Here is a 56,555-nt window from a genome sequence, read left to right as displayed (position 1 = left end):
GGCGGGCGTACGTCGCCGCCAACTGCGACTTGCCGGCACCCCGCTCACCAGGCAGCGCGACTAACGCCGCTTTGCCCTTGCTTCCTAGCGTCTCACGCAGCACAGCCGCTTCATCCGTCCGCTCCTGCCAATGCCACGCCTGCTGTGGAATCGCCCCGAACACCCGGACCTCCGACCCGGAGGTGCCCATCCTGACCGGATCCGCGCCGGACCTGTGCCGCACCCACTCGAGGATTGCCGAGGCCGCCAGAAGCGCCCCGGTTGCAGTCCACGCCACAGTCGGCCACCACCGCCACGACAGCTCCACGGTGTTGGTGGCAAGGTTGCCCACGAGGCCGACGGCGGCCGCCACCAGGACACCCGTCACAGCGGACGGCAGCCGCCCACCCCTACCACGACTCATAAGTGATCTCCAGCCACGCTGTGAAGCACCCTGGCAGCCCGCCACCCTACGCCCAGTCCCCACCGAACCGGGACGGTTCACCACGGCGTCGGTCTGGCCGAGGGCGGCGAGTATCTCGCGCAAGGCATCCGGGCTGGAGGGCGCGGCCCGGATCTTGGCGGGGGTCAGATTTTCACGGCAGCCGGACAGTATCTTGTGGGCGCCCTCGGTCTCGGGGTCCGCTCTGTGCGCAGGGCGAACCCCAGGCTGCGTCGCGAGACCGGAGCCGTCGGGCGGATGCCGGTTCACCTCGTCGACCAGACGTAGTCGGCGTGACTCGACCGACATCGGACGTTGCGAGGTCACTTCGGCGACCACTCTCGTGAAGGCTGACGGATGCTCAAAGGCTTCTGGCGTACCGTACCGTCAACCATTCAAGATCATTTTGTACGGGCCTTGCATGAGGTGCTGAAAAACAACAGTGACCAGTGGAGGGGGAGGGAGATATTCGCAGGTCAGCTCGGCTATTGAGATGTCGTGCCCCGTGCCCCCAAGGGGCACGACACCCCGCCGGTCAGATGTCGCGGAACTCCTCTACAGCCTCTCTGACCTGCTTAAACGAACCTTCTGAAGATCATCTTGCACAAACGCTGCACACGCCGACCAGTGCGGGTGTCAGGCGGCCCTCGTGTAGGCGCTCCGGACCGCGATGCGGATCTTGGAACCGGCTCCCGCGACCCGGTGTACGTACTTACGGAGGGTGAACGCAGGATCGGTGTGTCCGAGCCGGTCGGCGAGCGTGTACACGTCCACCCCGCCGTTGATCATCATCGACGCGTACAGGTGTCGCAGGGCGTGCATCATCATGTCGCGGGACTTCTCCCAGCGCCGTCCCTTCGCGTCCGGGTCAAGGGGCTTGATGAGGCCGGCTGCTGCCAGGGCTGGTTTCCAGCGGTAGGAGTTGAACCAGTTCGACTGAATAGCGGTCTTCTCCCGTGTATAGAAGATCAGCTGCACTGTGACCGGTGCGCCGCCCCTGTGGCTCCACGGTCGGGTCACCTCGACGGGTGGGTATTTCTCCATGTGTTCGCGCAGGGGGACGGCCACGTCATTCGTGAGCTCGATCCAGCGGTCCTTCGGGTCATCGTCGTCTCCCCCCTTGGGGAGGGCGTACGTCAGGAACGAGCCATCGTGAACTACTTGCCGTTGTACATGCACCATCGGGCCGTCCGGATGCGTCCAGTCGACAGGGCTCCGTCGTTCTCGCGATCGATCCGGAATGATCACGTGAGTCCGAGGGTTGCCAGCGGCCGGGTCATGTCCCGCCCGTGGTGGCGCAGGCCCTCGGCGATGTTGCCCCGCCCGGCCAGGCGGAGTGCGCCGATGGCCAGGTTCCGCAGGGAGGCCATGGCCCGCGGCGCGCCGCCGGTCCGCACCCGCGAGGCGTCCTCGCCGAACGTCACGTCCCTGACGTGATGCTCGCGGTTCTCGATAGCCCAGTGCCCGCGAACGCGTTCCGCCAGGTCGGCCGTGTTCATCTGGTGCGTCCTCAGGCTTGTGATCGCGTAGACCCGTTCGATCGACACCTTCCCGGTGCGCAGGGTGCGCCGTCGGCGGACGATCTGCAGTGCCTGGTCGGCGTGCGGGAACGGCAGATGCGGCACGGTGGCGGCCTTGAGCCGGCGGATCTCGTCACGGCCGTGTGCGGTGGCCCGGGTGCGGTCCAGCAGCGGAACCTCCTTCCACGGCAGGTTCTTCACCAGCGCGTGCAGGCTTGGATGGTTGCCCTTGAGCACGGCGATATAGTGCGCTTCTTTCTGCTCGACCAAGTATTTCGCGTGGTCGGTCTGGGTCAGCAGCGCGTCGAAGGTCACCACCGCGCCGGTCAGGTCCAGCGGGTCCAGCAGCGGCCGAAACGCGGTGATCTCGTTGCTCTTGGTGTCGACCTCGCGCTGGGCCAGCACGATGCCGTCGTCGCGCAGAGCGGAGATCAGGTGGACGCAATCGGCCGTCGGCGCGTACCGCTCCGCGCAGGGACTTGCCGTCCACCGCGACCGCTGCCCGCGCCGGGCGGGCAGGCGGGTGTCTGTCCTGGTCGGCGGCGCGGGAGGCGGCGGCACGAGCGGTGAGCCAGCCTCCGATCGCCGCATCGAACGCGTCGCCGTCGATGCGCTGCAGTACCCGGCGCACGGTCGCCTCGCTGGGCGCCCGGCAGGGCCGATCCGGATCACGCAGCGCGGCCCCGCAGCAGAACAGCAGCCGGTCAGAGGCATCGGCAGCCCACTCGGCGATCGCGGTGAGGGACTTCGCTCCGGCAAGGACCGCGCAGGCGGCGACTGCCAGGACGTACGGCAGCGGGTGACGGCGGCCCCGGTGGCGGCGCGGGTCGGGCACGCGGGCCAGCCAGGTCAGCAGGCCGGGCAGTTCGTCAGGACAGGCGGGATCACGGCCCGCGAGTTGGCCCAACCCGACGGGGATGGGTGATGATGGCGCAGCAGGCACGGTCTTCCGTTGTGGTGATCAGCGAACTCGACACTCCATGATCACCGGAAGCCGTGCCTGCAGGCGTATCCCCGCCCCTCGCGAACCGCCCACCACCGCCGACTTGGGGTATTGGGCCCATACCCGGTGCTCCGGACCAACCGCGAGAACGACGGAGCCCTGGCCTTCTGGCCCGGTGTGGATTGCGACATCTACGACCAGCAACAGAAAGGCCCTCGTGCCCCACCGTAATGCACCTCTGACCGAGACCGGCCGCTTGCGTCTGGCCCGCTGCGTGGTCGAGGACGGCTGGCCGCTGCGCCGGGCAGCCGAGCGTTTCCAGGTCTCGCCGACCACAGCCCAGCGGTGGGCCGGCCGCTACCGGGCCCTGGGCGAGGCCGGGATGACCAACCGCTCCTGCCGCCCGCACACCAGCCCGCGCCGCACTATGTTGCCGAGCTTCTTGATGTCCACGTGCACCAGTTCGCCCGCTGCTCTGAGCGGTAGGGGCGGGCGTAGGCCCATTCGTCGAGCAGGGTGCGGTTGAGGCGTTCGACCTTGGCGTTCGTCTCCCCCACCCGCGCAGAGCGGCGGATCATCAAGGTCAGGCTCACGCGCCGGTGGGGCCCGGCCCGCATCGCGCATCTGCTCCAGCTGGTGCCCTCGACCGTCCACCGGGTACTGACCCGCTTCGGTCTGACCCGCCTCACGCACCTGGACCGCGCGACCGGCCGGCCCATACGCCGCTATGAACGCGACCAGCCACAGGGCGATACACCTAGAGCGACTCTACGGCCGTTCAGGATCGAACCGAATCTCGCCGGCCAAGGCGAGCTACCTCACCCGTCGGGCCATGGACCGGGATCGCTGGCCGCCGCCCAAACGCGCGCTGAGCGGACTGACTGCCCGCTCATCCACACCTCTTCACAGCCGGTCGGCGCAGTGCTGGTATGTCGTCTCTCGAACACCACCGACGTCCTCAGACCTGGTCCGCGTCTGGTCCGGAAACTCTGATCGGCCCCGGGATCCGGGCGCGACGACGTGAGACAAGTCACCCTGTTTCGATTACAGTCGAAAGGCCGCCCGAGGTACGAAGAAACCCCCTCCGAACTGCTCGATCGCAGTTCGGAGGGGGTCTCCCCAGCGTGGCGGCGCCAGGATTCGAACCTGGGAAGGCTGAGCCGGCAGATTTACAGTCTGCTCCCTTTGGCCGCTCGGGCACACCGCCGGGGTTGCTGCCTTGAGACCCACTTTTTGGTGGTGCTCGTTGGCAACGACGTAAACGATACCTGATGCCCGGGGGTGCTTCGCCACCCCATTGATCGGCGCCTGGAGGGGAGGGGGTGGCTAGGCTTATGCGGATGCGGCCCGGGACCGATGGCGGGCTCGACGGCTGCCCCCATGCATCTCCATGCACCCCGATCCCCACCCCGATACAAGGAGCCACAGGACATGGCCGACTCCAGTTTCGACATCGTCTCGAAGGTCGAGCGGCAGGAGGTCGACAACGCCCTCAACCAGGCCGCCAAGGAGATCTCGCAGCGCTACGACTTCAAGAACGTCGGCGCCTCCATCTCCTGGTCCGGCGAGAAGATCCTGATGGAAGCGAACTCCGAGGAGCGGGTGAAGGCCATCCTCGATGTGTTCGAGACCAAGCTGATCAAGCGCGGCATCTCGCTGAAGTCGCTGGACGCCGGTGAGCCCCAGCTCTCCGGCAAGGAGTACAAGATCTTCGCGTCGATCGAAGAGGGCATCTCCCAGGAGAACGCGAAGAAGGTGGCGAAGATCATTCGCGACGAGGGCCCGAAGGGCGTGAAGGCGCAGGTTCAGGGCGACGAGCTGCGCGTCAGCTCGAAGAGCCGCGACGACCTGCAGGCCGTGCAGGCCCTGCTCAAGGGCAAGGACTTCGACTTCGCGCTGCAGTTCGTGAACTACCGGTAGCCGTCGGTTCGTTGCACGTACGAGAAAGGGTGGGCGCCCGGGGGTGCCCACCCTTCTCGCCTGCTGGCTGCGGCCTCGGGGTGCGCGCTCAGCGGCGCGAGTCGCCGAACAGAATGCGGTAGAGGACGAGCAGGACGAGTGAGCCGCCGATCGCGGCGGCCCACGTGGCACCGTCGTAGAACTGCTTGGTGATCGGGTGGTCCAGCCAGCGCGCGGATATCCAGCCGCCGATGAAGGCCCCCGTGATGCCGATGAGGGTCGTGCCGATGAAGCCGCCCGGGTCACGGCCCGGCAGCAGGAACTTGGCGATGGCTCCGGCCAGCAGCCCCAGAATGATCCAGCTGATGATGCTCATGCCGTGAACCTGCCTCTCCGTGCTGTGCGTGTGCTGTGCACCTGCTCCGGCCGGGCTGTGTCCATGCCTTCAAGTTCGAGCAGCCCGTTGGCCGTGCTGGTGTTCGTGTCGCGTTGCCGGGGAGGACGCCTGGTCGGCGCCGGTCGGTTGCAGCGATCAGTAGGGTGCCGCACATGACACAGTCCGGTTCCGAGTTGCAGCGCACCCTGGGAGTCGGGGACGCCGTGGTCATCGGGCTCGGCTCGATGGTCGGTGCGGGGATCTTCGCGGCGCTCGGCCCCGCGGCGCGGGCGGCCGGGTCCGGGCTGCTGCTCGGGCTCGCGGTCGCCGCCGTGGTTGCCTACTGCAACGCGATGTCCTCGGCCCGGCTGGCGGCCCTGTATCCCGCTTCTGGCGGCACATACGTCTATGGGCGCGAGCGGCTCGGCGCCTTCTGGGGGTACCTGGCGGGCTGGTCCTTCGTCGTCGGCAAGACGGCCTCCTGTGCGGCGATGGCGCTCACCGTGGGCGCGTACGTCTGGCCGGGGCAGGCGCACGCGGTGGCGGTCACGGCCGTGGTGGCCCTGACCGCGGTGAACTACGGCGGCGTACAGAAGTCGGCCTGGCTGACGCGGGCGATCGTGGCGGTGGTCCTGGCGGTCCTCGCTTCCGTGGTCGTCGTGTGCCTCGGCTCGGACGCCTCCGACGCCGGGCGGCTGGACATCGGCGTCTCCGCCGGTGCGGGCGGGGTGCTTCAGGCGGCCGGGCTGCTGTTCTTCGCGTTCGCCGGGTACGCGCGGATCGCGACGCTCGGTGAGGAGGTACGGGATCCGGCGCGCACCATCCCACGCGCAATCCCGCTGGCTCTGGGCGTCGCGCTCGTGGTGTACGCGGCGGTGTCGGTGGCTGTCCTTTCCGTGCTCGGGTCGGGTGGGCTCGGGCATGCCGCGGCGCCGCTGGCCGACGCGGTGCGGGCGGCCGGTGTGCCGGGGCTCGTGCCGGTGGTACGGGTGGGTGCCGCCGTGGCCGCGCTCGGCTCACTCCTTGCCCTGATCCTGGGCGTCTCGCGGACGACGCTGGCCATGGCCCGTGACGGTCATCTGCCGGGCGGCCTGGCCGCCGTACATCCGCGCTTCCATGTGCCGCACCGGGCGGAGCTGGCCGTGGGCGTGGTGGTCGCGGCACTGGCCGCGACGGTGGATGTGCGGGGTGCTATCGGGTTCTCCTCCTTCGGTGTGCTGGCGTACTACGCGGTGGCCAACGCATCCGCCTGGACACTGAGTTCGGCTCCGGCAGCGCGGGTTGGGCCGGTGGTGGGGCTCGTCGGGTGCGTGACGCTGGCGTTCGCGCTGCCCGGGGCTTCCGTGGTGGTGGGCACGGCTGTGCTCGCGGTGGGGGCTGCGGCGTACGGCGTACGGCGGTGGGTGGCTGCGCGGTAGCCACCCACCGCGGTTGGGGCGCGCCGCTGTTGCGCCGCCGACGGAGACGCGGCGTGCCACTGCTTGCGCCGCCGACGCGGACGGGGGGTGCCACCGCTTGCGCCGCCGACGGAGACGCGGCGTGCCGCCGCCTGGGCCTGCCACGAGGTCGGGGCCGACCACGGCGGCGCCCGACACTGTCGCCTCCCTGCGCCCTCGCACCGCCCTCGCGGCGGGACGGTGGGCTAGGAGGCCTGTGCCGCCGCTGTGCGTATGCGGAAGTCGGGCCAAGGCGCCATGTCCGTACTGTCATTGGACTCCTCGTACCAACCCGTGCCGTCTAGCCAGGCGGTCATCCAGGTCGTGAGGTCGGGTGCGTCCACGTACCAGGCGTGGTCGGCCTCGTCGGCATTCGGCTCGAACAGCAGGACAGGGCCCTCGGGGCTGTGGCAGTCCACGCACGCGTACATTCCGCAGCCCCAGTGGGATATCGGCAAGATGCCCTCGGGCCAGGGCCAGTCGGGGTCCTTGCGGCCGCTTTCACGGTTGGCGAGGTACTGCGGAACGACCGCAGGTTCACCGGACGGGGGGCCGTCGAGCAGGGGCAACAGGCCGTATTCCGGACCGAATCCGCCGTCCCCTATACGCAGGTAGAGCGCGGCGAGCAGGGGCGGCAGAGCGAAGCCCAGAGCGGCCTCCGCGCGGGAGAGTGCGGCAGCGTCCACAGGTTCGGGGAGCGAAGGCCAACCCCACGGCCGGGTGTTGCGGGCCTCTGAGGCGACCCGTGCCAGCAACTGCTCGATTTCGGTCATGGGTTCATGATGCAGCGCGTCACTGACAATCGGGCGGGCTGTGGACAACCCTCAGGCGAGACGGACGTCGACACGCTTTTCGACGAAGAAGGCGAGCAGTTCTTCAAAGGTCAGCGGGCGACAGCCGGTGTGCGGAGTGACGCCGAGGCAGGTGCGGGCGACGTGCGCGTCGTGCCAGACGAGCGTGAACGGCGGCTCGGCGCCCCAGCGGCCGCGCAGGCAGTCGTTGAGGGCGTCGAGGCCCCAGCCGAAGTACCCGCCGGGACCGTTCACCGCCTCGCCGAGCGCGCAGAAGAAGCCGCGCTCGTCGAGGATGTGGCGGCCGTCGAGGTGGTACGTCACGCCCAGGGGCCTGTCCGGCTCACCGTGCATACGGTTTTCCAGGGCTGTGCCGAGCCAGAAGTCACGGCCCTTGGGGCCGCACCGCGCCCAGAGATTACGCGTGGAGGGGCGTCCCTTCCACCACAGGTCCCAGACCTCCGAGGCCGCGGTCGGCGGGCGCTCCGACCAGGGTTCGAGGGTCAGGTCGATCAGGCCGCGGCCACGCGCGGACGGGATCCACGCGGTGAGTTCGCCCTCCACGGCCGACTGGACGGTGCAGCCGTGCGTGTCAAGGCGCAGCACCTTCGCGTGCCCCAGGTCCTCTTCGCCCGCGTTCAGAGCCCTCTGGAGGGCTCCGCGGGGTAGGCAGCCGAGCAGACGCAGCGGGGGCTCCGTGGGTTCGGGTCGCTGTTCGTACCGGACGTGCGCCAAGTCCTTGCAGGTGCCCCACGGGGCCTCCTCGGCGCTGAGTAACCGATAGCCCGGTGAGAGCGGCGGGCACTGTGGATAGTCGGACCCGTTGTCCTGCGACTCGGACGCCTCGATGGTGAGGTCGCGGAGCGACAGGTCACGCGCGCACGGGCGGTCGCCGAGGACGCGTACGTCCTCCAAGTGCCACAGCCAGACACCGACGCGCTCGCCCTTCTTGTCGAGGGTCTCCAGGGCGAGAGAGCCGAGCGGCGCCGAACCCTCGGCACGCGCACGTGCGAGGGCGGTACTCAACTCGCCGTCGGGCACGCAGCCGAGCAGTTCGTACGTCCCGCGCGCGGGAGGGGGCGGGTCCCCGAAGAGACCCTCGGTCTCCGCGCACGTGGCCCATGTCTCCTCGTACCCGTCCTCGCCGTTGAACTCGGCCTCGGAGTCGTACGAAAGCAGCACGTACCTCGGCGGCTCCACCCCCGCGCCCACCTCCTAGCGCGACGCGAACGGCTGGTCCGTACGCACGATTTCGCGCCCCAGGGGGAGCAGCGAGACCGGGATGAGCTTGAAGTTGGCTATGCCGAACGGGATGCCGATGATCGTGATGCACAGGGCGATACCGGTGACGATGTGGGCGAGAGCGAGCCACCAGCCCGCGAGGACCAGCCACAGGACATTGCCGATGCAGGACGGCGCGCCCGCGTCGTGGCGCTCCACCGTCGTGTAGCCGAAGGGCCACAGGGCATAGATGCCGATGCGGAAGGCGGCTATGCCGAAGGGGATGCCGATGATGGTGATGCACAGCAGCACACCCGCGGCCAGATACCCGAGGAACAGCCAGAAGCCGCTCAGGACGAGCCAAATGACGTTCAGAATTGTCTTCACTGGTTGCGACCTGCCATCTGCTCGAGCCGGGCGATCCGCTCCGCCATCGGCGGATGCGTAGAGAACATCTTCGACATTCCCTGTCCCGGGCGGAAGGGGTTCGCGATCATCATGTGGCTGGCGGTCTCGATGCGTGGCTCCGGGGGCAGCGGCAGCTGCTTGGTGCCCGCGTCGAGCTTGCGCAGCGCGCTGGCGAGCGCGAGCGGGTCGCCGGTGAGCTGGGCGCCGGACGCGTCCGCCTCGTACTCCCTGGAGCGGCTGATGGCGAGCTGGATGAGGGAAGCGGCGATCGGTCCCAGGATCATGATCAGCAGAAAGCCGAGGATGCCCGGGCCCTCGTCGTCGCTCGAGCGGCCGACCGGGATCAGCCAGGCGAAGTTGACCAGGAACATGATCACTGAGGCGAGGGCGCCGGCGACCGACGAGATCAGGATGTCGCGGTTGTAGACATGGCTCAACTCGTGGCCGATGACGCCGCGCAGCTCTCGCTCGTCCAGGATGCGCAGGATGCCTTCGGTGCAGCAGACGGCTGCGTTGCGCGGGTTGCGGCCCGTCGCGAACGCGTTCGGCGCCTCCGTCGGCGAGATGTACAGGCGTGGCATGGGCTGGCGAGCCTGGGTGGAGAGCTCGCGGATCATGCGGTACAGGGCCGGGGCCTCGAATTCGCTCACCGGGCGCGCGCGCATCGCGCGTAGAGCCAGCTTGTCGCTGTTCCAGTACGCGTAAGCGTTCGTCCCGATCGCGATGAAGAGTGCGACGACGAGGCCGGTACGCCCGAAGAAGCTGCCGATGACGATGATGAGTGCGGACAGTCCCCCGAGGAGTACGGCGGTCCTGAGCCCGTTGTGCCGGCGGTGCACGGTACGCCCTCCAAGTGGTACGGCAGGGGAACCCTTTGCTTACTGATGCTCTGCTTCCACTCTTCAGTGGACCCTCCCGTACTGGTCAACGCCAGACGGGGAGCACTAGTTCCCTTGTGCGCGCGGCGGTGCGCGTGGGCCGTCCGGGTGGTGGCGGACGCCACTTCACGCGCGCGTGGGCCACGAACTCACGCGCGCGTGCCCTGTGAATGTCAGAACAGCCCGGTGGCCGAGAAGCGCAGGACCAGCTGGGGTGCCCCGGAGAGGGCGATTCCCAGGACGGCCGTCAGGGCGATCGCCGCCGTGAGCGGAGCCGGGACGCGGTGCTTCCCGGGCTCGCCCTCGGGAGCACGGAAGAGCAGGGTCGTCCACTGGAGGTAGTAGAAGAGCGCGATCACGACGTTGACGGCCATGACCACGGCCAGCCAGCCGAGCCCCGCGTCGACGGCCGCCGAGAACACGGTGACCTTGGCGAAGAGACCGATGATGCCTGGGGGCAGGCCCGCGAGGCAGAGCAGGAAGAAGCCGAGGAGCAGCGCCGACAGGGGGCTTGCGGCATACAGGCCCCGGTAGTCGCTGATGCGGTTCAGGGGGCTCCTGCGGGCGACCAGGGCAGCCACGGCGAAGGCTCCCAGGTTCACCGCGGCGTACATCAGGGCGTACGCCACGGTGGAGCCGATGGCCTTCTCGGCGTCCTTGGAGTAGGCGGCGGCCGCGATCGGCACCAGGAGGTAGCCCGCCTGCCCGACGGAGGACCAGGCGAGAAGTCGTACCGCGCTGTACGCGCGCGTGGCCTGCTGCCGCAGGGCGCCGACGTTGCCGACCGTCATGGTGAGGGCGGCCAGGGCTGCCAGCGCCGGGCCCCAGACGTCCGCGTACGACGGGAAGGCGACGACGGTGACGAGGATCAGCCCGGAGAAGCCGACCGCCTTGCCGACGACCGACAAGTAGGCGGCGATCGGCAAAGGCGCCCCTACATAGGTGTCGGGCACCCAGAAGTGGAAGGGCACGGCGGCCGTCTTGAAGGCGAAGCCGACGAGGGTGAGGACGACGCCCGTCTGGGCAAGCGCGTGGAACTGTCCGTCGACGTGCTGGATCTTGTCCGCGACCCGGGTGAGGTAGAGGGTGCCGGTCGTGGCGTAGACGAAGCTGACGCCCATGAGGCTCACGGCGGTCGCGGTGACGGAGGACAGGAAGAACTTCAGGGCCGCTTCGGAGGACTTCTTGTCACCGCGCTTGATGCCGACGAGCGCGAAGGCGGGCAGGGAGGCGACTTCCAGGGCGACGATGAGGGTCGCGAGGTCTCGGGAGGCGGGCAGCAGGGCGGCGCCCGCGGCCGAGGAGAGCAACAGGAACCAGAACTCCCCTTCGGGGAGTTCCTTGTTGGCGTCCTTCAGCGCCGTGACCGACAGCAAGGCCGTGAGAAGCGCACCGCCGAGAACCAGGAACTGGATGACGAGGGTGAACCGGTCCGCCGTATAGCTGCAGACGTTCGCGTTGCCCGTCAGACAGAAGGTGGCGCGATCGCCGTCCAGGATGGGCAGCAGCAGCAGCGCGGACGCGGCGAGGCCGGCCACGGACACCCAGCCGAGCACCGCCTTCTTCGCCTCGCCGATGAAGAGGTCGGCGACGAGCACGACGAGTCCGACGACCGCGGCAAGGGTGGGCGGCGCGATCGCGAGCCAGTCGACGGACTGGACCAGGGAGCTCATCGGGTGCCTCCTGCGAGGAGCTGCTGTACGGCCGGATCGGTCAGACCGAGGAGAGCCCTGGGCCACAGGCCGGCGACGACGGTGAGGGCGACGAGCGGCGTCCAGGCCGCGAACTCGTAGCTCTGGACATCGGCGAGCTTCGGGCTCCCCGGCTGCGGGGTCGCGCCCATGCAGACGCGGCGTACGACGACGAGCATGTACGCGGCGGTGAGGAGCGTGCCGAAGGCGGCGATCGACATGAACGTCAAAAACGCGGGGCGGCTGAGGTCTTCGGCGGGCTTGAACGCGCCGAACAGCGCCAGCATTTCACCCCAGAACCCGGCGAGGCCCGGCAGCCCGAGTGAGGCGACGGCGCCGAAGGCGAGCAGGCCGCCGAGGCGCGGGGCCTTTCCGTACAACGCGGCGCCGCTCCCCTCGGCGAGCGTGTCGAGGTCGGTCGTGCCCGTGCGGTCCTTCAACGCCCCGACGAGGAAGAAGAGGAGGCCGGTGATGAGGCCGTGGGCGATGTTGGCGAACAGCGCGCCGTTCACGCCGGTCGGGGTCATCGTCGCGATGCCGAGGAGTACGAAGCCCATGTGGCCGACGGACGAGTAGGCGATGAGCCGCTTGAGATCGCCCTTCGCGCCCTGTTTGGCGAGGGCCAGGCAGGCCAGTGATCCGTAGATGATCCCGACCACGGCGAAGGCGGCGAGGTAGGGGGCGAAGGTGCGCATGCCGTCCGGCGCGATGGGCAGCAGAATGCGGACGAACCCGTACGTACCCATCTTCAGCAGCACACCGGCCAGCAGGACCGAGCCGACGGTGGGCGCCGCCGTGTGGGCGTCGGGCAACCAGCTGTGCAGCGGCCACATCGGCGTTTTGACCGCGAGTCCGATTCCGATCGCCAAAACGGCGATGACCTGCACGGATGTGGTCAGCCCGCGGCCGTTGTCAGTGGCGAGTGCCACCATGTCGAATGTGCCGGACTTGATTCCGATCAGGAGCAGGCCCAGCAGCATGACGACCGAACCGAGCAGGGTGTAGAGGATGAACTTCCAGGCGGCGGCCTGGCGCTGTGCACCGCCCCACCGGGCGATGAGGAAGTACATCGGGATGAGCACCATCTCGAACGCGAGGAAGAACAGCAGCAGATCGAGAACGGCGAAGGTCGCGAGCGTGCCGGACTCGAGGACGAGCAGCAGTGCGACGAAGGCCTTCGGGGTCGGGCCCGCGGGCATCTTGAAGTAGCTGTACAGCGCGCAGAGGAAGGTCAGCAGCGCGGTCAGGACCAGAAGGGGGAGGGAAATGCCGTCGATGCCGAGGTGGATCCGCACGTCGAGTGCGGGGATCCAGCTGATGTCCGTCGTGGCCTGCATCTTCGACGGGTGGTCGTGGTCGAAGCCGAGCGTGAGGACGATCGCGGCGATGAGCACCGCGCCGGTGACCGTCACGCCGTGCCGCAGCACGGCCTGCTCGGGCGACTTCCCCTTCAGCCCGGGCGGGGCCGGAAGAAGAGCCGCGGCGGCCCCGATGAGCGGGCCGACGACGATGAATGCCAGAAGGATCTGCATCACGGATTCACTGATATCGATCACGCCTGCTCACGCTCCCGTGGCGACGAGGAGGGCGGCGACCACCAGGACGACGGTGCCGGCGAGCAGCGCGCTCACATAGGTCTGCACATTGCCGGTCTGGGCACGCCGTACGGCCGCGCCGAGCCAGCGGGGTAGGGCGCCCGCACCCCGTACGTAGGTGTCGACGACCTCGCGGTCGAGGAACCGGACGAGTGAGGCTCCGGCCTGGACCGGGCGGACGAAGAGCACCGAGTACACGGCGTCGAGGTGGAAGCCGACGGCCGCATGGCGGTGCAGCGGGCCGAGCAGCAGTCGGCCCGGGTCCGCCGGGTCGGACGCGGAAGCCACATCTCCGAACGTCGGCGCGTGCATCGCGATCGCCTCGGCCTCGACGGTTCCGGCGTCGGCATCGGGGTGGGCAACGACCGCACCGTGGGGGTACCCCCGCTCGAGCGGAGCCGAGAGTGGGGGAGGTACGCACGCAGCCATCGCGCTGGTGTGCCGCCAGGCGCCGTAGGTGACCAGTCCGCCGACCAGAGCGAGCCCCGTGCCCAGGACGGAGGTGGTGAGGACCGGCGTCAGATCACGGCCGTCGAACCAGTCGGGCAGCGGGCCGTACGCCAGACCGAAGGCGAGCGACGGGACGGCGAGCACCCACAGCACGACCGTCATGGTGAGCGGCTGTCTGCCGTGGTCGGGGGCCTCGGCGCCCTGGCCGCGGAAGGCCAGCAGCCACAGGCGGGTGGCGTACGCGGCGGTGAGTACGGCGGTGATCAGGCCCGCGACGAGGACGATCCAGCCCGAGGCACCGGGGGCGTGCTCGGTGTGGCCGGTGGCGACGTGCTCGGCGGCGCCGAGGACGGCCTCCTTGGAGAAGAAGCCGCTGAACGGCGGGATCGCGGCGAGAGCGAGCAGCGCCACGGTCATCGTCCAGTAGGCGTCGGGGACTCGGGCCCGCAGATCCTTCATACGGGACATCACGGCCAGCGAGTTGGTGCCGGAGGCGTGAATGATCACGCCCGCGGCGAGGAACAGCAGCGCCTTGAAGGCGCCGTGGGCCAGGAGGTGGAAGACGGCGGCACCGCGGTCGCCGACGGCCAGGGCGCCGGTCATGTAGCCGAGCTGGCCGATCGTCGAGTACGCGAGGACGCGCTTGATGTCGTCCTGGGCGAGCGCGGCGAGCGCCGAGCCGGCCATCGTGATCGCGGCCATGGCGGCGAGGACGATCATCGCGGCCGAGGAGGCCTGGAAGACGGGGAGGAGCCGGGCGACGAAGTAGACACCGGCGGCGACCATCGTCGCGGCGTGGATCAGCGCGGAGACGGGCGTGGGGCCCGCCATCGCGTCGGGCAGCCAGGTGTGCAGGGGGAACTGCGCCGACTTGCCCGCCACACCGGCGAGGAGCAGCAGCGCGACCAGCGTCGGATGGTGCAGTCCGCCGCTCGCGACGGTGCCGAGGACCGTGGTGATGCGGAAGGACCCGGCGTCGGTGGCAAGAGCGAACAGACCGATGAGGAAGGGGACATCGCCGAGCTTGGTGACGAGGAAGGCCTTGATCGAGGCGGCGCGGGCCTCGGGGGTCTCCCAGTAGTGGCCGACCAGGAAGTACGAGCAGATGCCCATGATCTCCCAGCCGACCAGGAGCACCATCAGGTCGCCGGAATAGACGACGCCCAGCATCGCGGAGGTGAAGAGGGAGACGAGAGCGGCGTATGAGGGGTAGCGCGGGTCGTCGCGGAGGTAGCCCGTCGAGTAGATCTGCACGCAGGAGGCGACGAAGGCGACCAGTACGGCGACGAGGGCGGCGAAGCCGTCGATGTACAGGGCGAGCTCGATGGGGACCGAGCCGGTCGGGGTGAACTCGGTGTGGGTATCGATGGCCTGGCCGCCGCCCTGGCGCACGGCGACCAGCACGGCGAGGACGAGCGAGACGAGCGGAGGCAGAACGGCGAGGGGTCGTACGAAGCCGGGGGCCGTGCGCCCGAGGAGGAGTCCGGCCACGGCGCCGAGGAACGGGAGGAGGGGGACGAGGACGGCGAGGGTGGTCGTGGTCACGCGGTGGCCTCAGCCTTCTCGTCTGCCGTGACGGTGGCCTCGTCGGGGCCGTGCGGCTCGGCGCTGTCGCGGAGCTTGTCGATGTCGGCGGTGCCGCGGCCCCGGTACACGGCGAGCACGATCGCCAGGCCGATGCCGATCTCGGCTGCGGCGATCGTGATGGTGAACAGGGTCAGCGCCTGGCCGGAGTGCAGCGTGTCGCGGGCGGCCCTGGAGAGCCAGACGTCGAAGGCGACGAGGTTCAGGTTGACGGCGTTGAGCATCAGCTCGACGGACATCAGGACCAGGATCGCGTTGCGTCGCGCGAGGACTCCGTACAGGCCCGTGCAGAACAGGAGGGCGGAGAGCACGGCGGGATAGGCGAGGTGCATCAGCGGGTCCCTTCCTCGGCCGGGGTCTGCTCGCCGGAGGCCGTCGTGTCGGCGGCGGTGCGGCTCGGGGGCAGGGTGCCCGACGGCGTGCCCGGTGTCGGGAGGGCCGGTGCGGCCTTGTCCGCGGCGGCCTTGCGGGAGAGGACGATCGCGCCGACCAGGGCGGCGAGGAGGAGGACGGAGAGCGCTTCGAAGGGGAGGACCCAGTTCTGGAAGAGGCTCGCTCCGGTCACCTCGGTGGAGCCGGCGGCGGCTCCGTCCAGGTCGACCCAGGTCGTGCGGAAGGCGTCGACGACGACCCAGACCAGGGCCGCGGCCGCGGCGACGGCCACGGTCAGGGCGGCCCAGCGATTGCCGGAGTCGGCGTCCGGGGAACGGCCGATGGGCGCCTTGGTGAGCATCAGACCGAACAGGAGGAGGACAACGACGGAACCGACATAGATGAGGACCTGCACCCAGGCGATGAACTCGGCCGTGAGCAAGAGGTATTCGACAGCGAGGCCGCCGAGCGTGGCCACCAGCCACAGGGCGGCGTGCACCAGCTGCTTGGTGGTGACGGTGACGATCGCGGCGCCGAAGGTGACCAGGCCGACGAGGAGGAAGGCGATCTCGACGCCGGTCGGGGAGAGGAAGGCGTGGCTTTCGGCGGCGGTGGTCGTGGCCCGCGCCGCGGCGGCCGTGGCTGCTGCTGCGAGGCTCACGACTCGCCCTCCCGCGGCTCGGAGGACTCGGAGCCGCCCGTGGCCGGGGACTCGCCCGGCTCGGAGGCCTGGGTGGGAGCCTGGGGCTCGGTCCCGGCCGGAGCCGGGGGCGCGGCCTGCGCCGCTTGTTCGGCACGCTCGGCCTGCGCTGCTTGCTCGGCCTGCCCGGCGGCGAGTTGCTCGGCAGCCAGCTTGTCGGCGGTCTTGCGGGCGGCGGCGATCTCCTTCGGTTCCTCGGCGCCGGGGTCGAGGGCGGGCGGGGCCGGGACGGTCCACATCCACTCACGGAGCTTGTCGCGCTCGTGGGTGAGTTCGTGGATGTCGGTCTCCGCGTACTCGAACTCCGGGGACCAGAACAACGCGTCGAAAGGACAGACCTCGATGCAGATACCGCAGTACATGCACAGGGCGAAGTCGATGGCGAAGCGGTCGAGGACGTTGCGGCTGCGCTCGCGGCCGCCGGGGGCCGCGGGCGGGACCGTCTCCTTGTGGGAGTCGATGTAGATGCACCAGTCCGGGCACTCGCGGGCGCACAGCATGCAGACCGTGCAGTTCTCCTCGAAGAGGCCGATGACGCCGCGGGTGCGGGGCGGGAGTTCGGGCTGGGCGTCCGGGTACTGCGCGGTGACGGTCTTCTTCGTCATCGTGCGGAGGGTGACGGCCAGGCCCTTGGCGAGACCGGAGCCGGGAATGGGGGCCACTAGGAGATCACCACCTTGACGATGCCGGTGAGGGCGATCTGGGCGAGGGAGAGGGGGACGAGGAGGGTCCAGGAGAGTTTCTGGAGCTGGTCCTCGCGCAGGCGGGGATAGGTGACGCGCAGCCAGATCACGACGAAGGCGAGGATCGCGGCCTTCAGGAGGGTCCAGACCCAGCCGAGGCCGTCCGCGCCCCACGGGCCGTGCCAGCCGCCCAGGAAGAGGACAGTGGTCAGGCCGCACAGGACGACGATTCCGGCGTACTCGGCGAGGAGGAAGAGTGCGAAGCGCAGGCCCGTGTACTCGGTGTACGCGCCGAAGATGATCTCCGAGTCGGCGACGGGCATGTCGAAGGGCGGGCGCTGGAGTTCGGCGAGGCCGGCCACGAAGAAGACGATCGCGCCGACGATCTGCCAGGGCAGCCACCACCACTCGAAGGCGTCGACGATGCCGGGGAGCGAGACCGTCCCGGCTGCCATGGCCACCGAGGCGGCGGTCAGCAGCATCGGGAGTTCGTAGGCGAGGAGCTGGGCGGCGGTACGGAGGCCGCCGAGGAGGGAGAACTTGTTGGCCGATGCCCAGCCCGCCATGAGCGAGCCGAGGACGCCTACGCCCATCACGGCGAGCACGAAGAAGATGCCCGCGTCGACGACCTCGCCGACGGCGCCCTCACCCGGGCCGATGGGGATGGCGAGCAGGACGAGGAGGTACGGGAGGAGGGCTACGGCGGGGGCGAGTTGGAAGATACGGCGGTCCGCGCCCGTGGGGACGACGTCTTCCTTCTGCGCGAACTTCACGCCGTCCGCGACGAGCTGGGCCCAGCCGTGGAAGCCGCCCGCGTACATCGGGCCGAGGCGGCCCTGCATGTGAGCCATGACCTTGTGCTCGGTCTGACCGACGATCAGGGGGAACGTCAGGAACACGACGAAGACGACGAGGAGTCGCAAGGCGACGTCGAGAGCGTCGTTCACTGCGGGCCTCCGGAGGGATCTTCGGGCTCGGGTTCGGGGTCGGGGTCGGGTTGGGGCTTGGCGGTGGGGCCAGGAACAGGGGCAGCGTCCGGCTCGGCCGACGGTTCCGGGGCGGCCTCGGGTTTCGGAGCTGTGCCAGGTTCCGCTTTCGGAGCTGTGCCAGGTTCCGCGACACGGTCCGGTTCCGGGACAGCGCCGGGTTCCGCGACAGCATCCGGCTCTTGCGCGATCTCGGGTTCCGGGACAACGTCCGACTCCGGACCGGCTGCGGGTCCCGACGTGTCCTCAGGACGTCGCTCCGACTTCGGCTCCGGCTCCGGCTCCGGCTCCGGCTCCGGCTCCGGAGAACGTCGCTCCGGCTTCGGCTCCGGTTCGGCGAAAGCGGGGCGGGCGTGGTGCCACGGAGCATCCGCGCTGTGCGGCGCGGCGGGGGGCCTCGCCGGAGTGGCGGGAGCCGTCGGCTCGGCGGCAGCCGCCCGTTGTGTCGCCGAGCCCTGGCTCGCGCTGCGCGTGCGGCGCGGTCCGGCCGGGGTCGTCGGTTCCGGGGTTGCGGGGGTGGACTTCGTCGCCTGCTGGTCAGGGGCGGGAGCCGTCGGCTCGGTGGAAGCCGGTGCCGAAGCGGTGGCCTGCTGCTCCGGCGGCGGAGCCGCCCCCTGCTGGCTGGCCGAACCCTGGCTCGCACTGCGCGCGCGGCGCGGTGGAACCGAGGCCTCCGCGGCGGCACCAGCCCCCGCGGCAGCAGCGCCACCGGCGGCAGCGGCCTGGCTCGCCGAGCCCTCCCCCGCGGTGCGGGCCCTGCGCACGGGACGGTCTCCGGCCGCGCGGGCGGCGCCGCGGGCCGGGCGGGCCGGGGCCGGCGGGAGCTGGCCCTTGAGGGGGCCCCATTCGTTCGGGTCGGGGACGCCGGGCGGGAGCATCTGGCGGCGCTTCGGGCCGCCGTGCTCGGACTCGCCGGGTTCCTTGGCTCCCGGCCAGGCCTTGACGACGCGGGCGGCCAGGACGAAGTCCTTGCGGAGGGGGTGGCCTTCGAAGCCCTCCGGCAACAGCAAGGGGTCGAGGCCCGGGTGGCCCTCGAAGTGCACGCCGAACATCTCGTGGGTCTCGCGTTCGTGCCAGCCGGCGCCCGCGTACACGGAGACCGCCGACGCGAGGACGGGCGTCGCGTGCGGAACGGTTGTACGGACGAGAAGGCGGCGTACCGCGGCCGGGGGCAGCGCCACGACGTGGGCCGCGACGCGGAAACCGGTGCCGGGTTCGTCGACGGCGCTCAGCCAGTCGAAGTAGGTGCAGCCCAGGGCGTCACGCGCGGTCTCCAGGGCGGTGATCCAGGACGTCGGCGGTACGTCGACCGTCAGGACCTCGTACGACTCCTCGGCCGTGGCTTCGGGGCCGAAGAGTTCCTCGACGGGTGCGGGGAGCCAGCCGACGGTCATCGGTCCTCCCCCGGGACGGGCGGCTTCACCAGGCCGCTCTGGAGCGCGGCAGCGGACGGACGTGCCGCCCCGGACCCGTACCGCTCGCCGAGCGACTCGCGGGCGATCTTCTCCTGCAGCTTGAGGATGCCCTGGAGCAGCGCTTCCGGGCGGGGCGGGCAGCCGGGGACGTACACGTCGACGGGGATGATCTGGTCGACGCCCTTCGTCACGGAGTACGAGTCCCAGTACGGGCCGCCGCAGTTGGAGCAGGCGCCGAAGGAGATGACGTACTTCGGCTCGGGCATCTGCTCGTAGAGGCGCTTGACGGCCGGGGCCATCTTGTCCGTGACCGTGCCCGACACCACCATCAGGTCGGCCTGACGGGGGCCCGGTGCGAACGGGATCACGCCGAGGCGGATGAAGTCGTGGCGGGCCATGGACGCGGCGATGAACTCGATGGCGCAACAGGCGAGGCCGAAGTTGAAGACCCAGAGCGAGTAGCGACGTCCCCAGTTCAGGACCACCTTCATGGGCTCGGGGGCCAGGCGGGCGAGCGCGCCCAGCCGCTTCGGCTCGGGAAGCAGCACCGGCTCGGGGGGCGAGGGGTTCACGTCCATGTCAGGACGCCCTTCTTGTATGCGTACAGCAGGCCGACGGCGAGGAAGCCGAGGAAGATGAACATCTCCACGAGCGTCGTGGCGCCGTAGCCGGGCGCGGCGAAGACCGTCGCCCAGGGAAAGAGGAAGATCGAGTCGACGGCGAAGATGACGTAGAGGAACGCGTAGACGTAATAACGGACCTGTGTGTGAGCCCAGCCCTCGCCCACCGGGTCGACACCGCACTCGTACGTCAGGAGTTTCTCGGGTGTGGGGACCACGGGCCGCAGCAGGCGGCCGGCCCCGAAGGCGACGGCGACGAAGAGCACGCCCACGACGGCGAGCAGTCCGACGACCGAGTAGGACTGGAAGTAGCCCGCCGCGACGACGGTCGGTTCCGGCACGTCAGCCCCTCGCTCCCTGACCTCGTATGCGCCCCGGAGTGCGCCGTCGCGCACTCTGTGATGCGCCGTGTTCGACGATCTGTACGGACGGGAGTCTAGGGCCTGCTAAAGAGACGGTAAGCAGCCCGTCACGCATGGACCATCGCAGACGCGTCCCAGTCTCGCCAGGTGGACAAGTACGCCTCCCGCGTCGAGAACGTGTCCGGCTCCCACCCCGTCGACGCATCCGAGCGAACCTCGCCTCGATATCCACGTCCACCTGTCCTTGATATCCACGTCCCACCTGTCGACGCACCAGGTCCACCCCTAGACGCGTCCACGTCGTCCCACCCGTAGACGCATCCGCGTCCCGCCTCGTCGACGTAGCCGGGTTCCGCCCCATGATCGTGTCCGATTCGCACCCTGTGGGGTGGGGTTTTCCCCAGTGGATCGCGGCGGTCCACCTCATGGCGCGGCGGCTCTGCGCCGGGCAGGCTAGCGGATATGACCGAACGCATCACGCTCACCGGTCCGTCGGACGAGCCCTCCGACGGCGACCGGCTGCCTCCCGCGCGCTTCGCCTTCGACCGCCAGACGTGGAAGGAGATCGCGCATCTGCTCGCCAACCTGCCGCTCTCCATCGTCGGCTTCGTATACGTCGTCACGCTGATGTTCACGGGCGCCGGGCTCGCCGTGACGGTCATCGGGCTGCCGCTCCTCGCGGTCGGGCTGCGCGGCGCGCGTCAGCTGGGCAAGGCCGAGCGGGCGCGGGCGCGGGCGCTGCTCGGGCTGCGGATCGACGAGCCGAGCCCGCTCCCGGTGCACAGGACCGGCTTCTTCGGCTGGCTCTGGTCGAGCCTGAAGGACCCGGTCGGCTGGCGGACGGTGTTGTACGACTTCATACGGCTGCCGTGGGGGATCGCCACCTTCGTGGTCACGCTCACGTCGCTGTTCGTGCTGTGGCCGGTGCTGCCGTTCATCGCGCGGGGGCTGACGAACGTGGACCGGGCCCTGGTACGCGGGTTGCTGTCGCCCTCCGACGAACTGGAGCGGCGGATCGCCGAGTTGGAGTCCGACCGGGGGGTCGTGGTCGACACGGCCGCTGCCGACCTGCGGCGCATCGAGCGCGATCTGCACGACGGGGCGCAGGCCCGGCTTGTCAACCTCGCGATGGGGCTCGGTCTGGCCAAGGAGAAGCTCCTGGAGGATCCGGACGCGGCGGCGACGATGGTCGACGAGGCGCACGGCGAGGTGAAGCTCGCGTTGCAGGAACTGCGCGATCTGGCGCGTGGCATCCACCCGGCGGTGCTCACCGACCGGGGGCTGGACGCGGCGCTGTCGTCGGTCGCCTCGCGGTGCACCGTGCCGGTGAAGGTGACGGCCGAACTGGAGAGCAGGCCGGCCGCGGCCATCGAGGGCATCGCGTACTTCACCGTCTCCGAGCTGTTGCAGAACGTGAGCAAGCACAGTGGGGCAAGGTCCGCGTCGGTCGATGTGTGGCGGGCGGACGAGCGGCTGCTCATCCAGGTGTCGGACGACGGGCGCGGCGGGGCCGGCCTGGACGGCGGTACCGGGATGGCGGGGCTCGCGGACCGGCTCGGCGCGGTCGACGGCTTGTTCGTCATCGAGTCGCCGCTCGGCGGTCCGACCGTCATCACGGCGGAGCTGCCGTGGCGGGACCGGCAGGACGAGCCCGCACGGTAGGGCTCGTACGCCTCGGGCCGCCACGTCGGGCCGCCACCTCGGGCCGCCACCTCGGGCCGCCACCTCGGGCCGCCACCTCGGGCCGCCACCTCGAGAACCCCGGCGAGAACCCGGTGGAAGCCTCCGGCAAGCGCTCGGCACGTGCCCGGCCGCAGCTCCGGTCCCCTCCCGAGGTAGGGAAAACCCCCGCCCCAAGACGCCGACCCGCTCCATGGTCGGCGAGCCCCGTGGGCAGCAGGGTTGAGGTACGAGCCGACGAGCAGGACGAGTAGAACGGACGAGACCGATGGCCACGGAGTACGGACAGGAGTACGGGCACCGCAGTGGGCCCGGATTCCGCGGAGCGGACGCGGCTGAGCGGCGGCACCGTCTCCCGGCCCCGCTGCGCGCGCCGATCGAGGCCCGCAGCTGGCGCGAGTTCGGCTATGTGATGTTGAACCTGCCGCTCGGGATCATCATGTTCACGTTCGCCGTCACGATGTTCTCGCTCGGCGCCGGCCTGCTGATCACCTTCCTGGGGATACCGGTGCTCGCCGCCGCCCTGGCCGGCTGCCGCGGCTTCGGCGCGCTGGAGCGGGCGCGGGCGCGCGGGCTGCTCGGGGTCGAGGTGTCCGAGCCGGAGCCGCTGCGGATGAAGCAGCGCGGGGCGATGGCGTGGATGGGCGCGATGCTCAAGAGCGGCGCCTCGTGGCGGCACCTGCTGTACGCGGTGGTCCAGTTCCCGTGGGCGGTGTTCTCCTTCGTGGTGGCGCTGAACTTCTGGGCGTACGGGTGGGCGCTGCTGACGTATCCGCTGTGGTTCTGGCTCTTCCCGATGTACGGAGGCCAGGGCGGGCTGCAGCTCTACGGGGACGAGACGCACGCCATCTATCTGGACAACCCGTTCGAGATCACGGCGACCGCGCTGGTGGGGCTGCTCTTCACGATGGCCACGCCGTGGATCGTGCGGGCGCTGACGACCGTGGACCGGCTGATGGTGCACGGGCTGCTCGGCCCGTCGCGGCTGGCGACGCGGGTGGTCGAGCTGGAGTCCGACCGGGGGGTCGTGATCGACACGGCCGCCGCCGACCTGCGGCGCATCGAGCGCGATCTGCACGACGGGGCGCAGGCCCGCCTTGTCGCCCTGGCGATGGACCTGGGGCTGGCCAAGGAAAAGCTGACGGAGGACCCGCAGGCCGCGGCGCGGATGGTGGACGAGGCGCACGGCGAGGTGAAGACGGCGTTGCAGGAGCTGCGGGATCTGGCCCGCGGGATCCATCCGGCGGTGCTGACCGACCGTGGTCTGGACGCGGCGCTGTCCGCGGTGGCCTCGCGGTGCACGGTGCCGGTGCAGGTCGACGTGGATCTCGTCTCCCGGCCCGCGCCCGCGATGGAGGGGATCGCCTATTTCACGGTCTCCGAGCTGCTGCAGAACATCAGCAAGCACGCGCGGGCCACGCGCGCCACGGTGGATGTGTGGCGGGTCGAGAACCGGCTGATGATCCAGGTCGGCGACGACGGTGTGGGCGGGGCCGATGTCTCCGCCGGGTCGGGGCTGGCGGGGCTCGCGGAGCGGCTCGATGCGGTGGACGGGATTCTGGTGGTGGATTCGCCCGTGGGTGGGCCCACGCGGATTACGGCGGAGCTGCCCTGGCGGGGATGAGCGGAGCTGCCCTGGCGAGGATGAATCGGTGCGGGGCGAGAGTGGGAGGGTCTTTCGCCCCTCGGGGGGACGGTGTTTCGCCCCTCCGCCCTTACCCGTCCCGTACCTGGAGGGCTGCGCCCCCCATACCCCCGCTGTCGGCCTTGACGGCATCGTCCTCGCACGCCGGACTTGCTGAAAGATCCCGGTGAGGTCTCCTTGTGCCTATTCTCGCTGCCCGGGCGCAGTCCGGTCCGAATGCTGGAATGCTGGGGGCTGTCGTACGAGCGGGGACGAACCCGGCGCGGGCCGGGAAGGGACTCGGGTCGGGCCGGGCTGTCCCGGTGCGGGCCCGGGGACGGGCTCTGGGGGGCCGAGAATCGTGGAGGACAGGGTGCGGGTGGTCATCGCCGAGGATTCAGTGCTGCTCAGGGAGGGCCTGACCCGGTTGCTGACCGACCGCGGGCATGACGTCGTGGCGGGTGTCGGCGACGGCGAGGCGTTGATCAAGACCATTACCGAGTTCGCGGCCCAGGACGCGCTGCCGGACGTCGTCGTCGCCGATGTACGGATGCCGCCGACGCACACGGACGAGGGTGTCAGGGCGGCGGTGCAGCTGCGCAAGGCACATCCCGGACTCGGTGTACTCGTGCTGTCGCAGTACGTGGAGGAGCAGTACGCCACCGAACTGCTGGCCGGTTCCAGTCGTGGCGTCGGCTATCTGCTCAAGGACCGGGTGGCCGAGGTGCGGGAGTTCGTGGACGCGGTGGTGCGGGTGGCCCAGGGGGGTACCGCGCTCGACCCGGAGGTCGTGGCGCAGCTGCTCGGCCGCAGCCGCAAGCAGGACGTGCTCGCGGGGCTGACCCCGCGGGAGCGGGAGGTCCTCGGGCTCATGGCCGAGGGCCGGACGAACTCGGCGATCGCTCGGCAGCTCGTGGTCAGCGACGGCGCGGTCGAGAAGCACGTCAGCAATATCTTCCTGAAGCTGGGCCTGTCCCAGAGTGACGGGGATCACCGGCGTGTTCTGGCCGTGCTCACCTACCTGAACTCATGAGCACCTGACACTGTGTCAGGTGGCTGGTACGACTCCATGTGCCACCGCATCTGCCACGAGAAGCCCAGAATCCAGGAAAGCCAGGAACCCAGAACCAATGGATGAGCGGGGAGCGTCTTCAAGGAAGGACCGGGGGGCGGGTAAATCATGACAAGTCAGGGTGTCCGGCCGTCTCAAAATGGTGTCCATCATGCGAATGGCCGCGGGAAGGCGACCCTTACCGACGTAGGGTTGAAATTGGGAGGGCCTGCGGGAAGGCCGCTCCCAGACAGCCGCCTCGAGGGAGGTCCAGTTCAGTGACGAGCCAGGTCAGTAGCCCAGCGGAGCAGGCAGACGGAGCCGTCGTAGGAGAACAGCGCAAAGCGGCCGGGGTCAAAGACGTCCGCCGCCTTGACCGAGTGATCATTCGGTTCGCAGGCGACTCCGGTGACGGGATGCAGCTCACCGGCGACCGTTTCACCTCCGAGACAGCCTCCTTCGGCAACGACCTCTCGACCCTGCCGAACTTCCCCGCCGAGATCCGAGCGCCCGCAGGCACCCTGCCGGGCGTTTCGTCTTTCCAGCTGCACTTCGCGGACCACGACATCCTCACTCCCGGTGACGCGCCCAACGTGCTCGTCGCCATGAACCCGGCCGCCCTGAAGGCGAACATCGGCGATGTGCCGCGCGGCGCGGAGATCATCGTCAACACGGACGAGTTCACCAAACGGGCCATGCAGAAGGTCGGCTACGCCAGCAGCCCGTTGGAGGACGGCTCCCTGGACGGCTTCAACGTCCATCCCGTCCCGCTCACGACGATGACCGTCGAGGCGCTCAAGGAGTTCGCGCTCTCCCGCAAGGAGGCCGAGCGCTCCAAGAACATGTTCGCGCTGGGCCTGCTGAGCTGGATGTACCACCGGCCCACCGAGGGCACCGAGAAGTTCCTGCAGAGCAAGTTCGCGAAGAAGCCCGACATCGCCGCGGCCAACATCGCGGCGTTCCGCGCGGGCTGGAATTTCGGCGAGACGACGGAGGACTTCGCCGTCTCCTACGAGGTCGCCCCGGCCACCCAGACCTTCCCGGCCGGCACCTACCGCAACATCTCCGGGAACCTGGCCCTGTCGTACGGCCTGATCGCGGCCTCGACCCAGGCGGACCTGCCGCTGTATCTCGGCTCGTACCCGATCACCCCGGCCTCCGACATCCTGCACGAGCTCAGCAAGCACAAGAACTTCGGTGTACGGACCTTCCAGGCCGAGGACGAGATCGCCGGCATCGGCGCGGCGCTGGGCGCCGCGTTCGGCGGCTCGCTCGCCGTGACCACCACCTCCGGCCCCGGCGTGGCCCTCAAGAGTGAGACCATCGGCCTGGCCGTGTCTCTGGAACTGCCGCTGCTGGTCATCGACATCCAGCGCGGCGGCCCGTCCACCGGCCTGCCGACCAAGACCGAACAGGCCGACCTGCTGCAGGCCATGTACGGCCGCAACGGCGAGGCGCCGGTCCCGGTCGTCGCACCGCGCACCCCCGCCGACTGCTTCGACGCCGCCCTCGAAGCCGCCCGCATCGCGCTGACCTACCGCACGCCGGTGTTCCTCCTGAGCGACGGATACCTGGCCAACGGCAGCGAACCGTGGCGCGTCCCGGACACCGACGAACTTCCTGATCTGCGCGTGCAGTTCGCCCAGGGCCCCAACCACACCCTGGACGACGGCACCGAGGTCTTCTGGCCGTACAAGCGTGACCCGCAGACCCTCGCCCGTCCGTGGGCCATCCCGGGCACACCCGGCCTGGAGCACCGCATCGGCGGCATCGAGAAGGAGGACGGCACGGGCAACATCTCGTACGCCCCTGCCAACCACGACTTCATGGTCCGCACCCGTCAGGCCAAGATCGACGGCATCGACGTCCCGGACATCGAGGTCGACGACCCACACCAGGCCAAGACCCTCGTGCTGGGCTGGGGTTCCACCTACGGACCCATCACGGCGGCGGTACGCCGGCTGCGCACGGCCGGGGAGGACATCGCACAGGCCCATCTGCGCCACCTCAACCCCTTCCCGCGGAATCTGGGCACCGTGTTGAGGCGTTACGACAAGGTGGTGATCCCCGAGATGAACCTCGGTCAGCTCGCCACGCTCATCCGGGCCAGGTATCTGGTGGACGCGCACTCGTACAACCAGGTCAACGGCATGCCGTTCAAGGCTGAGCAGCTCGCCACGGCTCTCAAGGAGGCCATCGATGGCTGAGACGTCCACGGAAGGCACGGGCACGATCGAGGCGCTTTCTCTCGTTCCCAAGGCCGAGGCCAGGCAGTCCATGAGGGACTTCAAGTCCGATCAGGAAGTGCGCTGGTGCCCCGGCTGCGGTGACTACGCGATCCTCGCGGCGGTCCAGGGCTTCATGCCGGAACTGGGCCTCGCCAAGGAGAACATCGTCTTCGTCTCCGGCATCGGCTGCTCGTCCCGCTTCCCGTACTACATGAACACCTACGGCATGCACTCCATCCACGGCCGTGCCCCCGCCATCGCCACCGGACTCGCCTCCAGCAGGCGGGACCTGAGCGTCTGGGTCGTCACCGGCGACGGCGACGCCCTCTCCATCGGCGGCAACCACCTCATCCACGCCCTGCGCCGCAACGTCAACCTCAAGATCCTGCTCTTCAACAACCGGATCTACGGCCTCACCAAAGGCCAGTACTCACCCACATCAGAGGTCGGCAAAATCACCAAGTCGACGCCGATGGGCTCCCTCGACGCACCCTTCAACCCGGTCTCCCTCGCCCTCGGCGCGGAAGCCTCCTTCGTCGCCCGCACCATCGACTCCGACCGCAAACACCTCACCGACGTACTGCGCCAGGCCGCCGCACACCCCGGCACCGCACTCGTCGAGATCTACCAGAACTGCAACATCTTCAACGACGGCGCCTTCGACGCCCTCAAGGACAAACAGCAGTCCCAGGAAGCCGTCATCCGCCTCGAACACGGACAGCCCATCCGCTTCGGCGCCGACGGCACCCGCGGCGTCGTACGCGACCCACAGACCGGCGACCTCAAGGTCGTCACCGTCACCGCCGACAACGAAGCGCACATCCTGGTCCACGACGCCCACGCCACGTCCCCGACCACCGCCTTCGCACTCAGCAGGCTCGCCGACCCCCACACCCTCCACCACACCCCCATCGGCGTGCTCCGCTCCGTGGACCGCCCGGTCTACGACACCCAGATGGCCGACCAACTCGACACCGCCATCGAGCAGAACGGCAAGGGCGACCTCGCAGCGCTGCTGGCGGGCGGGGACACCTGGACGGTCGTCGGCTAGCCGAACCGGTGGTTCACGAGGCCCGGGCGCTCGCCGCCCGGGCCTCGTCGTATGCGCGGCGGGCCTTCTCGACGTCGTCCATCCGGTCCGAGGTCCAGATCGCGAGCGACTTCACCTGCGCGGCGGCCTCGCGGCCCAGGTCGGTGAGCGAGTAGTCGACGCGCGGCGGGATGACCGGTTTGGCGTCGCGGTGGACGAGACCGTCGCGCTCCAGGGTCTGCAGGGTCTGCGTGAGCATCTTCTCACTGACGCGCCCGATGGCGCGGCGCAGCTCGCTGAAGCGGTAGGGGCGCTCCAGGAGCTCGATCAGAACGAGCACACCCCAGCGGCTGGTGACGTGCTCCAGGACCAGGCGGTACGGGCACATCGCTTCGCCGGTGTCGTACTTGCCGACTGCTGTCGCTGTCCTACTTACGGCCATGCCAGTACCTTACGTCAAAGTGGGTACTTTCGTCGAGTTAGTGCACCTCCTAGGGTTAGTGACAGACCCAATCCCACAAGGAGTTGTTTCAGATATGAGCATCGTCGTCACCGGAGCCACCGGAAACCTCGGCCGTTTCGTCATCGAGGGGCTGCTGGAGAAGGTCCCGGCGGACCAGATCACCGCTGTCGTCCGCGACCGGGAGAAGGCCGCCGGTTTCGCGGCGCGCGGCGTGCGGATCGCGGTCGCCGACTACAACGCCCCCGAGACCTTCGACGGCGTCATCTCCGCCGGCGACAAGGTACTGCTCATCTCGGGCAACGAGTTCCACCTCGGCCGCGTCGCCCAGCACCAGGTCGTCCTCGACGCCGCCAAGACCGTCGGCGCCGCGCTCCTCGCCTACACCAGCGCCCCCGGCACCCTGACCGCCGCCCTGGCCGACGACCACCGGGCCACGGAGGAGGCGATCCTGGCGTCCGGTCTGCCGTACGCCCTGTTGCGCAACGGCTGGTACAACGAGAACTACACCGAGAACCTCGCTCCCGTCCTCGAGCACGGCGCCGTCGTCCAGGCCGCCGGCGAAGGCCGGGTCGCCTCCGCCGCGCGGGCCGACTACGCGGCCGCCGCCGTGGCGGTGCTGACCGGCGAGGGTCACGAGAACAAGACGTACGAGCTGAGCGGCGACACCTCCTTCGGCTTCGCCGAGTACGCCGCCGAGATCGCCGAGCAGTCCGGCAAGGAGATCGCCTACAACGCCGTCCCCGTCGAGGTCTACAGCGGCATCCTGGCCGACGCCGGTGTGCCCGAGGGTCTCGTCGCGGTCCTGGCGGGCGTGGACACGTCCATCGAGAAGGGCGAGCTGGCCGTCACCACCGGCGACCTGTCCCGCCTGACCGGCCGCCCGACCACGCCGATCACCGAGTCGATCAAGGCAGCGCTGAAGGGCTGACCGGCCGACCCTCCCGGCGGTTCCCCGGGCGCAGTCCTCGTTCCGGGCTGGGCGTCGCCGTCCGAACCCCCGCGTGTCATGACCGTATGGCGATACGGGCATGACAGCCGGGGGTGCTCGGCGCTACCTTCTTTCAGGCTGCTCCGCCACACGGGAGCGGCCGTCACACGAGAGGGAGGCGCCGGTGGCCGGGAAGGCGAAGGGCGAGCAGCACATAGGTCTGCTGAACGGCTTCGCGGCGTACGGCATGTGGGGGCTCGTCCCCCTCTTCTGGCCGTTGCTGAAGCCCGCCGGGGCGATCGAGATCCTCGCCCACCGGATGGTGTGGTCCCTCGTCGTGGTCGGTGCCGCGCTGCTGGTGATGCGGCGCTGGGCCTGGGCGGGCGAACTGCTGCGGCAGCCGGGCAAGCTGGGCCTGATCACGATCGCGGCGGCGGTCATCACCGTCAACTGGGGCGTCTACATCTGGGCCGTGAACTCCGAGCACGTGGTCGAGGCCTCGCTCGGCTACTTCATCAACCCGCTCGTCACCATCGCGATGGGCGTACTGCTCCTCAAGGAACGGCTGCGGCCGGTGCAGTGGGCGGCGGTCGGCGTCGGCTTCGCCGCGGTCCTCGTCCTCACGATCGGATACGGCCGCCCGCCGTGGATCTCCCTGTGTCTCGCCTTCTCCTTCGCCACGTACGGGCTGGTGAAGAAGAAGGTCAACCTCGGCGGTATCGAGTCGCTCGCCGCCGAGACCGCGATCCAGTTCCTGCCCGCGCTGGCCTATCTGCTGTGGCTGGGGACGAAGGGGGACGCGACCTTCGGTACGCAGGGCGCGGGGCACGCGGCACTGCTCGCGGCGACGGGGCTCGTGACCGCCATCCCCCTCGTCTGCTTCGGGGCCGCCGCCATTCGCGTCCCCCTCTCCACCCTCGGGCTCCTCCAGTACCTCGCCCCCGTCTTCCAGTTCCTGCTCGGCATCTTCTACTTCCACGAGGCCATGCCGCCCGAGCGCTGGGCCGGGTTCGCGCTGGTCTGGCTGGCGCTGTCGCTGCTCACCTTCGACGCGCTGCGCACCGCGCGCCGTGCGGCCCGCGCGCTCAGGGCCGAGACCAGGGTTCCCAGGACGACCATCACCACGGGCACGGTCAGCGCCGCGCGGAACGCGGACAGCGTGGCGGCCGGACCCGGCCCCGTGGACGCCAAGCCGTAGAGGGGGCGAGAAAGCCCCGTCGGCATACAGCGGGCGGGGCGGGACGTTATAAGTGGTGACCATGACGCCCACTCCCCTGCACTGGAAGCTCGTCATCGACGCGGCCGACCCGCATACCCAGGCCGACTTCTGGGCCGCCGCGCTCGGTTACGAGGTCGAGGACAACAGCGCTTTCGTGGAACGGCTGCTGAGCCTCGGCGCCCTGCCGGCCGAGGCCACCGTCGGGTTCCACGGCCGCCCGGCCTTCCGGGACCTGATCGCCGTACGGCACCCGGACGACCCGTACGACGAGGAGCGGGGCACCGGCCTCGGCCGACGGCTTCTCTTCCAGCGCGTACCGGAGCCGAAGACAGTCAAGAACCGGCTCCATCTCGATCTGCACCCCGGTGAGGGGCGCCGAGCGGACGAGGTCGAACGACTGGAGGGGCTGGGGGCGAGCGTGCTCCGGCGGGTGAAGGAGCCGGCGGGCGAGTGGGTGTTGATGGCGGACCCGGAGGGGAACGAGTTCTGCGTCCACTAGGGCCTGTCGTTTGGATCAGGCCGGATCGGGGAGCGGGGCTTGGCCCGTGCAGTTGCAAGGCGGAGGAGGGAGTCGACGCGATGGGGGTCCCCCCGCGCGAGCGAAGCCGAGCGTGGGGGAGTCGGCGAGTGACGACAACGCCGCAGATGTGCGTGCCAAGCCCCGCGAGCCCGGCCTGATCCAAACGACAGGCCCTGGCTCCGGACATGCCCCTTCGAGAGCGCCGGCCTTCCCGGCGGCAGCCCGTTCAGCGGCGCGGCGCCGGACCGGCAGGCGTACGCGTCGGCGCGTGCGGTGAGGGAGTTGTCCGCGTAGGTTGCCCTGGCTTTCGTCGGGCCAACTCCCTTGCCGTGGAGGAGCGTTCCACGGTGAGGGCATGTGCGGCGACCGGTGTGGACCCCGAGCGCATACGGGCCGCGACAGCCGTCGGCACGCCCGCGCCGAGGGCGACGTCGGCCGCGACACGGGAGCGCGGGGCGCCGACCTGGGCCAGGTGATGCCGCAACTGGTCCGGGGTGAGCGTCTCGACCGGGACACTCACCGCGGCGCGTACGGCGGCCGGGTGCGTCGGGATGGGCGCGGCGCCCCGGGAGGCGCCACGGGCACGCGGGCCGCCGCGCTCGGCGGTTCCGCCGGGAGCGGCGAGGGTGCGCCAACTCATCGTGCCGGTCAGCTCGTTGCCGTAGACCTCGACACGCGGGCGCGGGCGCGGTTCGCGTGCGTGCCGTTCGTGCGGACGTGCTGAGCGACGGCGGGCGGCATCGGCCCGGTCGCGGTCGCCGCCGCTTCGCCGTGGCCCGGCCGGACCGCCACCGCCGCCGCCACCGACGACGACGGGCTGGTCCGGCCTCTGTGCTCCCGTCCTTCGATCCCTTCGGTCGTCACTGCCCATGGGCTCGCGGGCCCTGGGTGTAGGGGTTGTCGGCCAGGACGCGGGCACGTTCGGCGAGGCGGCCCATGCGGGTGCGGGCCGATTCAAGCTGCTCGATGTCGTCCGCGGCGGGGCCGCCGTCGGCCGTGAGCTCGGTCCACACGCGGATCAGATCGCGTCCGAGGTGCAGTCCCTGCAGGGGGTCGCGGACGGCGCGCCACGCCGCCGCCGCGCTCTGTACGTTGCCGTACGCGGCGCGCGGGTCGCGGTGGCGTCGGCGGACCCGGGCGAGGTCGAGCGACAGGTGGAACGATCTGAGCGCGTCACCGGCCAAGTAGGCGATGTACGCGGTCAGTTCGCGCAGCTTCAGCACCTCCGGGTGCTCCTCGCCCAGCGACTGGGCCGCCTCCGCGACAGCTCGCTCCGCCATCCCCGCGGCCGCCTCGATCCGGCCCATCTTCACGGCCTCGTTGATCCGCGCCACCGGTTCCACGAGGAACGCCGCAGCGCCGTCGCGCTCCTGGGCCGAGGCCGGCGCCAGCACCGCCTCGGCGACAGCGTCGAAGCCCCGCACAGGAGCGGGCTTCGGCTCCGGCTCGGGCTCCAGCACGGACAGGGCCTCCATCCCCGGAGCCGCCTTCCGCACAGGAACGCCTTCAACCACCGGAGCCGGCCCGAACTCCCCCGTCGGAGCCGTCACCACCCCGGCCGCCGACTCCGGCACAGCGCGCAGCACATGCGTCGCCGCGCTCCCGGGCAGTGGCTTGGGCTCGGGCACCGCCCGCACCACGAAGGTCGACGGGGTGGGGGTGCTGGGCTCGGGGGCCACGGGGGGCGCCGGCGGCCGCGGGGCGGGGGTGCTGAGCCCAGGTACGTGCGGGAACGCGGGCGCATGCTCGGGCATGGGCGCATGCTCCGGCTCCGCGTCACGCGCGGGCGCGGGCTCCGGACCCGGGACAGGTACGGGCGCGAGCTCTGGGCTCCGCACAGGTGCGGTGCCAAGCTCCGGCTCCGCGACAGGCACCGGCGCGGCCTCGCGCTCGGGCTCCGCGGAAGGCGCAGGCGCAAGTTCCGCAGCAGGCACAGGCTCAGGCGCGGGCTCGGGTGTCGGTTCCGGTACCGCTCGCAGCACATAGGTCGCCTTGTCGCGGCGCGGAACCGGCGGCGTTTCGGGTGCTGCCGGCACTCCGGTCGTCGGCCCCTCAGGCACCCGGTCACCGGATGGCGGAAGGAAGACGGGGGCGGGCGGAACCGGTGCGGCCGGTGGCCGCGGCGACTGCCGAATCTCAGGCTCACACGGCTGCTGTCGCGGTGCCTGCGCGACCCCGGACTCGCGAGCCTCGCCCAGCCCCGGCCGCTCCTGCGGCTGCGGCCGCTGGATCTGGCCTCCCGGCTGCGGCTCCTTCGCATTCCCCGCCACCCAAGCGCCCGGCACCGCCGACGTCCCGGCCCCCGCCCGCACCGGCTCCCCGGCGTACCGGCTGGAGCCGTCCACGGACACCTGGAGCGGTACGACGTAGCCGATGCGTTCGTCGTGGATGGTGGCGAGGACGGGGTGGCCTGTGGCGAGCGCGAGGCGGTGGAGGTAGTTCAGGACGGCTGCCCGGACGGTCTCGCCGGGCGCGGCGAAGACGGGCATGCCACCGACCGTGGCCCCGCCGGTGTCACCACCTGTGGCACTACCCGTGGACGGCACCCGCACCTCGATCGGTGTCAACCCGGCGGCCGGTTGCCCCCCGGGCACGCCACCGGCCGCGCGCTGCTGCTTGAGTTCCCGCTTCTGTTCGCGGCTGAGTCGAGACATCGGTTCCCTCACGAAGGGGTGGACGAGGAAGAGACAGACGAGGACGAAGAAGAGGAGGACGAAGAAGCGGGGGACGAAGAAGCGGGGGACGGAGGAACCCCGGCCTCCACCCCGGTCACCTCGTCGACGTGCCACGGCTGTCCCCGACCCGCGCGCGTCACCTTGAGATAGACGTTCGCGCGCGGCCCCGTGCCCGTCCAGCCGTCGCGGCCGTGAGCCGTGCCCTCGACGAACAGGGCACGGTAGGCCAGAACCGCGGTGTCGACGGGGCCGTCGCCGTCGTCGTCCGCGGTCACGTCCACCGTGGTCCACGCCTTGTGGCGGGCCCAGGTGTTCCAGTGGTTGCCCGCCCCGCTCGCGGGCCGGTACGACCGCTCGGCGGCGGCCTTCTTCGCCGTGAACCAGCGGGCCGAGCACAGCACGGCATCGTGCGGACCGGAGTCGTACTTCGTGTCATAGCCGTACGCCACCTCCGCCCACGCCTCCGATACCTCTGTCGCGTCCGTCCCGTCGACGCCCGACGGGCTCGGCACCCGCGCATCCGCGCCCAGCGGCCTGCCCGACAGCAGTGGCGCCTTGGGCGCCACCGACGGGACCGAGGAGGGCGACGAGCCGGGCACGCCCACCGAGTCACGGTGATCCTGCAAACCACAGCCCGTCAACGCCAGCAGCCCCGTGACGGACACGACCGCCACGGCGATCGATCTCGGCATCGTCGTCGTACCTGTCCTCATACCCGTATTCGTGCGCGTCCTCATCCTCGCCTCCCTCCTCACTTCCGTCCCAGCCAGGGTGCCGGATCCACGTACTTGCCGTTCTGCATGACCTCGAAGTGCGCGTGTGGTCCGGTCGAGTAACCGGTGGAGCCCACCGCGCCCACCTGCCGGCCGACCTTCACCTTCTGTCCGACACTGACGTCGATGGCCGACATATGGTTGTAGGTCGTCGAAATCTGGTCACCATTGATGGTTCCGTGGGAGATCACCACACGGTTCCCGTACCCGTTGGACCAGCCGGCGAAGGTGACCGTGCCGTCCCGGGCCGCTTTGAACGGCGTACCGGCCGCGGCGCCGAAGTCGATGCCGGTGTGCAGCTTGTAGACGTGCAGGATCGGGTGCACGGGAACTGGCGCAGGCTCCGCCGTCCCGGACTCGATCCGCTGGGTCTGCTCGGCAAGATCACCCCGGACAACACCGGAACCTGCTCGGCACCCTCGAACCGGGCAGCCCGGAGCTCTGCTCGAGTTACGAGGACGTGGAGCTGGACCTGATGGCCCCGGCCGGGCAAGTCCACGAGCATCGCGGTGCCGCGCGTCCTGCGGGCCCGCGGCAGCGTGTTGCTGACGTCGAACAAGGCGGACGTCTACAGCGTGACCCGAGCGCAACGCGAACACGTCGGCCGGGTGTGGACATTCGACCCTCCGGACATCGCTGGCACCCCCCGCGCCTCATGGTGGGACATGCTCGCCGACGCCGCCACCATCGAGGGCACCCGCCTGGCGGGCCACTTCGACGGCGTGGAGCACGCCGAGGACATGCGCCAACTAGACGTCCGGGTCGCCGACTTGCTGCCTCCGGTGTACGGACGTGAGGTCACCTCGCAGCAGCCGTGGTGACCGCGCCGGTGGGAACACCTGGAGACGGTGGTCCGGCTGCACGGGCTGTGGCTGGCCTGGCAGGAGTACACCGACCCGGCCGCGGGCGCGTCCGGGCCCGCCGTCTGGCACCGCGACCACCTCGGACCCGTACTCACCGAACTCCGCTCCCCCACCGGCCCGTTCGCGGGCTGCAAGGCGGGCAGCCACCGCGCGAAGCAGGCCCCGACCACCCAGGCGTACGAGGTCCCCGAAGCGCCGCTCGACGACACCGCGCCGGAGCCCGATCCCTACGACACGAGCCTGTGGTGAGCGGGGCGGGGCCGCGGTCGGACGCGCTGCCCGACGCGAGGGACTTACGCGTCCCCAGCCGTCGGCCCGCTCCGGCTGCGACTTCACCCCTGCGAGGAATCCTCCCCAGGCTCCGGGCGAGAAGAGCAGCACCGGGCCCTGCCGGTTCTTGGAGTCCCTCAGACCGACCTTGACGGCGATGCAGGCGATCTCCACGCAGGTCGCGTCGTGATTGCCGCTGTAGGAACTCTTGCGCCAGACAGGAGCGGCCGCGTGCACGCCCATCGCCCTCTCCCTCTGCATTTCCCACCCCTCACCGCAGGTGAATCGCCTGCCCTACCCTGAACCGACGCGCGGAGGATTACCCGGTCGGCATCGGACGGAAACGAGGACGCCCGTATCTGACGAAGGAGCAGATGGCCCAGGAGGCATCCACGACACCGGCGGCGCCGACGGCACCTGCGACTTCGGCGGCGTCGACGGCCGACCCAGCAGCGTCGACGGCTCCGGCCGCGTCTGCGGGTCCGCAGTCGGCCGCGGGTCCGGGTAATCCCGTGGCGCAGGCCGCGAAGCTCCGCGGGGTCGGTGGCAGTACTTCCGGTGCCGGAAGCCTGCCGGGGCGGCCTCCCGCCGCCGGCGCGTCGGCACCGCTCCGCCCGCAGCTCCCCCAGCAGCCGAAGCCACCGGGTCCCGGCCGGGTGTCCCGCCCGCTGAGCCGCGTACGAGTCACCGCGCACGAGCCAACCCCGTACGAGTCACGCCGAAGGAGTCTGCGAGCACCCATGGAACCGGATCTGTCGCCGGACGGCTATCCGTCCCTGTCGGCCGAGGACATCGCCGCCGCCGTCCGCGCGCGCACGGTCGGCGCCGTGGACGTGGTCGCTGCCTCGCTGGCGCGGATCGAGCGGGTGGAGCCGGCCCTCTCCGCGTTTGCCGAGGTGTGGGGCGAGGAGGCGCTGCGGCGGGCGGGCGAGGTGGACGCGCGGGTCGCCGCGGGCGAATGGCTGCCCCTCGCGGGGGTTCCGATCGGCGTGAAGGGGCGTCGCGGGCTGCGTACGGCGGGCGCGCTGGTCGCCGCCGGGTGCGTGCCCGTGGGGGCCACGTCGGTGCCCGGCCCGGGTACGGCCTGGCAGACATGGGGGCTCGGAGCGCACGGACGGACCGTCAATCCCCGGCGCGCCGACCGGACCCCGGGCGGCTCCTCGGCCGGTTCCGCGGCAGCCGTCGCCGCGGGACTGGTGCCGATGGCCACCGGCAGCGACGGCGCGGGTTCCGTACGGATCCCCGCCGCGTGGTGTGGCGTCTTCGGCCTCAAGACCACGAACGGCCGACTGCCGTCCACCGACCGTACGGGCCTCACGGCGGCCGGCGTTCTCACGCGCAACGCGTCGGACGCGGCCGCGTACTGGCGGGTCGTGTCCGGCAGCACACCGCGGAGGCCGGACCAGCGGCTCGACCAGGCACCGGACCAGGGTCCGGATTTGGGCCACGCGAGCCGCTGTCCGAGCCCGGGCACAGGCGCAGGTACGGGTACGGGTACGGTCCCGGACCCGCGCCGGAACCCCGCCCCGAGCCCGGACTCGGACCAGCGCCATCGCCCGGGGCCGAGCCCGGACCTGCGCCCGAGCCACGGCCCGACCCCGCACTCAGACCTTCACCCGAGCCATGCCCCGGCCCCGAGCTCAGATGTGCGCCCGAGCCATGCCCCGGCACTCGACCGGCATCCGGGCTCGAACCAGGAGTCGGACCAAAGCCGGACCTCACACCCGCACCCGAGCCGGCCCCCGCACCACCGCCCGATCCAGTCCCCGTCCCCCATCCCCGCCGTCTGGTCCCCCGACCTCGGCTTCGCCGACACCGATGCGGACATCGCCGCCGTCGCTCACGGTGCGGTGGAACGGCTCGCCGAGGCGGGCATCGTACGGCTGATGTCCCGGGACGTGTGCCTGGACGACCCCGGCCCCGCCTGGCTGGCGCTGCGGACGCCGGGTGCCGACGCCGCCGTGGCTCAGCCGCTCCGGGAGGCGAACGACCACCTGCTCGCCGGGCTCTTCGCCGAGACTCCCCTGCTGCTGACCCCGACCACGCCCAACCCGCCGCACGGCCACGAGGGACCGGGCGACCGTTACTCCACCGCCCTGACCTGGGCGTTCAACCTGAGCGGCCACCCCGCGACGAGCATCCCCGCGGGCCTCGGCCCCGACGGCTGCCCGGTCGGCCTCCAGCTCGTGGCCCGGCACGGTGCCGAGCCGCTGCTCCTCCGGGTCGCGCAGCTGAACGAGCTCAACCGGACGAAAGAACAGGACCCCTTCTGATGCGATGGACCGTCCACGGCGAGCGCACCCTGCACGACACTCCCTGGGTCCGCCTGCGTTCCCTCGATGTCGAACGGCCCGACGGCACCCGCGGCGACTACCACGTCGTCAGGCTGCGGGACGTCGCCGTCACCGCGGCGGTGGACGGACAGCGGCGCGTACTGATGATGTGGCGCCACCGCTTCGTCACGGACACCTGGGGATGGGAGCTGCCCATGGGCCTGGTCGAGGAGGGGGAGCGCCCCGAGGACGCGGCGGCGCGCGAGCTGGAGGAGGAGACCGGCCGGCGCCCGGACTCGCTGCGGGAGTTGATCTACGCGCAGCCGGCCGGCGGGATCACCGACTCCCAGCACTTCGTCTTCCGCGCGGACCGTGCGACCCGGGTCGGCGAGCCGACCGAACGCAACGAGTCGGACCGCCTCGAGTGGATCCCGCTGGCCGACATCCCTGGGATGATCGCCCGCCGGGAGATCGTCAGCAGCGCGACACTGGTCGGCGTCATGGCTCTCCTGCTGGACCTGGGAGCCTGGGCGGCCCTGCTCGAAGCCTGACGCCCGAACCGCTCCGCGCCGCGATCGTGGCAGCACCCTGGACAATTGAATGCGCACGCATATATTGTCCACGCATGTAGTCACCGTTCGCCGCGCACTCACGCGCGCTCACGCGCTCCAAGGGGGACCCATGAACCGCCGTTTCCTGTTCGTGCTCGGCAGCAGCCGTTTCGACGGCAACACCGAGATACTGGCCCGCAAGGCCGCCGAGCAGCTGCCCGCGGATGTCGAGCAGCGCTGGCTGAGCCTCGCCGAGCATCCGCTGCCCGACTTCGTGGACCTGCGGCGCGACAGTGACCACGTGCGCTCCCCCGACGGGAGCAACCCGGCGCTGCTGCTCGACGCCACGCTCGCCGCCACCGACATCGTGATCGCCTCGCCGCTGTACTGGTACTCGGTCTCCAGCCTCACCAAGCGCTACCTGGACTACTGGTCGGGCTGGCTGCGCACCCCCGGCGTCGACTTCAAGGCGACCCTGGCCGGTCGCACGCTCTGGGGTGTCACCGCCCTCGCGGACAAGGAACCGGAGGTCGCCGAGCCGCTGATCGGCACGCTCAACAACTCCGCCGCGTACCTGAAGATGCGCTTCGGCGGGGTGCTGCTCGGCAACGGCAGCGCGCGGGGCGACGTACTGAACGACACGGAGGCACTGGCGCGCGCGAAGACCTTCTTCGCACAGGACCCGCCGCTCGCCCAATTCCCGCACGAGACCGCCGCCCGGTGAGTCCTACGCCGTGATGTCCTTCGCGGTGAACCGCGCCCACGCCGCCGACCCGAACACGGCGGCGTACAGCGCCTGAAGCCCGAGGTTGCGGGCCAGGTCGTCCCAGTACACCGGGTCGCGCATGAGATCGGCGAAGGACAGCCAGTAGTGGGAGAAGAAGTACGGCTGGAGCGCGTGGAGCTGGGGGATCTGGTCGAGGATCTGGATGGTGATGAGGAGGCCGACCGTCGTCGCCATCGCCGCGATGCCGCTGTTGGTCAGGGTGGAGATGAACAGGCCGAGCGCCGCGACACCGATCAGTGAGGCGGCGACCACCAGCGCGATGAGCAGGGCCCGCCCGAGCCCCTCGGTGAAGCTGATCCGGGTCCCGGAGATCGTGGTCAGCTCGCCCAGCGGGAACAGCAGCGCGCCCACGATGAGCGCGGACGCCGCCACGACCAGGGTCGCGACCAGACAGAACGTCATCGTGGTCGCGTACTTGGTGAGGAGCAGGCGGGTACGGCCCGCGGGGGCGACCAGGAGATAGCGGAGCGTTCCCGCGTTGGCCTCGCCCGCGACCGCGTCGCCCGCGATGACACCGATCGCCATCGGCAGGAAGAAGGGGAGCGTCGCGGCCAGCGCCGTGAACACCAGGAACAGGCCGTTGTTGGTGATCTGTGAGATGAACGCCGGCCCTTCGCCGCCGCCACCGCCCGCCGCCGAACCGTCGCTCGTCTCGATCTTGATTGCGATGCCGATGAGGATCGGCACGGCCGCCAGCACGCCGAGCAGCGCGATCGTCCGCCAGCGCCGGAAGGTGGTGACGAGCTCACTGCGGAAGAGTCCGAAGGTCCACAGGGGGCTCGGTTTCCGTACCGCCGTGTCCTTGACCGGCAACGCCTCAGCCCCCGGCGCCGCCTCAACCCGCGACATCGAACCCCTCCCCCGTCAGCGCCACGAACGCGTCCTCCAGTGAAGCCCGTTCGACCCCGAAGCCGCGGACCCGGACGCCCGCCACCACCAACGCGGAGTTCAGCTCGGCGAGTTCGCGGTCCGGGGGCTCGGCGGTCACGCCCGTCTCGGTCACGACGAGATCCGTGACGCCCTGTTCCTTGAGTACACGCGCCGCGTCCCCGGGGTCCGGGGTGGTCACGACCAGCCTGCCCCGCGCACCCGCCGCCAGATCGCCCACCGCGCCCTGGGTGATGAGCCGCCCCTGCGCCATCACGGCCGCGTGTGTGCACACCTGCTCGATCTCGTCGAGGAGGTGCGAGGAGAGGAAGACGGTCGTGCCGTCGGAGGCCAACTCCCTGACCAGGGAGCGGATTTCCCGCATGCCCTGCGGATCCAGGCCGTTGGTCGGCTCGTCCAGAACGAGCAGCCGGCGGGGCTGGAGCAGCGCGGCCGCGAGCCCGAGCCGCTGCTTCATACCGAGCGAGTACGCCTTCGCCTTCTTGGCGGCCGCTGCGGTGAGCCCGACCCGGTCGAGGGCGGCCGCGACGCGCGTACGCCGGGTGCGCGGGTCGGCGGTCGGGTCGGCGGAGTCGTACCGTATGAGGTTGTCACGCCCGGAGAGGAAGCCGTACAGCGCGGGTCCCTCGATGAGGGCGCCGACATGCGGGAGCACGGCCCGCGCGGCCCGGGGCATGGGCCGCCCCAGCACGCGCGCCGTGCCCGAGGTCGGCTCGATCAGGCCCATCAGCATGCGGATGGTGGTGGTCTTGCCCGAGCCGTTCGGCCCGAGGAAGCCGAAGACGCTGCCTGCCGGGACGGTCAGGTCCAGACCGTCGACAGCGAGCTGTCCGCCGCGGTAGCGCTTGGTGAGCGCGCGGGTGGCGATCACGGTGTCCTCCGCGACCACTGCGCCTCCCGTATCCACCATGTCCGGTTCCGCGGCGGACAGTTCCTCCATGGGCTCCCTCAATTCATCGTGCGCATACGGTGATTACCTGGCGGCGTTGGCAGCCTTCACCAGGGCGTCCTTGGTGACGGCACCGGCGTACACCTTGCCGTCGTCCGTGATCAGCGCGTTGACCAGGCGGGTCGAGAAGACCGTGCCCGCGCCGAACTTGCCGGTGACGTGGTCGCCGAGGGAGTTCAGGAACCCGTCGACGTCGCCGTTGCCGGACGAGCCGGACGGCACGCCCTGGCCGCCCGTGTCGAACACGGCGATGGAGTTCCAGCCCTTGCCGAGGGTCTTCAGGCCGTCGAGGCCCTTGGCGAAGCCCTCGCCGCCCTTCGGCTGCGCCTTCTCCTCGCTCCTCAGGTCGTCGCCCTCGGTGACCTTCGCGCCCTTGGGCGGCGTGAAGTCGAACGTCGACGCGGCCGGCCTGGCGAAGTCGACCTTGGTGAAGCCCGCGTCCACGACGGCGGCGCCACCGCTCGCCGGAGTCAGCGTGAACTTCAGCGGCAGCCCGGTCTTCGCGTCCACCGCGATGCTGATCGCGCCGACCGTGGAGCCGGACTGCTTCGGCTTGATGAGCAGCTTGTACGCGTCGCGGCCGGCGACCTGCGCGGTGCCGTCGACGGTCACGGAGGTGGTGTCGTCGACCGACTTCAGGGCCTCGCCGGCGAAGTCCTTGGGCGTGGAGGGGACGTCCTCCTTCTCCTTTTGGCTCTCGGACTTGGGCGCGGGCGCGTGGTAGGCCTCGTTCGACTTGCTGTCGTACGCCCATACCTCGTTGCCGTTGTGGATGACGCTGTACTCGGCGGCGCTGTCCAGCAGAGAGACCTTGCCCTTGTCCTGGCCGTCGGCCGCGACGCGCAGCGTGTGCGTGCCGGAGGCGAGTTCGAGCAGCTTGGACTGCGGGTCGGCGGAGGAGCCGCCGTCGCCCTGCGCGGCGCCGGACGCGAAGCTGCTCTCCAGGCCGCCCAGGTTGGGCAGTCCGAGATCGGTGCTGATCTTGACGGTGCCGGACATCTGCTGGACGTCCGACTTGGCGATCTTCTCGATGAGCTGCTGTGCGGTGATCTTCGGCAGGTCGGGGTCGCCGGAGTCGGCGAGCGCCGGGACGAGCCCGATGGTCGCCGCCGCCACCCCCACCACCGCGACCGGGACGACGTACCGCGCGGCTTTGCGTCGCCCGGCGCGCACGTCCCCGGCCTCGTCGGCCTTCGTGCTGTCGTCGGATTCGTACGGTGCCATGTGTGCCTTACCTCCGTCGTCGGCGGCGGCCTACCGTCCTCACGCTCTTCCACCCCTGAGCCGCCATTCTCACCCGAACCGGTGAGGAGTGGTGTACTCAATCTGACCAAATCGGCCAGAGAGAAGCGTCAGACCCCGGGCTCAACTCCACGTACTCCTGCGGTATGACGTGAGGAGGCGGCGCCTCCCCCGACCCGTAAGGGTCGACGGAGGCACCGCCTTCGATGCGCTCGGTCGGTCAACGCTGCACGAACACGTAGTCCGCCTGGTAGGGGACACCCACGATCGTCCCCGGCGAGCAGGACCCGGCCGGGGCGATACCGCCGACGGTGTTGAGGCGCAGGATCTCCTGCGTCCCTGCCAACAGACCGCGGTGCTTGCCGGACCGGGTGGCCTTGAGGTCGAGCTCCGGGATGTTCTTGTCGCCGTTCGGGGTCTTGGAGATCAGCGCGCCGGTGACCGCACTGCGGTCGGGCGCGACCCACTGGGGCGTACCCGAGTTGGGCTTCACGAACGAGTGTGCGATGTTGCCGCCGAGCAGGGCCGCGACGTCACGCTGGGCGAAGGCGTACCCGCCCCCCTCGACGGGCTTGCACTCGTAGATCTGCTTGCCCTTGACGACCGACGCCTGGAAGTTGTTCAGGGCGTGCCGGAAGTCGAAGGAGCTGGTGACCTTGTGGAGCTGGCCGCGGACGGCGCCGCCCGGGAACTCGGCGGTGTGCAGATTGGCGTAGAAGGAACCGGGGTCGGACTTCAGGGCGGCGAGCAGAGCCGCGTCCTCGACCTTGACGGTACCGACGACGCTGCGCCCCTTGATCTTGTCGAGCAACTTGCTGAAGTCGACCTTGACGCCGCCGTTGGTGCCCTTGGCGCCCTGGTGGATGTGGAGCAGGGTCGGCCTGCCGGTGCCGCGCCAGGTCACGGCGACGGACACCTTGTTGCCCTTGACCTTGATGAACTCCAGCGCCGCGCCGTCCTTGTCGCCGACGGCGGGGCCGGCCTGGACGGGCACCTCATCGGCGCCGCGGAGGCTGGTGGCGAGGATGGTGCCACCGCTGCCGCCCATGACGCCGCTCTGCGTGACGATGGTCTGGTCGCCGTGCGCGGAGTGGCTCATGCCGGCCATGCCGTTACTCGTGCCGTGGCTGCCGCTGTCGGCGACCGCCGGGATGACGGCGGCGGCGACACCGGCCGCGGCGGCCACCGCGACGCCGGTCAGGATCAGGCTCTTGCGACGCGTGGTGAACGTGGCGTTCGATCCCATGATTCTGTTTTCTCCCCGTATTTCAGCTGACACCCCCTGCGTCAGCCTCTGGGCATGAGTACGGACTGAATCCGACCCTGGACTCAATCCAACTATGTGACACCCGTCACACCACTCGAGGGGCAAGCGAAAACTCACCCAAATCCGTACATCTGAATGGCAGCAATTGGCATCGGCCAAGGGGGTCGCCATGCGGCACATCATTGGTTACGCGGCCACGGGCACCGCGCTGGTGGCGCTCACGCTCGCCGGGTGCGGGAGCGGAGGGAGCGGCGGCGGTGGCGCCACGAAGGCCGGCACCTCGACGGCGTCGGGGACCACGCTGACAGCCGCCGACGTCAAGAACGTCGGCACGGTCGTGACCGACAGCAAGGGTTTCGTCCTCTACCGCTTCGACGCGGACTCCGCGAACCCGACCAAGGTCACCTGCTACGCCGCGTGCGCCACGCTCTGGCCCGCCGCGACCGCTCAGGGCGCCATCACGACCAAGGGCATCGACAAGAACCTCGTCTCCACCGTGAAGCGCACCGACGGCACCACCCAACTCACCCTCGCCGGCTGGCCCCTCTACCGCTACAGCAAGGACGAGGAACCGAAGGAGGCGTACGGCCAGGGAGTCGACGGAACGTGGTTCGCGGCGACACCCACGGGAGCGAAGGCGTCGGGCGAGCCGGCGACGAACACGGGAGGATCGGGATACTGAGACAGCCGCCGCAGCAGTAGACATGCGCGCCGGGTGCCAGGGCGCCGGGTGCCGGGGCGCCGGGTGCCGGGGCGCCGGGTGCCAGGACGCCGGGTGCCGGGTGCCAGGACGCCGGGTGCCAGGGCGCCGGGTGCCGGGTGCCAGGGCGCCGGGTGCCGGGTGCCAGGGCGCCGGGTGCCGTCAGCCGTCCCAGTTGTGGGCAATCGTGCTGCCGGGGCGGCACAGGTGGGCACAGCGGCACCCCGTACAGCAGCGGGCCGCGCGCCCCACCCCGACGGCAACCCCACCGCCGGGCACCCGGAACGCAGACCTCACCCGGCCCGGTGCACCACCGCGTCGACAAGCTCCGTCAGCGCGGCCTTCGCATCACACTCCCGAAGCGGAGCCAGCGCGGCCCGCGCATCCTCCGCGTACCGCACGGTGTCCCGCCGAGCCTGCTCCAGCGCAGGGTGGACCCGCAGCCGGGAGAGCGCCTCGGCGTGTCGGGCGTCATCCGTCAGGTCGGAGTCGAGCAGCTCGCACAGCGCGATGTCCTCGGCGAGACCCAGCCGCTCCGCCCGCTCCCGGAGCCGCAGCACGGGCAGCGTAGGAATCCCCTCGCGCAGATCCGTCCCCGGCGTCTTCCCGGACTCGTGCGAGTCGGACGCGATGTCCAGCACGTCGTCCGCGAGCTGGAAGGCGACACCCAGCCGCTCCCCGTACTGCGTCAACACGTCCACGACCGTCTCGTCGGCCCCCGACATCATCGCCCCGAACCGGCACGCGACGGCGACCAGCGAGCCGGTCTTCCCGCTGAGCACGTCCAGGTAGTGGTCGACCGGGTCGCGCCCGTCGCGCGGCCCCGCGGTCTCCAGGATCTGCCCGGTCACGAGCCGTTCGAACGCCTCGGCCTGGATCCGGACGGCCTCGGGCCCGAGGTCGGCCAGGGTGTGCGAGGCGCGCGCGAAGAGGAAGTCACCGGTGAGGACGGCCACCGAGTTGCCCCAGCGGGTGTTCGCGCTGGGCACCCCGCGTCGCGCGTCCGCCTCGTCCATCACGTCGTCGTGGTACAGCGTGGCGAGATGGGTCAGCTCGACGACCACGGCGGAGGGCACGATACCTGGCGCGTACGGATCACCGAACTGCGCGGCGAGCATCACGAGCAGCGGACGGAACCGCTTGCCACCGGCCCGGAGGAGATGCTGCGCGGCCTCCGTAATGAAGGGGACCTCGCTCTTGGTGACTTCGAGCAAGCCCTCCTCCACAGCCGCCAATCCGGCCTGGACATCGGCTTCGAGAGCCTGGTCCCGCACGCTCAGCCCGAACGGCCCGACGACGGTCACGAGAGGTTCTCCTGTCTGCTGACGATCACATGGCGAACTCGGTCGATCATTCGGTCGATGACACGGTTTGTCGATGTGTCGCTGCCATCACTCAAGTCAGCGTATCCGGTCACGTTTCGATCACCACGAGCGCCCACCGTCCCCCCGCCCGACTTCGCTCCAGCAGCAGGTACCCCGCTCGCCCGGGCGATATCGGATTACGGGCGGTATGTTCTTGATCAGCTGATACGACCGGACATGCCACGCCCCATCCGGAGGGACCCCACCGTGTCCCGAAGCGCCGTCGAGAACGCCCCCGGCAGCCGGGAGCCGCCGGGTGACGACCAGGCCTTCTTCGGCGGGCCCAGGGGCCTGCCGGCCCTCTCCGGCCCGAAGGTCCCGGAGCGCCTCTCGTTCCTCGGCATGCAGGCGATCCCGATCCTGATTCTCTGCCTCTGCGCCACCGTCACCCACGGCGGCATGAGCGTGGGCACGGGCACGACGGCGCCCGTGTCGGCGGCGTACGGAACGCTCACCCACCTGGCCTCGGTCGCCGGCGGCCGGCTCACCGACGACGACGGGGGATTCTCGGCGGCGGCCATCGGAATGATGTTCGGTCTCCCCCCGTGCGTGGCGGGCCGCCGTCACCCGGCCGGACGCGGACACGCGGCGGAGCCCGCCCTCGGGCCCGGCACGATGCGCCGCGCGGTCCGCCCGATCGTCCTGGGGCTGCCGGCGGCCGCCGCACTCGCGGTGCTCCGCGCCGCCGCCGGACGGCCGACAGCGCGCTTCGGCGTGAACGGCACGATCGCCAACGCCTCGGGCCCGGCCGTGACGGCCCTCGCCCCCTGGCCGCGCAGCACGATGCACCCGGTCCACTGAAGCCACTGGGGTGACACTCATGCACATCCGTACGTCCTTCCCGTACGAGACCACTCACGAAGACCTCTGGATCCCGCTTCCGGACGGCACCCGCCTCTACGCCCGCGTCTGGCGCCCGCTGACCGACGAGCCCGTGCCCGTCCTCCTCGAATACCTCCCGTGCCGCCTCACGGACTGGACCGCGCCCCGCGACTGGCAACGCCATCCCTGGTACGCAGGCCACGGCTACGCCTCGGTCCGGGTGGACGTCCGCGGCCACGGCAACTCGGAGGGGCTGCCGACGGACGAGTACTCGGAGGTGGAGCTGGCCGACGGGGTGGAGGTCGTCAACTGGCTCGCGTCCCAGCCCTGGTGCACCGGCAAGGTCGGCATGTTCGGTATCTCCTGGGGCGGCTTCAACTCCCTCCGGATCGCGGCCCTCGCACCCGAGCCGCTCAAGGCGATCGTCACGGTCTGCTCGACGGACGATCGCTATGACAACGACGTGCACTACATGGGAGGTTCCGTCCTCGCCGTCGACATGCACGCCTGGGCGGCCACCATGCTCGCCTTCGCCTCCCGCCCGCCCGACCCGGTGCACGTGGGCCAGGTGATGTGGCGCGACATGTGGGTGAAACGCCTGCAGGCGGTGGACCCGCTCATCCATACCTGGCTGTCCCACCAGACCCGGGACGCGTACTGGCGGCACGGCAGCGTCCGCGAGGACTATGGCGCGATCCGGGCGGCGGTCCTCGCGGTCGGCGGCTGGCACGACCCGTACCGCGACACGGTGCTGCGGCTGGTGGAACACCTTCCGCGAGATCGCGTACGCGGCCTGATCGGTCCCTGGTCGCACCAGTACCCCGACCGCGGCCTGCCGCCCGGCCCGGCGATCGGTTTCCTCCAGGAGACCCTGCGCTGGTGGGACCTCTGGCTCCGGGACAAGGACACGGGCGCCCTGTCCACCCCCGTCCTGCGCTCGTACGTGATGGACGCGCACCTCCCGGCGACGATGTACCCGGAGCTCCCCGGCCGCTGGGTGGGCGACCCGGCCTGGCCCTCCCCCTCCGTCACCCCTGTCTCGTACGCCCTCCAGGGCGACCCGGTGGTGATCCGCTCTCCCCAGCACACGGGGGCGGACGCGGGCCGCTTCTTCCCTCTCGGGAACGACGCGGACCTGCCCCCGGACCAACGGGAGGAGGACGCGAGATCCGCCTGCTTCGAATTCGAAGTACCGGAGGAGACCTGGGTTCTGGGCCGTCCGAGAGTCCGGCTGCGGCTGACGTCCTCGGTTCCCCGGGGTCAGGTGATCGCCCGCCTGTGTGATGTGGCCCCCCACGGAGCCTCGACACTCGTCACCCGGGGTGTACTGAACCTGGCAAAGCGTCATGGCCGCGAACAGGCAATTCCCTGGAAGCCTGGTGCTACGGAGGAGGTGGTTTTCGACCTGAACGGCATCGGCTACGCGTTCCCGCCGGGCCATCGCATCCGCCTCGCCGTCTCCTCCGCGTACTGGCCCTGGATCTGGCCGCAGCCGGGCTCGGAGGTCGGTTTCACCCTGGACCCGACGGGCAGCCTGCTGGAACTCCCGGTAAGGACACGGGAGTCGACGCCCTCCATCACGTTCGAGGAACCGGAGCAGTCCGAACCGCTCGGGGTCATCGTCCCGACGACGCTGGACGAACCCCGCCCGGAACGCCTGGTGGTTCGCGACGTGGCCGCCAGCGCCTGGCGCCTGGAGGTCGACCCACGTTACGGCGGCACCCGCGTCTACCCCGACGGCCTCGAATTCACCGAGAACGCGCTGGAGACGTACACCATCAACGACTTCCACCCCCTCTCCGCTCGCGCCCGCTCGACGTGGTCGATCCGCCTGCACCGCCCGGACCTGCCCTGGGACGCGCGTATCTCGACGACCTCCGAAATCACCTGTGACGCGGAGGACTTCATCACCTCCAACGAGGTCATCTGCAAGGACGGCGACGAGGTGGTCTTCCACCGCACCTGGGAGAAGCGGATCCCCCGAACGGCGGGCTAGGCCCTGCCGTCGAACTCCCGCCTGCCCCGCGGCGCCCGCCCTCCGGGCGGACGACGGGAGTTCGACGACAGGCTCTAGAGGGCCGGGGCGCCGTAGGGAACCCTGAGCCCATGGCGCAGACACGGACCGAGGAATTCCTGATGGACCTCGACGAGGGCATGCTCGCGTACTTCCGCGAGATGGCCCACGAGATGGTCACGCGCTTCGGGATCTCACGGGCGGAAGCCGTCGCGAGGATCAACTGGGCATACCAGGGACGGAAGTTCGGGCCGTACCCCGACCTGATGTGCCACGAACTCCCCGAATACTGGGACTACGGCCTCTACTTCAAGCCCAACGCGGGCCGCCTCCCCGACGACGACCGCGACACGGGCCTCTGCGTGTGGGAAGTGCGCCCGGCTCCTCACCGGCATTCCCCGGCCTGGACTCTCGAAGCGTAATGTCCGAATTAAAAGCATTGCCGCTTTGATGCGCCTTGGTCGCGTGAATTGAGTCACGTCCGACTTGCCCCGGCGTCACACCTCCTGACCTCGATTCCCCCTTCGCGAAAGGCAAGTTGAGGATCACATTCCGCAATAATCGGGCATTTCATCCCTTCCTTTTTCGAGGTTAAAGCGGACAGAGCCATGAATTCGGGGCTTGTTCCCGACATGTGCTCTCGCATACGTTCGCCCCGATCCGAGCGGATCGCCGAATCCTGCCGCCGCTCGGAAACCCACCCACCCACGCACGGCAGGAGCGGGGGACCCAGGTAAGCCGCCGATCCGGACACCGGAACGGCTTGGGGTAAAGCCGCGCCCCCACGCGGCCGGGCACCTCCCGCCCGAACCCGACAGCTCACCTCGCAGGCGCCGGAGAGGAAGGTCGTCATGCCCGCACGAGGCCAGCACTGCCACCCCAAGCCCAACCCGCTCATCCGCAGCATGATCGCCGCAGGCACGGGCGGAGTCGCGCTCACACTCCCCCTTGTGTGCGCGACCGGCGCGCACGCCGCCCAGCCGACGCAGGTGACGCAGGTGACGCAGGCCACAAAGGCCGCCACAGTCACGATCTCCGACGTCCAGCTCGTCACCTACAAGGTGGTCGCGGGCGACACCCTGTCCAAGATCGCGCAGAAGTACCCGCAGAGCGGCGGCTGGCAGAAGCTGTACGACGCCAACCGCGCGGTGATCGGTGCGAACCCGGCGATCCTCCCCCCGGGCCTGACGCTGACGGTGGGCACGAAGACCGTGAAGCTGGGCTCGGCGCCCAAGGCGAGCACCACGTCCGCGACGCCGGCCGCCCCCGCCTCCACGAAGACATACGCCAACAATCTGGACGGCTGGATCAAGCAGTCACTGGACATCATGGGCAAGGCGCACATTCCAGGCACCTACAACGGCATCCACCGCAACGTCATGCGCGAGTCCTCCGGCAACCCCCGAGCCATCAACAACTGGGACTCCAACGCCGCTGCCGGCATCCCGTCCAAGGGCCTCCTCCAGGTCATCGACCCGACCTTCAAGGCGTACCACGTCCCCGGCACCTCGATGGACCCCTACGACCCGGTCGCGAACATCACGGCCGCCTGCAACTACGCGGCGGCGAAGTACGGCTCGATCGACAACGTCAACGGCGCCTACTGAGCCACGCTCTCGCGGGCCCTCCCCTGGGCCCCGAAGAGCCGCTCCAGCACCACCGCGATCCCATCCTCCTCGTTCGACAGGGTCACCTCGTCGGCCACCGTCTTCAGCTCCGGGTGGGCGTTGGCCATGGCGACGCCATGGGCGGCCCAGTCGAACATGGGGATGTCGTTGGGCATGTCGCCGAAGGCGAGGGTGGTGGCGGGGCTGAGACCGAGGTGGGCGGCGGCGAGGGCGAGCCCCGTCGCCTTGGTCACGCCGCATGGCTGGAGTTCGACGGTACCCGGCCCCGACATGGTGACCGTCGCCAGCGAACCGACCACTCCCCGCGCCGCCGACGCCAACTCGTCGTCGGACAGCGAAGGGTGACGGAGCAGCACCTTGCTGATGGGCTCCGACCAGAGGTCGTCGCGGCGCGGCACCCGCACGGCCGGCAGCGTCGGATGCGGCATGACATATCCCGGCTCGATGAGCGTCAGGCCGTCCACACCGTCCTGGTCCACCGCCGCGTAGAGCAGCCCGACCTCCGCTTCGATCTTGCCGAGCGCGGTTTCCGCCAGCTCCCTGTCCAGGGTCACCGACCACAGCAGACGGTGCGCCCCGGCGTCGTACAACTGCGCCCCCTGCCCGCACACCGCCAGTCCCTGGCCGCCGAGTTCGTCCAGCAGCGGTCGGACCCTCGGCGCCGGCCGTCCCGTCACCACCAGATGCTGGGCACCCTCGGCCGTGGCTCTCGCCAACGCGGCGCGCGACCGGTCGGAGAGTGTGTCGTCGCCGCGCAGCAGCGTTCCGTCCAGGTCAGTGGCGATGAGTGAATATGCAGTCGGAGCGGCCATGATCCGAAGAATACGGATCGAACGTCTCATCGGCCCGGCGTGAACCGGACGACGTCCGGTATCCCGTCAGCAACGCCGTTCACCGCACGGACGGTATGGGCGGTACGGGCCTTATCGGCCGTACCGGCCGTGGGTGTTCCACTCCCGTCCACACCGACGCAGGCCACCATGTCGACGTCCAACGGCCGTTCCAAGATGCGGAGTTGGCCTGCCGCGAGCCGCGGGCGGGACGAGGGCCCCGAGCCGCACCGATGTGATGCGACGGTCAGGGGGCGCACCCATCGGCAAGGGCGCCCCCTGCCCCCGACTCACCCGTGCGCAGCCACCAAGTGCTTGGCCAGCCGCGGTGAAGCGAACTCCGTCCCGCACACGAACCGCATCACCGTCCCGTACGAGGCCGCCGCCGGCAACCCCGTGAAGTACAACCCGGGCACGGACGACCGATACCCCGCGCCGAGTTTCGGCGTCCCCCGGCTGACCGCGAGCTCGGTACGGAGCTCGTGTCCGAGGAAGTCCATCGAGGCGATGTCGACGCGATAGCCGGTCGCGGCAATGACGTGGTCGGCGGACAGCTCCTCGGTCCGGCCGCCGTGGGTCTGGACGGAGAGGACGGGGTGGCCACCGCGGGCGTCCGCGCGGACGATCCGGGACACCTCGCGGACATCGACCTTGCCCTCGAAGCGGTCGCGCAGCCACCAGGCGCCGAGCGGACCGAGCACACGGCGGACGAGGTAGTGCCGGGCCTGCGCGGGCAGATAGCGGTAGGGCTGCGGGTAGTAGCTCAGTGCCCACAGGGACCAGGCGCGACCGAAGGGTGACTCGGGACGCAGCCTGGGCTGCTGCCACGGGGGTGCGCCGAAGTCGACGGCGCCCTTGCCACGGGACACCACCCGCACCTGCGCTCCCGCCTCCGCCGCGAGCGCGGCCGTCTCCAGCGCGGACTGGCCCGCGCCGACGACGATGAGCTCCTTGCCCGAGAACCGGGTCAGGTCATGGTTCTGGGAGCTGTGGGAGACAGGGCCCGTGGGGGTGGGTCCGTCGGCCGCCGCTGCCGCGAGTTCGGCGGGCAGATGGGCGAGTCCGGACAGACCGGTGGCCACCACGACCGCCCGCGCCGTGAACAACTCCCCTGAACCCAGCTTGAGTTCGAAGCCGCCGGAGCCATTACGGCCGTCCTTGCGGTCGACCGAGACGACCCGCACCCGCTCCAGCTCGGGCACCAGCTTCTGCTGGAACCACTCCCCGTACGCGATGAACGTCTCGACCGGGATGATGTCCTCGTCCGTGACCAGCCGCGGTATCCCCGCCGCGTCGCAGTAGTCGACGAGCGTGTGCCCGCGCTGCGGGGCGTCGACGCTGGAGGCGACCGGGGTCGACTTGAGGAGCATCCCCTCGGGCATGTGATCGCGCCAGCTCACCATGGGCTCGCCGAAGACACGCACCGGGACACCGCGCGCCCGCAGATGGGCGGCGGTGGACAGGCCGAATGGCCCGGCACCAATGACTGCTACCGGATGAATCACGAAGTCCCCTCCCCAGGACGTACTACGTCTACTTCGCGGTGGAACTGTTGGTGCTGCCACGGCGGTTGGTCCGCCACAGCTGATACAGATGCTTCGCGCCCGGCCGCACGAAACGCGCGAGCATCGTGAAGAACGGCCGCAGGTCGTCACCCGCGAGCCACGCCAGCTCCGTACCGCTCGCGCGAGCCGGCGCGTGCGGTGTCGTATAGCCGCTGCGCCGGTAGGCGAGCAGGGCCGGCAGGTCGATGTTCTCCACGATGTAGCGGTGACCGGCCCGCTGTTCCCCCTCTGGAACGGTGCGCCCGGTCAGATCCAGATGCATGGCACGGACGACGTCGATCCCCGACTCGTTCTCGAAGAGCCGGAACTGCGCGCCCATCCGCGGGTTGAAGTCAAGGAGCTTGTACTGTCCGTCGCGCCGGTCGAAGCGCAGGTCGAGGTCGATGACGCCGCTGAAGCCGATCTGTTTGATGAAACGCGCGGCGAGGTCCGCGAGTTCCGGATTGTCGACGACGTACGCATTCGCCGTCATTCCCGCGTGCGGCGGCCAGGAGCGGACTTTCACGCCCGTGAACATCGCGAGCGGCGTCGAGTCCGCGGCGAAGTACGCGTGCACGATCCAGTCCTCGGCCTCCTCCCTCGGCAGGTACTCCTGGAGGATCACACCCGGTTGCGCGCCCCAGTCCCGGGCGAGCGTCAGCAGCCCCTCGCGGGTCGCGATCCGCGTCGTCCCGTTCACCGCAGGCCGGCTGCGACGCACGAACGCCTCGCGGTTCTTGGCGACGAGCGGGAAGCGGGCGCTCTCGGCGAACGCGACGATCTCCTCGTACGACTGGGGAAAGGCCGCCTGCGGGCTGGGGATGCCGTGTTCCGCGCACAGTTCGTGCAGCCCCTGCTTGCTGGCGAGGCGGCGCGGCAGCTTGGCGTCGACGCGCGGAAAGAGAAAGCGGTTCCCCAACTCGTCCTGGTGCTCGGCGATCAGCACGGCGGCCTCTTCGTCCGTCGGGACGAGCACCGTCGGCCGCCCGATCCGCCGCCCGATCCGCAGTAACCCCTCGACGAGCCGCTCCGGTTCCTCCGTCCCGGTGGTCGGCCAGACGAAGGCACGCCGCAGATAGCGCGAGGCCGCAGCGGGCGTGTAACGGTCCTCGGTGATCGCATACATCGGTATGCCGAGCCGGCCCAGACTGCGGATGGCGCCCACCCCACCGTGGTGCAGCGGGTAGTCGCCGAACTTCACGATGAGGCCCGGAACCTCCCGGTCGGCGTCGACCGGCACACTGCTGGAGTTCCTGGCCACGGGTCCCCCCACGCGTCCCCCCTACGGACCGGACCCACCCCGTCCGTGTCCCCAAAGGGACGCTAAGCCGGAATTGCCACGTCCGACAAGACCAATTCGGACATTGCAAACTCTTTAGGCACTGCCACAGCATGGTCACTCCCCCGTAACGTGTGCCCCGACCACATGGAACACATGAATCACATGGCGAGTACAAATCCGAAAGTGAGGCAGCACCCGATGCCCCCCTTCGATGTCCCCGAGGGCGATCCCTTCGGCCCGCACAACCTTCCGTACGGCGTCTTCAGCCGGGTGGGCTCGTCCGAGCGAACCGTCGGCGTCCGGCTCGGCGACCACGTACTCGACGCGGGCGCGGCGGCCCGCGCTCTCGGCTCCCCGTACGCCGAGCTGCTGGCGCAGCCGACCCTGAACCCGCTGCTCGCGGCGGGCCGCACCGCCTGGTCCGACGTACGGCGCGCGCTCACGGCCTGGGTGACGGTCCCGGCCCACCGGGAGACCCTCGCACCCCACCTCCACCCCCTCTCCGAGGTGACCCTGCACCTCCCCTTCGAGGTGGCGGACTACGTCGACTTCTACGCCTCCGAGAACCACGCCCGGAACGTCGGCCAGATCTTCCGTCCCGACGCCGCCGACTCCCTCACCCCCAACTGGAAGCACCTGCCGATCGGCTACCACGGCCGCTCCGGCACGGTGGTGGTGTCCGGCACTGAGGTGGTCCGCCCGTCGGGCCAGCGCAAGCCTCCCTCCGACACCGCTCCCACCTTCGGCCCTTCCCTCCGCCTGGACATCGAGGCGGAGGTCGGCTTCGTGGTCGGCACCCCTTCGCCCATGGGCTCCCCCGTGCCCCTCTCCGCCTTCCGCGACCACGTCTTCGGCCTCTGCCTCCTCAACGACTGGTCGGCCCGCGACATCCAGGCATGGGAGTACGTCCCCCTCGGCCCCTTCCTCGGCAAGTCCTTCGCCACATCGGTGTCGGCGTGGATCACCCCGCTCGACGCACTCGAAGACGCCCGGGTGGCGCCCCCGGCCCGCACACACCCCCTGCTCCCTTACCTCGACGACTCCTCCGAAGACCCCGGCGGCTACGACCTCCGCATCTCCGTCGCGATCAACGGCCACGTAGTCTCCGAACCCCCCTTCTCCACCATGTACTGGACCGCCGCACAGCAGCTGACCCACATGACGGTCAACGGCGCCTCCCTGCGCACCGGCGACCTGTACGGCTCCGGCACCGTCAGCGGTCCCGCCGAGACCGAACGCGGTTCCCTCCTCGAACTCACCTGGAACGGCCGCGACACCCTCGCCCTCCCCGACACCAAGCGCACCTTCCTGGAGGACGGCGACGAGGTCACCCTGACGGCGTGGGCTCCAGGGCCGGGCGGCACGCGAGTAGGCCTCGGCGAGGTGACGGGTCGAATCACACCGGGCGCCTGAAGAGGACACAGCCTCGACGCCTGGGGGCCAACAGGGCGGTCATCGCGGCGGCGCACGGGAAGCGCTGGGCCCCGGCCCGAGCCCCGCGGTACGGGGGTGCCGGGGTCTCAGCCCCCACGGGTGCAGTAGACGCCGAGGTCTGAGCGTCAACGGATCCGGGAGACGCCAGGGTCTGAGCGCTCACGGGTCCAGGAGACGCAGGACCTCAACACCCACAGATCCGCGAGACGCCAGGACCTCAACACCCACAAGCCCGGGTGACGCCGGGGCCCTGGCCCCCACGCGCCCGCAGCCGCCCACGCACGGAAGGGTCCGTGCCGGTACGGACGTCAGGGCGTATGCGCCGCGGGCGCTCTGACCGTCGCCGTCGTCGCTGCGGGCAATGGTGCCGCCGCGTCGGCACCGGTGGGCGCAGCGGCACCTCTCAAGCGTCGGGCTGCACACCCCACCCTCACGCCGAAAGCGATGCCGAGCGCCCTTGCGCGGCGCTGCGAGGGCACCGGCGCCCAGGGGGATGCCGCGCCCCTATATCCAGTCCTCCGGCTCCGGTTCCGCGTCCATCTCGGGCCAGTCCGGATCCGGTGCCTCGCCGGTCGCCGGAGCCGGAGTCGCCCCGGGAGCGCCGCCCAGTCCGGCAAGCACCCCCAGCACCCCTTCCCCATACGTCGCCAGCTTCTTCTCTCCCACGCCGCTGATGGTGCCCAGTTCGGCCACCGAGGTGGGCCCCACCGCGGCGATCTCCCGGAGTGTGGCGTCGTGGAAGATGACATACGCGGGGACGCCCTGCTCGCGGGCCTGTTCGGCGCGCCAGGAGCGCAGGGCTTCGAAGGCGGGGACGACCTCGGGAGGCAGTTCGGCCACAGGGCCCTTGGGTTTGCGCTCGCCCCGGCCCGAGCCCGAGCCGGACCCCGACCGGGAGGTCACCGGCTTCGGCGGCTCCTTGCGCAACGGCACCTCGTGCTCGCGCCGCAGCACCGTCCCACTGGCCTCGGTCAGCACCAGCGTCCCGTACTCGCCCTCGACCGCGAGCAGCCCCTGGGCGAGCAACTGCCGTACAACACCCCGCCATTCGGATTCGGACAGCTCCTCTCCGATGCCGAAGACGGACAGCTGATCGTGGTCGAACTGGATCACCTTGGCGGTCCGGCGACCCAGCAGGATGTCGACGATCTGGACCGCGCCGAACTTCTGTCCCCGCTCACGCTGCAGCCGCACCACCGTGGACAGCACCTTCTGCGCCGCGACCGTGCCGTCCCAGGTCTCGGGCGGTGTCAGACACGTGTCGCAGTTGCCGCACGCGGGGGTGTGCGGGTCCTGGCCGAAGTA

Annotated in this window: 52 protein-coding genes, 1 tRNA gene, 4 pseudogenes and 1 riboswitch (2 of these 58 only partly in view); of the genes and pseudogenes, 22 read left to right on the top strand and 35 right to left on the bottom strand. The window is 70.3% G+C overall.

The window, feature by feature from the left end; all coding sequences use genetic code 11:
• The 4 genes and pseudogenes from OG390_RS30790 to OG390_RS30775 form a co-directional block, all read right to left on the bottom strand.
• A protein-coding gene (locus OG390_RS30790; protein ID WP_406172697.1) for a tetratricopeptide repeat protein crosses the window boundary here: on the bottom strand, positions 1-352 show its beginning. Its footprint begins 1,835 nt before the window's first position; 352 of the gene's 2,187 nt are visible here — the first part of the coding sequence; the start codon lies at positions 350-352; the stop codon falls past the left edge of the window.
• Positions 353-1,057: 705 nt separating this feature from the next.
• On the bottom strand, positions 1,058-1,603 hold the full coding sequence (locus tag OG390_RS30785; protein WP_406172696.1) for a tyrosine-type recombinase/integrase: 546 nt from the start codon (positions 1,601-1,603) through the stop codon (positions 1,058-1,060).
• A 62-nt stretch (positions 1,604-1,665) separates the two neighbouring features.
• Entirely contained in the window at positions 1,666-2,502 is an 837-nt protein-coding gene (locus OG390_RS30780; RefSeq protein WP_406172695.1) for an ISAs1 family transposase, read from the bottom strand.
• Positions 2,503-2,569: 67 nt separating this feature from the next.
• Positions 2,570-2,776 (bottom strand): annotated as a pseudogene (locus OG390_RS30775) (transposase family protein); the annotation flags it as partial.
• A gap of 325 nt (positions 2,777-3,101) precedes the next feature.
• Between OG390_RS30775 and OG390_RS30770 the strand changes: the two are divergent.
• Positions 3,102-3,616, top strand: a pseudogene (locus tag OG390_RS30770) (helix-turn-helix domain-containing protein); the annotation flags it as partial.
• Between the two features lie 393 nt (positions 3,617-4,009).
• Here OG390_RS30770 and OG390_RS30765 read toward each other — a convergent pair.
• Positions 4,010-4,091: transfer RNA gene (locus OG390_RS30765), tRNA-Tyr, on the bottom strand.
• A 224-nt stretch (positions 4,092-4,315) separates the two neighbouring features.
• On the opposite strand from OG390_RS30765, the gene OG390_RS30760 reads away from it, so the two are divergent.
• Positions 4,316-4,804 (top strand): YajQ family cyclic di-GMP-binding protein, encoded by a 489-nt coding sequence (locus OG390_RS30760; protein WP_355789823.1) that lies wholly within the window; start codon positions 4,316-4,318, stop codon positions 4,802-4,804.
• Positions 4,805-4,892: 88 nt separating this feature from the next.
• Here the strand turns inward: OG390_RS30760 and OG390_RS30755 are convergent, their stop codons facing one another.
• On the bottom strand, positions 4,893-5,159 hold the full coding sequence (locus OG390_RS30755; protein ID WP_189190376.1) for a GlsB/YeaQ/YmgE family stress response membrane protein: 267 nt from the start codon (positions 5,157-5,159) through the stop codon (positions 4,893-4,895).
• A gap of 173 nt (positions 5,160-5,332) precedes the next feature.
• On the opposite strand from OG390_RS30755, the gene OG390_RS30750 reads away from it, so the two are divergent.
• On the top strand, positions 5,333-6,577 hold the full coding sequence (locus OG390_RS30750) for an APC family permease (protein ID WP_406172694.1): 1,245 nt from the start codon (positions 5,333-5,335) through the stop codon (positions 6,575-6,577).
• 224 nt (positions 6,578-6,801) lie between these two features.
• Here OG390_RS30750 and OG390_RS30745 read toward each other — a convergent pair whose 3' ends face one another.
• The 14 genes from OG390_RS30745 to OG390_RS30680 form a co-directional block, all read right to left on the bottom strand.
• Entirely contained in the window at positions 6,802-7,368 is a 567-nt protein-coding gene (locus tag OG390_RS30745; protein WP_406172693.1) for an SMI1/KNR4 family protein, read from the bottom strand.
• 51 nt (positions 7,369-7,419) lie between these two features.
• Entirely contained in the window at positions 7,420-8,568 is a 1,149-nt protein-coding gene (locus OG390_RS30740) for a barstar family protein (protein WP_406172692.1), read from the bottom strand.
• A 33-nt stretch (positions 8,569-8,601) separates the two neighbouring features.
• Positions 8,602-8,994, bottom strand: a complete 393-nt coding sequence (locus OG390_RS30735; protein WP_399077302.1) for a YccF domain-containing protein — start codon at positions 8,992-8,994, stop codon at positions 8,602-8,604.
• The gene (gene htpX / locus OG390_RS30730) at positions 8,991-9,854 is read right to left on the bottom strand and encodes a zinc metalloprotease HtpX (RefSeq protein WP_406172691.1); all 864 of its coding nucleotides are present in this window, start codon (positions 9,852-9,854) and stop codon (positions 8,991-8,993) included. The genes OG390_RS30735 and htpX overlap by 4 nt, the downstream gene beginning before the upstream one ends.
• Positions 9,855-10,066: 212 nt before the next feature.
• Positions 10,067-11,566 (bottom strand): NADH-quinone oxidoreductase subunit N, encoded by a 1,500-nt coding sequence (locus OG390_RS30725; RefSeq protein WP_406172690.1) that lies wholly within the window; start codon positions 11,564-11,566, stop codon positions 10,067-10,069.
• Positions 11,563-13,140 carry an NADH-quinone oxidoreductase subunit M gene (locus OG390_RS30720; protein ID WP_406172689.1) on the bottom strand — a complete coding sequence of 526 codons (1,578 nt, stop codon included), beginning with the start codon at positions 13,138-13,140 and terminating at the stop codon, positions 11,563-11,565. The genes OG390_RS30725 and OG390_RS30720 overlap by 4 nt, the downstream gene beginning before the upstream one ends.
• A gap of 6 nt (positions 13,141-13,146) precedes the next feature.
• Positions 13,147-15,174, bottom strand: a complete 2,028-nt coding sequence (locus OG390_RS30715; protein WP_406172688.1) for an NADH-quinone oxidoreductase subunit L — start codon at positions 15,172-15,174, stop codon at positions 13,147-13,149.
• Positions 15,171-15,545, bottom strand: a complete 375-nt coding sequence (gene nuoK / locus OG390_RS30710; protein ID WP_406172687.1) for an NADH-quinone oxidoreductase subunit NuoK — start codon at positions 15,543-15,545, stop codon at positions 15,171-15,173. The genes OG390_RS30715 and nuoK overlap by 4 nt, the downstream gene beginning before the upstream one ends.
• Entirely contained in the window at positions 15,545-16,246 is a 702-nt protein-coding gene (locus tag OG390_RS30705) for an NADH-quinone oxidoreductase subunit J (RefSeq protein WP_406172686.1), read from the bottom strand. The genes nuoK and OG390_RS30705 overlap by 1 nt, the downstream gene beginning before the upstream one ends.
• On the bottom strand, positions 16,243-16,947 hold the full coding sequence (locus tag OG390_RS30700) for a NuoI/complex I 23 kDa subunit family protein (RefSeq protein ID WP_406172685.1): 705 nt from the start codon (positions 16,945-16,947) through the stop codon (positions 16,243-16,245). Before OG390_RS30700 ends, OG390_RS30705 begins: the two co-directional genes overlap by 4 nt.
• Positions 16,947-17,915, bottom strand: coding sequence for an NADH-quinone oxidoreductase subunit H (locus OG390_RS30695; RefSeq protein WP_406172684.1), 969 nt, complete (start codon positions 17,913-17,915; stop codon positions 16,947-16,949). Before OG390_RS30695 ends, OG390_RS30700 begins: the two co-directional genes overlap by 1 nt.
• Positions 17,912-19,348, bottom strand: coding sequence for an NADH-quinone oxidoreductase subunit C (locus tag OG390_RS30690; RefSeq protein WP_406172683.1), 1,437 nt, complete (start codon positions 19,346-19,348; stop codon positions 17,912-17,914). The genes OG390_RS30695 and OG390_RS30690 overlap by 4 nt, the downstream gene beginning before the upstream one ends.
• Positions 19,345-19,947, bottom strand: coding sequence for an NADH-quinone oxidoreductase subunit B (locus OG390_RS30685; protein ID WP_406172682.1), 603 nt, complete (start codon positions 19,945-19,947; stop codon positions 19,345-19,347). Before OG390_RS30685 ends, OG390_RS30690 begins: the two co-directional genes overlap by 4 nt.
• Entirely contained in the window at positions 19,938-20,330 is a 393-nt protein-coding gene (locus OG390_RS30680; protein WP_406172681.1) for an NADH-quinone oxidoreductase subunit A, read from the bottom strand. The genes OG390_RS30685 and OG390_RS30680 overlap by 10 nt, the downstream gene beginning before the upstream one ends.
• Before the next feature lie 483 nt (positions 20,331-20,813).
• Here OG390_RS30680 and OG390_RS30675 point away from each other — a divergent pair, with 483 nt between their 5' ends.
• From OG390_RS30675 to OG390_RS30655, 5 genes are all read left to right on the top strand, one after another.
• Positions 20,814-22,013, top strand: a complete 1,200-nt coding sequence (locus tag OG390_RS30675; protein ID WP_406172680.1) for a sensor histidine kinase — start codon at positions 20,814-20,816, stop codon at positions 22,011-22,013.
• Positions 22,014-22,299: 286 nt separating this feature from the next.
• Positions 22,300-23,655, top strand: coding sequence for a sensor histidine kinase (locus OG390_RS30670; RefSeq protein WP_406172679.1), 1,356 nt, complete (start codon positions 22,300-22,302; stop codon positions 23,653-23,655).
• A gap of 373 nt (positions 23,656-24,028) precedes the next feature.
• A complete protein-coding gene (locus tag OG390_RS30665; RefSeq protein WP_308429378.1) occupies positions 24,029-24,688 on the top strand; it encodes a response regulator transcription factor in 660 nt (219 codons plus the stop codon).
• 296 nt (positions 24,689-24,984) lie between these two features.
• Entirely contained in the window at positions 24,985-26,913 is a 1,929-nt protein-coding gene (locus OG390_RS30660) for a 2-oxoacid:acceptor oxidoreductase subunit alpha (RefSeq protein ID WP_399077330.1), read from the top strand.
• Positions 26,906-27,985, top strand: a complete 1,080-nt coding sequence (locus OG390_RS30655) for a 2-oxoacid:ferredoxin oxidoreductase subunit beta (protein WP_406172678.1) — start codon at positions 26,906-26,908, stop codon at positions 27,983-27,985. The genes OG390_RS30660 and OG390_RS30655 overlap by 8 nt, the downstream gene beginning before the upstream one ends.
• Positions 27,986-27,998: 13 nt before the next feature.
• Here OG390_RS30655 and OG390_RS30650 read toward each other — a convergent pair whose 3' ends face one another.
• Entirely contained in the window at positions 27,999-28,406 is a 408-nt protein-coding gene (locus tag OG390_RS30650) for a winged helix-turn-helix transcriptional regulator (RefSeq protein ID WP_406172677.1), read from the bottom strand.
• A 94-nt stretch (positions 28,407-28,500) separates the two neighbouring features.
• Between OG390_RS30650 and OG390_RS30645 the strand changes: the two genes are divergently transcribed.
• The 3 genes from OG390_RS30645 (at position 28,501) to OG390_RS30635 (ending at position 31,073) form a co-directional block, all read left to right on the top strand.
• A complete protein-coding gene (locus tag OG390_RS30645; protein WP_406172676.1) occupies positions 28,501-29,355 on the top strand; it encodes an SDR family oxidoreductase in 855 nt (284 codons plus the stop codon).
• Between the two features lie 247 nt (positions 29,356-29,602).
• Positions 29,603-30,553: an EamA family transporter RarD gene (rarD, locus tag OG390_RS30640; RefSeq protein WP_406177932.1), complete on the top strand. Its 951-nt coding sequence runs from the start codon at positions 29,603-29,605 to the stop codon at positions 30,551-30,553.
• A 61-nt stretch (positions 30,554-30,614) separates the two neighbouring features.
• The gene (locus OG390_RS30635) at positions 30,615-31,073 is read left to right on the top strand and encodes a VOC family protein (protein WP_406172675.1); all 459 of its coding nucleotides are present in this window, start codon (positions 30,615-30,617) and stop codon (positions 31,071-31,073) included.
• A gap of 247 nt (positions 31,074-31,320) precedes the next feature.
• On the opposite strand, the gene OG390_RS30630 is transcribed toward OG390_RS30635, so the two are convergent.
• The 4 genes from OG390_RS30630 to OG390_RS30615 are packed head-to-tail and all read right to left on the bottom strand — an operon-like array spanning position 31,321 to position 34,868.
• Positions 31,321-31,965, bottom strand: a complete 645-nt coding sequence (locus OG390_RS30630; RefSeq protein ID WP_406172674.1) for a hypothetical protein — start codon at positions 31,963-31,965, stop codon at positions 31,321-31,323.
• Positions 31,955-33,748: a hypothetical protein gene (locus tag OG390_RS30625; protein WP_406172673.1), complete on the bottom strand. Its 1,794-nt coding sequence runs from the start codon at positions 33,746-33,748 to the stop codon at positions 31,955-31,957. The genes OG390_RS30630 and OG390_RS30625 overlap by 11 nt, the downstream gene beginning before the upstream one ends.
• A gap of 8 nt (positions 33,749-33,756) precedes the next feature.
• A complete protein-coding gene (locus OG390_RS30620; protein ID WP_406172672.1) occupies positions 33,757-34,461 on the bottom strand; it encodes a hypothetical protein in 705 nt (234 codons plus the stop codon).
• A 59-nt stretch (positions 34,462-34,520) separates the two neighbouring features.
• Positions 34,521-34,868, bottom strand: coding sequence for a M23 family metallopeptidase (locus OG390_RS30615; protein WP_406172671.1), 348 nt, complete (start codon positions 34,866-34,868; stop codon positions 34,521-34,523).
• Between the two features lie 183 nt (positions 34,869-35,051).
• Between OG390_RS30615 and OG390_RS30610 the strand changes: the two genes are divergently transcribed.
• Together OG390_RS30610 and OG390_RS30605 are read left to right on the top strand one after the other, a co-directional pair.
• The gene (locus OG390_RS30610; RefSeq protein WP_406172670.1) at positions 35,052-35,363 is read left to right on the top strand and encodes a hypothetical protein; all 312 of its coding nucleotides are present in this window, start codon (positions 35,052-35,054) and stop codon (positions 35,361-35,363) included.
• A gap of 18 nt (positions 35,364-35,381) precedes the next feature.
• Positions 35,382-35,654 carry a DUF4913 domain-containing protein gene (locus OG390_RS30605; RefSeq protein ID WP_406177930.1) on the top strand — a complete coding sequence of 91 codons (273 nt, stop codon included), beginning with the start codon at positions 35,382-35,384 and terminating at the stop codon, positions 35,652-35,654.
• A 93-nt stretch (positions 35,655-35,747) separates the two neighbouring features.
• Here the strand turns inward: OG390_RS30605 and OG390_RS30600 are convergent.
• Positions 35,748-35,918, bottom strand: a pseudogene (locus OG390_RS30600) (DUF397 domain-containing protein); the annotation flags it as partial.
• Positions 35,919-36,415: 497 nt separating this feature from the next.
• On the opposite strand from OG390_RS30600, the gene OG390_RS30595 reads away from it, so the two are divergent.
• The 3 genes from OG390_RS30595 to OG390_RS30585 all read left to right on the top strand — a co-directional run bounded on the left by OG390_RS30595 (position 36,416) and on the right by OG390_RS30585 (position 39,223).
• On the top strand, positions 36,416-37,948 hold the full coding sequence (locus tag OG390_RS30595; RefSeq protein ID WP_406172669.1) for an amidase family protein: 1,533 nt from the start codon (positions 36,416-36,418) through the stop codon (positions 37,946-37,948).
• Positions 37,948-38,499: an NUDIX hydrolase gene (locus tag OG390_RS30590; RefSeq protein ID WP_406172668.1), complete on the top strand. Its 552-nt coding sequence runs from the start codon at positions 37,948-37,950 to the stop codon at positions 38,497-38,499. The genes OG390_RS30595 and OG390_RS30590 overlap by 1 nt, the downstream gene beginning before the upstream one ends.
• A gap of 130 nt (positions 38,500-38,629) precedes the next feature.
• Positions 38,630-39,223 (top strand): flavodoxin family protein, encoded by a 594-nt coding sequence (locus OG390_RS30585; RefSeq protein WP_406172667.1) that lies wholly within the window; start codon positions 38,630-38,632, stop codon positions 39,221-39,223.
• A gap of 3 nt (positions 39,224-39,226) precedes the next feature.
• On the opposite strand, the gene OG390_RS30580 is transcribed toward OG390_RS30585, so the two are convergent.
• The 4 genes from OG390_RS30580 to OG390_RS30565 all read right to left on the bottom strand — a co-directional run bounded on the left by OG390_RS30580 (position 39,227) and on the right by OG390_RS30565 (position 43,611).
• Complete coding sequence (locus OG390_RS30580; protein ID WP_406172666.1) at positions 39,227-40,135, bottom strand: ABC transporter permease; 909 nt, start codon at positions 40,133-40,135, stop codon at positions 39,227-39,229.
• On the bottom strand, positions 40,122-41,114 hold the full coding sequence (locus OG390_RS30575; protein ID WP_406172665.1) for an ABC transporter ATP-binding protein: 993 nt from the start codon (positions 41,112-41,114) through the stop codon (positions 40,122-40,124). The genes OG390_RS30580 and OG390_RS30575 overlap by 14 nt, the downstream gene beginning before the upstream one ends.
• Before the next feature lie 33 nt (positions 41,115-41,147).
• Positions 41,148-42,347 carry a LolA family protein gene (locus tag OG390_RS30570; RefSeq protein ID WP_406172664.1) on the bottom strand — a complete coding sequence of 400 codons (1,200 nt, stop codon included), beginning with the start codon at positions 42,345-42,347 and terminating at the stop codon, positions 41,148-41,150.
• A gap of 238 nt (positions 42,348-42,585) precedes the next feature.
• Positions 42,586-43,611 (bottom strand): CHRD domain-containing protein, encoded by a 1,026-nt coding sequence (locus OG390_RS30565; protein ID WP_406172663.1) that lies wholly within the window; start codon positions 43,609-43,611, stop codon positions 42,586-42,588.
• A 190-nt stretch (positions 43,612-43,801) separates the two neighbouring features.
• On the opposite strand from OG390_RS30565, the gene OG390_RS30560 reads away from it, so the two are divergent.
• Positions 43,802-44,314 carry a hypothetical protein gene (locus OG390_RS30560; RefSeq protein ID WP_406172662.1) on the top strand — a complete coding sequence of 171 codons (513 nt, stop codon included), beginning with the start codon at positions 43,802-43,804 and terminating at the stop codon, positions 44,312-44,314.
• 311 nt (positions 44,315-44,625) lie between these two features.
• On the opposite strand, the gene OG390_RS30555 is transcribed toward OG390_RS30560, so the two are convergent.
• Positions 44,626-45,636: a polyprenyl synthetase family protein gene (locus OG390_RS30555; RefSeq protein ID WP_399083857.1), complete on the bottom strand. Its 1,011-nt coding sequence runs from the start codon at positions 45,634-45,636 to the stop codon at positions 44,626-44,628.
• A gap of 237 nt (positions 45,637-45,873) precedes the next feature.
• On the opposite strand from OG390_RS30555, the pseudogene OG390_RS30550 reads away from it, so the two are divergent.
• The 4 genes and pseudogenes from OG390_RS30550 to OG390_RS30535 all read left to right on the top strand — a co-directional run.
• Positions 45,874-46,389 (top strand): annotated as a pseudogene (locus tag OG390_RS30550) (hypothetical protein); the annotation flags it as partial.
• Between the two features lie 127 nt (positions 46,390-46,516).
• A complete protein-coding gene (locus OG390_RS30545; protein ID WP_406172661.1) occupies positions 46,517-48,514 on the top strand; it encodes a CocE/NonD family hydrolase in 1,998 nt (665 codons plus the stop codon).
• A 110-nt stretch (positions 48,515-48,624) separates the two neighbouring features.
• A complete protein-coding gene (locus OG390_RS30540; RefSeq protein ID WP_406172660.1) occupies positions 48,625-48,954 on the top strand; it encodes a hypothetical protein in 330 nt (109 codons plus the stop codon).
• 238 nt (positions 48,955-49,192) lie between these two features.
• A riboswitch (cyclic di-AMP (ydaO/yuaA leader) is annotated at positions 49,193-49,380 on the top strand.
• A 3-nt stretch (positions 49,381-49,383) separates the two neighbouring features.
• Positions 49,384-50,139 (top strand): transglycosylase SLT domain-containing protein, encoded by a 756-nt coding sequence (locus tag OG390_RS30535; protein ID WP_406172659.1) that lies wholly within the window; start codon positions 49,384-49,386, stop codon positions 50,137-50,139.
• Here OG390_RS30535 and OG390_RS30530 read toward each other — a convergent pair.
• From OG390_RS30530 to OG390_RS30520, 3 genes are all read right to left on the bottom strand, one after another.
• Positions 50,133-50,972 (bottom strand): HAD family hydrolase, encoded by an 840-nt coding sequence (locus tag OG390_RS30530; protein ID WP_406172658.1) that lies wholly within the window; start codon positions 50,970-50,972, stop codon positions 50,133-50,135. The two genes, OG390_RS30535 and OG390_RS30530, sit on opposite strands and share 7 nt — an antisense overlap.
• 308 nt (positions 50,973-51,280) lie before the next feature.
• Positions 51,281-52,495, bottom strand: a complete 1,215-nt coding sequence (locus OG390_RS30525) for an FAD-dependent oxidoreductase (RefSeq protein WP_406172657.1) — start codon at positions 52,493-52,495, stop codon at positions 51,281-51,283.
• A gap of 28 nt (positions 52,496-52,523) precedes the next feature.
• Positions 52,524-53,795, bottom strand: a complete 1,272-nt coding sequence (locus OG390_RS30520; protein WP_406172656.1) for an ATP-grasp domain-containing protein — start codon at positions 53,793-53,795, stop codon at positions 52,524-52,526.
• Positions 53,796-54,014: 219 nt separating this feature from the next.
• On the opposite strand from OG390_RS30520, the gene fahA reads away from it, so the two are divergent.
• Positions 54,015-55,229, top strand: coding sequence for a fumarylacetoacetase (gene fahA / locus OG390_RS30515; RefSeq protein WP_406177928.1), 1,215 nt, complete (start codon positions 54,015-54,017; stop codon positions 55,227-55,229).
• A gap of 525 nt (positions 55,230-55,754) precedes the next feature.
• Here fahA and recQ read toward each other — a convergent pair.
• Positions 55,755-56,555, bottom strand: the 3' end of a protein-coding gene (gene recQ / locus OG390_RS30510) for a DNA helicase RecQ (RefSeq protein ID WP_406172655.1). 1,200 nt of this gene lie beyond the right edge of the window; the window shows 801 of its 2,001 coding nt (coding positions 1,201-2,001); its start codon lies off the right edge, out of view; it ends in the stop codon at positions 55,755-55,757.

The sequence above is a fragment of the Streptomyces sp. NBC_00996 genome, assembly GCF_045162675.1.
Classification (GTDB): Bacteria; Actinomycetota; Actinomycetes; order Streptomycetales; family Streptomycetaceae; genus Streptomyces.
This window is presented reverse-complemented; position numbering and strand designations above follow the sequence as displayed.

Excerpts from the sequence above, each read along its gene's own strand:
- rarD (WP_406177932.1), top strand. The coding sequence starts at position 29,603 with ATGTGGGGGCTCGTCCCCCTCTTCTGGCCGTTGCTGAAGCCCGCCGGG.
- OG390_RS30630 (WP_406172674.1), bottom strand. The coding sequence starts at position 31,965 with ATGGGCAGTGACGACCGAAGGGATCGAAGGACGGGAGCACAGAGGCCG.
- OG390_RS30655 (WP_406172678.1), top strand. The coding sequence starts at position 26,906 with ATGGCTGAGACGTCCACGGAAGGCACGGGCACGATCGAGGCGCTTTCT.
- OG390_RS30685 (WP_406172682.1), bottom strand. The coding sequence starts at position 19,947 with ATGGACGTGAACCCCTCGCCCCCCGAGCCGGTGCTGCTTCCCGAGCCG.
- OG390_RS30625 (WP_406172673.1), bottom strand. The coding sequence starts at position 33,748 with ATGTCTCGACTCAGCCGCGAACAGAAGCGGGAACTCAAGCAGCAGCGC.
- OG390_RS30690 (WP_406172683.1), bottom strand. The coding sequence starts at position 19,348 with ATGACCGTCGGCTGGCTCCCCGCACCCGTCGAGGAACTCTTCGGCCCC.
- OG390_RS30545 (WP_406172661.1), top strand. The coding sequence starts at position 46,517 with ATGCACATCCGTACGTCCTTCCCGTACGAGACCACTCACGAAGACCTC.
- OG390_RS30580 (WP_406172666.1), bottom strand. The coding sequence starts at position 40,135 with ATGTCGCGGGTTGAGGCGGCGCCGGGGGCTGAGGCGTTGCCGGTCAAG.
- OG390_RS30650 (WP_406172677.1), bottom strand. The coding sequence starts at position 28,406 with ATGGCCGTAAGTAGGACAGCGACAGCAGTCGGCAAGTACGACACCGGC.
- OG390_RS30620 (WP_406172672.1), bottom strand. The coding sequence starts at position 34,461 with ATGCCGAGATCGATCGCCGTGGCGGTCGTGTCCGTCACGGGGCTGCTG.
- OG390_RS30565 (WP_406172663.1), bottom strand. The coding sequence starts at position 43,611 with ATGGGATCGAACGCCACGTTCACCACGCGTCGCAAGAGCCTGATCCTG.
- OG390_RS30635 (WP_406172675.1), top strand. The coding sequence starts at position 30,615 with ATGACGCCCACTCCCCTGCACTGGAAGCTCGTCATCGACGCGGCCGAC.
- OG390_RS30570 (WP_406172664.1), bottom strand. The coding sequence starts at position 42,347 with ATGGCACCGTACGAATCCGACGACAGCACGAAGGCCGACGAGGCCGGG.
- fahA (WP_406177928.1), top strand. The coding sequence starts at position 54,015 with ATGCCCCCCTTCGATGTCCCCGAGGGCGATCCCTTCGGCCCGCACAAC.
- OG390_RS30645 (WP_406172676.1), top strand. The coding sequence starts at position 28,501 with ATGAGCATCGTCGTCACCGGAGCCACCGGAAACCTCGGCCGTTTCGTC.
- OG390_RS30535 (WP_406172659.1), top strand. The coding sequence starts at position 49,384 with ATGCCCGCACGAGGCCAGCACTGCCACCCCAAGCCCAACCCGCTCATC.
- OG390_RS30575 (WP_406172665.1), bottom strand. The coding sequence starts at position 41,114 with ATGGAGGAACTGTCCGCCGCGGAACCGGACATGGTGGATACGGGAGGC.
- OG390_RS30670 (WP_406172679.1), top strand. The coding sequence starts at position 22,300 with ATGGCCACGGAGTACGGACAGGAGTACGGGCACCGCAGTGGGCCCGGA.
- OG390_RS30745 (WP_406172693.1), bottom strand. The coding sequence starts at position 7,368 with ATGACCGAAATCGAGCAGTTGCTGGCACGGGTCGCCTCAGAGGCCCGC.
- OG390_RS30530 (WP_406172658.1), bottom strand. The coding sequence starts at position 50,972 with ATGGCCGCTCCGACTGCATATTCACTCATCGCCACTGACCTGGACGGA.
- OG390_RS30760 (WP_355789823.1), top strand. The coding sequence starts at position 4,316 with ATGGCCGACTCCAGTTTCGACATCGTCTCGAAGGTCGAGCGGCAGGAG.
- OG390_RS30590 (WP_406172668.1), top strand. The coding sequence starts at position 37,948 with ATGCGATGGACCGTCCACGGCGAGCGCACCCTGCACGACACTCCCTGG.
- OG390_RS30750 (WP_406172694.1), top strand. The coding sequence starts at position 5,333 with ATGACACAGTCCGGTTCCGAGTTGCAGCGCACCCTGGGAGTCGGGGAC.
- OG390_RS30675 (WP_406172680.1), top strand. The coding sequence starts at position 20,814 with ATGACCGAACGCATCACGCTCACCGGTCCGTCGGACGAGCCCTCCGAC.
- OG390_RS30560 (WP_406172662.1), top strand. The coding sequence starts at position 43,802 with ATGCGGCACATCATTGGTTACGCGGCCACGGGCACCGCGCTGGTGGCG.
- OG390_RS30595 (WP_406172669.1), top strand. The coding sequence starts at position 36,416 with ATGGAACCGGATCTGTCGCCGGACGGCTATCCGTCCCTGTCGGCCGAG.
- OG390_RS30725 (WP_406172690.1), bottom strand. The coding sequence starts at position 11,566 with ATGAGCTCCCTGGTCCAGTCCGTCGACTGGCTCGCGATCGCGCCGCCC.
- OG390_RS30585 (WP_406172667.1), top strand. The coding sequence starts at position 38,630 with ATGAACCGCCGTTTCCTGTTCGTGCTCGGCAGCAGCCGTTTCGACGGC.
- OG390_RS30785 (WP_406172696.1), bottom strand. The coding sequence starts at position 1,603 with ATGGTGCATGTACAACGGCAAGTAGTTCACGATGGCTCGTTCCTGACG.
- nuoK (WP_406172687.1), bottom strand. The coding sequence starts at position 15,545 with ATGCACCTCGCCTATCCCGCCGTGCTCTCCGCCCTCCTGTTCTGCACG.
- OG390_RS30755 (WP_189190376.1), bottom strand. The coding sequence starts at position 5,159 with ATGAGCATCATCAGCTGGATCATTCTGGGGCTGCTGGCCGGAGCCATC.
- OG390_RS30540 (WP_406172660.1), top strand. The coding sequence starts at position 48,625 with ATGGCGCAGACACGGACCGAGGAATTCCTGATGGACCTCGACGAGGGC.